The sequence below is a fragment of the Nocardiopsis sp. NPDC006139 genome, from assembly GCF_040614155.1.
GTDB classification, from domain to species: Bacteria; Actinomycetota; Actinomycetes; order Streptosporangiales; family Streptosporangiaceae; genus Nocardiopsis; species Nocardiopsis changdeensis.
On the sequence record NZ_JBEXTT010000002.1, the window covers coordinates 113,424 to 170,248 of the forward strand.

The 56,825-nt window shown below is 73.5% G+C and carries 52 protein-coding genes (2 of these 52 cut by a window edge); 21 read left to right on the forward strand and 31 right to left on the reverse strand.

Features of this window, described 5'->3' with window-relative positions:
• Positions 1-1,248, reverse strand: the 5' portion of a protein-coding gene (locus tag ABZ249_RS02630) for an LCP family protein (protein ID WP_355256278.1). 33 nt of this gene lie to the left of the window's left edge; the window shows 1,248 of its 1,281 coding nt (coding positions 1-1,248); it begins with the start codon at positions 1,246-1,248; its stop codon lies off the left edge, out of view.
• 219 nt (positions 1,249-1,467) lie between these two features.
• Positions 1,468-2,592 (reverse strand): galactokinase family protein, encoded by a 1,125-nt coding sequence (locus tag ABZ249_RS02635; RefSeq protein ID WP_355257079.1) that lies wholly within the window; start codon positions 2,590-2,592, stop codon positions 1,468-1,470.
• A 102-nt stretch (positions 2,593-2,694) separates the two neighbouring features.
• Between ABZ249_RS02635 and ABZ249_RS02640 the strand changes: the two genes are divergently transcribed.
• The 5 genes from ABZ249_RS02640 (at position 2,695) to ABZ249_RS02660 (ending at position 8,293) form a co-directional block, all read left to right on the forward strand.
• Positions 2,695-3,840, forward strand: coding sequence for a YhjD/YihY/BrkB family envelope integrity protein (locus ABZ249_RS02640; RefSeq protein ID WP_355256281.1), 1,146 nt, complete (start codon positions 2,695-2,697; stop codon positions 3,838-3,840).
• A gap of 160 nt (positions 3,841-4,000) precedes the next feature.
• Positions 4,001-5,173, forward strand: a complete 1,173-nt coding sequence (locus tag ABZ249_RS02645) for a glutamate--cysteine ligase (protein WP_355256284.1) — start codon at positions 4,001-4,003, stop codon at positions 5,171-5,173.
• A 32-nt stretch (positions 5,174-5,205) separates the two neighbouring features.
• Complete coding sequence (locus ABZ249_RS02650) at positions 5,206-6,444, forward strand: M20 family metallopeptidase (RefSeq protein WP_355256287.1); 1,239 nt, start codon at positions 5,206-5,208, stop codon at positions 6,442-6,444.
• A 110-nt stretch (positions 6,445-6,554) separates the two neighbouring features.
• On the forward strand, positions 6,555-7,655 hold the full coding sequence (locus ABZ249_RS02655; protein ID WP_355256290.1) for an adenosine deaminase: 1,101 nt from the start codon (positions 6,555-6,557) through the stop codon (positions 7,653-7,655).
• Positions 7,652-8,293 carry a PH domain-containing protein gene (locus ABZ249_RS02660; protein WP_355256293.1) on the forward strand — a complete coding sequence of 214 codons (642 nt, stop codon included), beginning with the start codon at positions 7,652-7,654 and terminating at the stop codon, positions 8,291-8,293. The genes ABZ249_RS02655 and ABZ249_RS02660 overlap by 4 nt, the downstream gene beginning before the upstream one ends.
• Positions 8,294-8,818: 525 nt before the next feature.
• Here ABZ249_RS02660 and ABZ249_RS02665 read toward each other — a convergent pair.
• Positions 8,819-9,643 carry a purine-nucleoside phosphorylase gene (locus tag ABZ249_RS02665; protein ID WP_220564892.1) on the reverse strand — a complete coding sequence of 275 codons (825 nt, stop codon included), beginning with the start codon at positions 9,641-9,643 and terminating at the stop codon, positions 8,819-8,821.
• A 222-nt stretch (positions 9,644-9,865) separates the two neighbouring features.
• Between ABZ249_RS02665 and ABZ249_RS02670 the strand changes: the two genes are divergently transcribed.
• The 3 genes from ABZ249_RS02670 to ABZ249_RS02680 all read left to right on the forward strand — a co-directional run bounded on the left by ABZ249_RS02670 (position 9,866) and on the right by ABZ249_RS02680 (position 12,337).
• Positions 9,866-11,248 (forward strand): NAD(P)H-quinone dehydrogenase, encoded by a 1,383-nt coding sequence (locus tag ABZ249_RS02670; protein ID WP_355256296.1) that lies wholly within the window; start codon positions 9,866-9,868, stop codon positions 11,246-11,248.
• A gap of 78 nt (positions 11,249-11,326) precedes the next feature.
• On the forward strand, positions 11,327-11,680 hold the full coding sequence (locus ABZ249_RS02675) for a zf-TFIIB domain-containing protein (protein WP_220564894.1): 354 nt from the start codon (positions 11,327-11,329) through the stop codon (positions 11,678-11,680).
• Between the two features lie 12 nt (positions 11,681-11,692).
• Positions 11,693-12,337 carry an AAA family ATPase gene (locus ABZ249_RS02680; protein WP_355256301.1) on the forward strand — a complete coding sequence of 215 codons (645 nt, stop codon included), beginning with the start codon at positions 11,693-11,695 and terminating at the stop codon, positions 12,335-12,337.
• Here the strand turns inward: ABZ249_RS02680 and ABZ249_RS02685 are convergent.
• From ABZ249_RS02685 to ABZ249_RS02735, 11 genes are all read right to left on the reverse strand, one after another.
• Positions 12,324-13,391: a hypothetical protein gene (locus ABZ249_RS02685; RefSeq protein ID WP_355256304.1), complete on the reverse strand. Its 1,068-nt coding sequence runs from the start codon at positions 13,389-13,391 to the stop codon at positions 12,324-12,326. The two genes, ABZ249_RS02680 and ABZ249_RS02685, sit on opposite strands and share 14 nt — an antisense overlap.
• A 247-nt stretch (positions 13,392-13,638) precedes the next feature.
• On the reverse strand, positions 13,639-14,262 hold the full coding sequence (locus ABZ249_RS02690) for an ATP-binding cassette domain-containing protein (RefSeq protein ID WP_355256307.1): 624 nt from the start codon (positions 14,260-14,262) through the stop codon (positions 13,639-13,641).
• A complete protein-coding gene (locus ABZ249_RS02695) occupies positions 14,259-15,302 on the reverse strand; it encodes a peptidoglycan-binding domain-containing protein (protein ID WP_355256310.1) in 1,044 nt (347 codons plus the stop codon). Before ABZ249_RS02695 ends, ABZ249_RS02690 begins: the two co-directional genes overlap by 4 nt.
• 90 nt (positions 15,303-15,392) lie before the next feature.
• The gene (locus ABZ249_RS02700) at positions 15,393-15,677 is read right to left on the reverse strand and encodes a hypothetical protein (protein ID WP_355256313.1); all 285 of its coding nucleotides are present in this window, start codon (positions 15,675-15,677) and stop codon (positions 15,393-15,395) included.
• Positions 15,678-15,807: 130 nt separating this feature from the next.
• Complete coding sequence (locus ABZ249_RS02705) at positions 15,808-16,452, reverse strand: hypothetical protein (RefSeq protein ID WP_355256316.1); 645 nt, start codon at positions 16,450-16,452, stop codon at positions 15,808-15,810.
• A 132-nt stretch (positions 16,453-16,584) separates the two neighbouring features.
• On the reverse strand, positions 16,585-16,923 hold the full coding sequence (locus ABZ249_RS02710; protein WP_355256319.1) for a hypothetical protein: 339 nt from the start codon (positions 16,921-16,923) through the stop codon (positions 16,585-16,587).
• A gap of 195 nt (positions 16,924-17,118) precedes the next feature.
• Entirely contained in the window at positions 17,119-19,929 is a 2,811-nt protein-coding gene (locus ABZ249_RS02715) for a hypothetical protein (RefSeq protein ID WP_355256322.1), read from the reverse strand.
• Positions 19,929-20,669 (reverse strand): ABC transporter ATP-binding protein, encoded by a 741-nt coding sequence (locus tag ABZ249_RS02720; RefSeq protein ID WP_355256325.1) that lies wholly within the window; start codon positions 20,667-20,669, stop codon positions 19,929-19,931. Before ABZ249_RS02720 ends, ABZ249_RS02715 begins: the two co-directional genes overlap by 1 nt.
• Complete coding sequence (locus ABZ249_RS02725; RefSeq protein ID WP_355256328.1) at positions 20,666-21,262, reverse strand: PadR family transcriptional regulator; 597 nt, start codon at positions 21,260-21,262, stop codon at positions 20,666-20,668. Before ABZ249_RS02725 ends, ABZ249_RS02720 begins: the two co-directional genes overlap by 4 nt.
• Before the next feature lie 286 nt (positions 21,263-21,548).
• Positions 21,549-22,811 carry a chemotaxis protein CheA gene (locus ABZ249_RS02730; RefSeq protein WP_220565542.1) on the reverse strand — a complete coding sequence of 421 codons (1,263 nt, stop codon included), beginning with the start codon at positions 22,809-22,811 and terminating at the stop codon, positions 21,549-21,551.
• Positions 22,812-22,975: 164 nt separating this feature from the next.
• Entirely contained in the window at positions 22,976-24,406 is a 1,431-nt protein-coding gene (locus tag ABZ249_RS02735; RefSeq protein WP_355256331.1) for a dicarboxylate/amino acid:cation symporter, read from the reverse strand.
• Between the two features lie 460 nt (positions 24,407-24,866).
• Between ABZ249_RS02735 and ABZ249_RS02740 the strand changes: the two genes are divergently transcribed.
• Entirely contained in the window at positions 24,867-25,523 is a 657-nt protein-coding gene (locus ABZ249_RS02740; protein ID WP_355256334.1) for a Uma2 family endonuclease, read from the forward strand.
• A 54-nt stretch (positions 25,524-25,577) separates the two neighbouring features.
• Here ABZ249_RS02740 and ABZ249_RS02745 read toward each other — a convergent pair whose 3' ends face one another.
• The 3 genes from ABZ249_RS02745 to ABZ249_RS02755 all read right to left on the reverse strand — a co-directional run bounded on the left by ABZ249_RS02745 (position 25,578) and on the right by ABZ249_RS02755 (position 29,254).
• Positions 25,578-27,347, reverse strand: coding sequence for a biotin carboxylase N-terminal domain-containing protein (locus ABZ249_RS02745; RefSeq protein ID WP_355256337.1), 1,770 nt, complete (start codon positions 27,345-27,347; stop codon positions 25,578-25,580).
• Between the two features lie 72 nt (positions 27,348-27,419).
• A complete protein-coding gene (locus tag ABZ249_RS02750) occupies positions 27,420-27,647 on the reverse strand; it encodes an acyl-CoA carboxylase subunit epsilon (RefSeq protein ID WP_355256340.1) in 228 nt (75 codons plus the stop codon).
• Positions 27,644-29,254 carry an acyl-CoA carboxylase subunit beta gene (locus ABZ249_RS02755; protein WP_355256343.1) on the reverse strand — a complete coding sequence of 537 codons (1,611 nt, stop codon included), beginning with the start codon at positions 29,252-29,254 and terminating at the stop codon, positions 27,644-27,646. Before ABZ249_RS02755 ends, ABZ249_RS02750 begins: the two co-directional genes overlap by 4 nt.
• Positions 29,255-29,567: 313 nt before the next feature.
• Between ABZ249_RS02755 and ABZ249_RS02760 the strand changes: the two genes are divergently transcribed.
• The 6 genes from ABZ249_RS02760 (at position 29,568) to ABZ249_RS02785 (ending at position 36,052) form a co-directional block, all read left to right on the forward strand.
• The gene (locus ABZ249_RS02760; protein ID WP_355257083.1) at positions 29,568-32,138 is read left to right on the forward strand and encodes a phosphoenolpyruvate carboxylase; all 2,571 of its coding nucleotides are present in this window, start codon (positions 29,568-29,570) and stop codon (positions 32,136-32,138) included.
• A gap of 106 nt (positions 32,139-32,244) precedes the next feature.
• Positions 32,245-33,105, forward strand: coding sequence for a biotin--[acetyl-CoA-carboxylase] ligase (locus ABZ249_RS02765; RefSeq protein ID WP_355256346.1), 861 nt, complete (start codon positions 32,245-32,247; stop codon positions 33,103-33,105).
• A gap of 114 nt (positions 33,106-33,219) precedes the next feature.
• On the forward strand, positions 33,220-33,738 hold the full coding sequence (locus ABZ249_RS02770; RefSeq protein WP_355256349.1) for a PH domain-containing protein: 519 nt from the start codon (positions 33,220-33,222) through the stop codon (positions 33,736-33,738).
• Between the two features lie 121 nt (positions 33,739-33,859).
• Positions 33,860-34,858 carry an adenylate/guanylate cyclase domain-containing protein gene (locus ABZ249_RS02775; protein ID WP_220564904.1) on the forward strand — a complete coding sequence of 333 codons (999 nt, stop codon included), beginning with the start codon at positions 33,860-33,862 and terminating at the stop codon, positions 34,856-34,858.
• 110 nt (positions 34,859-34,968) lie between these two features.
• Positions 34,969-35,604, forward strand: coding sequence for an MBL fold metallo-hydrolase (locus tag ABZ249_RS02780; protein WP_355256352.1), 636 nt, complete (start codon positions 34,969-34,971; stop codon positions 35,602-35,604).
• A 91-nt stretch (positions 35,605-35,695) separates the two neighbouring features.
• A complete protein-coding gene (locus ABZ249_RS02785; protein ID WP_355256355.1) occupies positions 35,696-36,052 on the forward strand; it encodes a hypothetical protein in 357 nt (118 codons plus the stop codon).
• Positions 36,053-36,064: 12 nt separating this feature from the next.
• Here the strand turns inward: ABZ249_RS02785 and ABZ249_RS02790 are convergent, their stop codons facing one another.
• From ABZ249_RS02790 to ABZ249_RS02810, 5 genes are all read right to left on the reverse strand, one after another.
• Entirely contained in the window at positions 36,065-37,186 is a 1,122-nt protein-coding gene (locus tag ABZ249_RS02790) for a DNA alkylation repair protein (protein WP_355256357.1), read from the reverse strand.
• 350 nt (positions 37,187-37,536) lie between these two features.
• The gene (locus ABZ249_RS02795) at positions 37,537-38,325 is read right to left on the reverse strand and encodes a succinate dehydrogenase/fumarate reductase iron-sulfur subunit (RefSeq protein WP_355256360.1); all 789 of its coding nucleotides are present in this window, start codon (positions 38,323-38,325) and stop codon (positions 37,537-37,539) included.
• On the reverse strand, positions 38,322-40,250 hold the full coding sequence (locus ABZ249_RS02800; protein WP_355256363.1) for a fumarate reductase/succinate dehydrogenase flavoprotein subunit: 1,929 nt from the start codon (positions 40,248-40,250) through the stop codon (positions 38,322-38,324). The genes ABZ249_RS02795 and ABZ249_RS02800 overlap by 4 nt, the downstream gene beginning before the upstream one ends.
• Positions 40,251-40,287: 37 nt before the next feature.
• Positions 40,288-41,112: a hypothetical protein gene (locus ABZ249_RS02805; RefSeq protein WP_220564910.1), complete on the reverse strand. Its 825-nt coding sequence runs from the start codon at positions 41,110-41,112 to the stop codon at positions 40,288-40,290.
• Between the two features lie 292 nt (positions 41,113-41,404).
• The gene (locus ABZ249_RS02810; protein WP_220564911.1) at positions 41,405-42,373 is read right to left on the reverse strand and encodes a LysR substrate-binding domain-containing protein; all 969 of its coding nucleotides are present in this window, start codon (positions 42,371-42,373) and stop codon (positions 41,405-41,407) included.
• Between the two features lie 131 nt (positions 42,374-42,504).
• Between ABZ249_RS02810 and ABZ249_RS02815 the strand changes: the two genes are divergently transcribed.
• From ABZ249_RS02815 to ABZ249_RS02825, 3 genes are read left to right on the forward strand one after another with little or no spacing between them, the layout of a single operon-like run.
• Entirely contained in the window at positions 42,505-43,158 is a 654-nt protein-coding gene (locus ABZ249_RS02815; RefSeq protein WP_355257086.1) for a succinate dehydrogenase cytochrome b subunit, read from the forward strand.
• A complete protein-coding gene (locus ABZ249_RS02820; RefSeq protein WP_355256367.1) occupies positions 43,158-45,104 on the forward strand; it encodes a fumarate reductase/succinate dehydrogenase flavoprotein subunit in 1,947 nt (648 codons plus the stop codon). The genes ABZ249_RS02815 and ABZ249_RS02820 overlap by 1 nt, the downstream gene beginning before the upstream one ends.
• Positions 45,101-45,847, forward strand: a complete 747-nt coding sequence (locus ABZ249_RS02825) for a succinate dehydrogenase/fumarate reductase iron-sulfur subunit (protein WP_220564914.1) — start codon at positions 45,101-45,103, stop codon at positions 45,845-45,847. Before ABZ249_RS02820 ends, ABZ249_RS02825 begins: the two co-directional genes overlap by 4 nt.
• 216 nt (positions 45,848-46,063) lie before the next feature.
• Here the strand turns inward: ABZ249_RS02825 and ABZ249_RS02830 are convergent, their stop codons facing one another.
• The 8 genes from ABZ249_RS02830 to ABZ249_RS02865 all read right to left on the reverse strand — a co-directional run bounded on the left by ABZ249_RS02830 (position 46,064) and on the right by ABZ249_RS02865 (position 50,574).
• Positions 46,064-46,447, reverse strand: a complete 384-nt coding sequence (locus ABZ249_RS02830; RefSeq protein WP_220564915.1) for a Fic family protein — start codon at positions 46,445-46,447, stop codon at positions 46,064-46,066.
• The gene (locus ABZ249_RS02835) at positions 46,444-46,641 is read right to left on the reverse strand and encodes a CopG family transcriptional regulator (protein ID WP_220564916.1); all 198 of its coding nucleotides are present in this window, start codon (positions 46,639-46,641) and stop codon (positions 46,444-46,446) included. Before ABZ249_RS02835 ends, ABZ249_RS02830 begins: the two co-directional genes overlap by 4 nt.
• Positions 46,638-47,627: a hypothetical protein gene (locus ABZ249_RS02840; protein ID WP_355256372.1), complete on the reverse strand. Its 990-nt coding sequence runs from the start codon at positions 47,625-47,627 to the stop codon at positions 46,638-46,640. Before ABZ249_RS02840 ends, ABZ249_RS02835 begins: the two co-directional genes overlap by 4 nt.
• A 22-nt stretch (positions 47,628-47,649) precedes the next feature.
• A complete protein-coding gene (locus ABZ249_RS02845) occupies positions 47,650-48,285 on the reverse strand; it encodes a GNAT family N-acetyltransferase (protein WP_355256375.1) in 636 nt (211 codons plus the stop codon).
• An 82-nt stretch (positions 48,286-48,367) separates the two neighbouring features.
• A complete protein-coding gene (locus ABZ249_RS02850) occupies positions 48,368-49,000 on the reverse strand; it encodes a GNAT family N-acetyltransferase (RefSeq protein ID WP_355256378.1) in 633 nt (210 codons plus the stop codon).
• Positions 49,001-49,055: 55 nt separating this feature from the next.
• A complete protein-coding gene (locus ABZ249_RS02855) occupies positions 49,056-49,733 on the reverse strand; it encodes an RNA methyltransferase (RefSeq protein WP_355256381.1) in 678 nt (225 codons plus the stop codon).
• A gap of 22 nt (positions 49,734-49,755) precedes the next feature.
• Positions 49,756-50,151, reverse strand: coding sequence for a hypothetical protein (locus tag ABZ249_RS02860; protein WP_355256384.1), 396 nt, complete (start codon positions 50,149-50,151; stop codon positions 49,756-49,758).
• A 48-nt stretch (positions 50,152-50,199) separates the two neighbouring features.
• Positions 50,200-50,574, reverse strand: coding sequence for a DUF3054 domain-containing protein (locus ABZ249_RS02865; RefSeq protein ID WP_355256387.1), 375 nt, complete (start codon positions 50,572-50,574; stop codon positions 50,200-50,202).
• A gap of 133 nt (positions 50,575-50,707) precedes the next feature.
• On the opposite strand from ABZ249_RS02865, the gene ABZ249_RS02870 reads away from it, so the two are divergent.
• Together ABZ249_RS02870 and ABZ249_RS02875 are read left to right on the forward strand one after the other, a co-directional pair.
• Positions 50,708-52,384: a serine/threonine-protein kinase gene (locus ABZ249_RS02870; protein WP_355256394.1), complete on the forward strand. Its 1,677-nt coding sequence runs from the start codon at positions 50,708-50,710 to the stop codon at positions 52,382-52,384.
• Positions 52,385-52,409: 25 nt separating this feature from the next.
• Complete coding sequence (locus ABZ249_RS02875; RefSeq protein ID WP_355256397.1) at positions 52,410-54,236, forward strand: serine/threonine-protein kinase; 1,827 nt, start codon at positions 52,410-52,412, stop codon at positions 54,234-54,236.
• A 43-nt stretch (positions 54,237-54,279) separates the two neighbouring features.
• Here ABZ249_RS02875 and ABZ249_RS02880 read toward each other — a convergent pair whose 3' ends face one another.
• Positions 54,280-56,490, reverse strand: coding sequence for a prolyl oligopeptidase family serine peptidase (locus ABZ249_RS02880; protein ID WP_355256400.1), 2,211 nt, complete (start codon positions 56,488-56,490; stop codon positions 54,280-54,282).
• Positions 56,491-56,650: 160 nt separating this feature from the next.
• Between ABZ249_RS02880 and mshB the strand changes: the two genes are divergently transcribed.
• Positions 56,651-56,825 carry the 5' portion of an N-acetyl-1-D-myo-inositol-2-amino-2-deoxy-alpha-D-glucopyranoside deacetylase gene (mshB, locus tag ABZ249_RS02885; RefSeq protein ID WP_355256403.1) on the forward strand. Its footprint extends 692 nt past the window's final position, so only the first 175 of its 867 coding nucleotides appear in the window; the start codon lies at positions 56,651-56,653; the stop codon falls past the right edge of the window.

Consider the following 56,825-nt stretch of genomic DNA (forward strand, 5'->3'; position numbering starts at 1 on the left):
CTGCTGCATCGCCGTGAACATCTCCTGGGAGCGGGCCTCGTCCCACTGGACCACCGAGCCCACGTCGGGCAGCGTCGGGGTGGCGCCCACCGGGATCGCGGTCGTCTGCGTGCCGCCCCGCATGGCCAGCAGCATCGTCGCCAGGTGGCGCAGCCGGTCGCCCTCGTCGACCACGAACATGTCCGTGCCCTCCAGCACCAGCGGCACCGACTTGAAGGGGTTGAACAGCGTCCCCGGAGCGCTGGCCTCCTGCACCAGGGCGGAGAAGAACTCCCGCTGGCGGGCGATCCGGTCCAGGTCGGCCCGCGCGGTGGCGCGGGTGCGCACGTACCCGAGCGCGGTGCCGCCGTCCATCGTCTGGCAGCCCGCCTCGATGTCCAGGCCCGCCTTGGGGTCCTCCATCGGCTCCTCGGGGCACAGCTCCACGCCGCCGACGGCGTCGACCAGGCCGACGAACCCGCCCATGCCGATCTCCACGTAGTGGTCCACCCGCACGCCCGAGGCCTGCTCGAAGGTCCGCACCAGCGGCGCCGGGCCGCCGCAGACCTCCTCGCCCTCCTCGTCGGTGCCGCAGACGGCGTCGGCGAAGGCGGTGTTGATCTTGTTGGGGGCGTAGCCGGGGATGGCCAGCTGCACGTAGGAGTCGCGGGGGACGCTGATGATGGTGGGCTCGGCGTCATCGGTGTCGGGGATGTACAGCAGCATGATCGTGTCCGTGCGGCGGCCCTCGGCCCGGCCGGTGGACAGCTCCCGGATCTGGTCGTCGTCCAGCCCGTCGCGGCTGTCGGAGCCGACGATCATGTACACGTCGCCGTCCTGGCGCTCGGGGCGGCCCTCGTAGTCCTGGAGGGCGTCGACCCGCTGCAGGCGCGCGTTGGACCACAGGTAGAACCAGGTGGGCAGCACCAGCACCGCGGCCAGCAGCACCACCAGGGTCACCACGGTCACGTTGCGGGCCTTGCGGGCCGTCCTCTGGCGGCGCCGCCGGGTGCGGCCGGTGCCGTCGTACTCGCGCCCGGCGTGGTGGGTGCGGCGCTGCGGGCGCTCGGGCCGCAGCGGGGGGACGTCCCCGGCCGCGGGCATCCGCCGGGTCTCGCCGACGACCCGCTGCTCCGATTCCCGGCCCCGGTACAGCTTCTCGAACGCGTCGGCCCCGTCCCCGTCCCCGGCGCCCTTGCGCCGGAAGACACCCGGTCTGTCGTGCTCACCGGTCGGGTCGGAGCCTTCCCGGTGCCGTCGGTCTGCCATCGAACCGCCTATCTCCTCCGCGACGCAGAAGGTCCGTGGTCACGGCCTCCACTGTGTGGGATCGCAGAAAGGGTAGCGGGGTTCGATGAACCGACCCTGATCCGGAACCGGGGGATATTCCGGAGGCGTCCCCGGGGTGCGGAGGCGGCCGCGGGCCGCCCCCGGGAGCGCCCCCGGTCAGCGCAGCCGGTGCGCCCCGGCGGCCGGGAGCGCCCCCGGTCAGCGCAGCCGGTGCGCCCCGGCGGCCGGGAGCGCCGAGCGCACCCGCGGCGGCACCAGGCCCCGGCCGATGAAGGCCTCCTCCAGGGCGGCGCCGATGCCCGCCACCCGGTCGTCGGCGGCCAGCGCCAGGGCGGTGCCCGCCCAGCCGCTCATCCTCACCCCGCGCGCGCCCGCCCGGCCGGCGGTCTCCACCGCCAGCTCCACCTCGGGCACCGGGAGCCCGGCCCGGCGCAGCGACAGGTGCGAGGCCGTGAGGATCACGCCGACCTCCCCGAACCGCTCGGCGCGCAGCAGGCCCACCACCGCGTTCAGGCGGTGCACCTCGGTCACCGCGTACTCCACCCGGCGGCGCTGGGCGGGGGAGGGCAGCCGGGACAGCGCGGCGGGCAGGTCGCGGACGGACCGCAGCGGGCCCAGGACCTTCCCGGCGCGCTCCAGGTCGGCGGCGTGCCCGGGCCGGGGGTCGCGGCGGGGCAGCGCACCGGTGTCCACCACCAGCAGGCACAGGTCCTCGGCGGCCGGGTCGAAGGGCAGCACGGTGGTGCCGAGGGTGCGCAGGTTGACCCGGACGGCGCAGCCGGGCCGGGCGGCCAGGGACACCCGCTGGTCCACGGTGCCGCCCTCCGGGGGCGGGCCCCCGGCCAGGTCGGCCAGGGCCAGCGCCACCGCCGCCCCCACCGCCCCGGAGTACCCCAGGGAGGCGTCGCCGGGCAGGTCGGAGCCGAGCATCACGCGCAGTCCCGTCCCGGCCTCCAGCAGCCCCGTGCGGCGCGCCGCGGCCACGGCCCGGGCCACCGCCGCGCCCTCCGCGCCGCGGGCCCGCAGCGGCCCGCTGAGCGCCGCGGTCCGCACCCTGGGGTCGCCGGGCACGGCCCCCACGGCGGCCGTCACCCCCCAGGGCAGCGCCGCGTACAGCCCCACCCCGCCCGAGGGGGCGGTGTGCTCGCCCAGCAGCGCGACCCGGCCGGGGGCGTGCCACACCCCCGCGGGCGGCTCCCCGAACAGGGCGTCGAAGCCCTTGGCCAGCCCGTCGGCGTCGGGCGCCTCCGTCGGCCATTCCCCCCGCGGCCCCGCCGACCGCATTCCCAGCGCGGCCCTCCACCGCGCCCCCGCGCCCCCCACGTCGTCACCCTTCCCCCGGTCGACCTCTGTCCCTCCAAGTCTGCCCAAGTCCGGGAGTGTCCGGTGTGGGACCTTCGAGACAGAGCGGGTAGGCCGTTAGCGTTGCGGTTCGACGAGGTGGGGGAGGGCGCGGTGGCCTCGGTGCTGGACAGGGCCAGGGAGACGGTCCGGCACTACCGGAACACGTCCATGGACGCCTACTGGGCGCTGCGCCGGCGCCGTCCGGGCGTGGACCACCTGGTGCGGGCCTACGAGCGCTACGCCGACCGCAACGGGAACCAGCTGGCCGGCGCGGTCACCTACTTCGCGTTCCTGTCGTTCTTCCCGCTGCTCGCGCTGGCGTTCGCCGCGGTCGGGTTCGTGCTGGCCACGCTCCAGATCGAGCTGGGCGGCCAGCTGGACCGGGCGCTGGACGACGTGCTGCCCGGCCTCTCGGAGCAGCTGCCCATCGACCAGATCGCCGACGCCCGGGTGGGCGCCGGCCTGTTCGGCCTGGTGGGCCTGCTGTACGCGGGCCTGAACTCGGTATCGGCGCTGCGCGAGGCCCTGCACTCGATCTGGCTGAAGAACCCCAAGGAGGGCCCCAACCCCTTCCTCGCCAAGGGCACGGACCTGCTGGTGATGATCGGCCTGGGCCTGGCCCTGCTGCTGTCGGTCTCCGTCACCGGTGTCGCCCAGGCCGCCACCAGGTGGCTGCTGTCCCTGGTCGGCCTGGACGGGTCGATCGTGGCGAACATCGCGCTGCGGCTGCTGGCCCTGGCGATCGCCATCGGCGCGAACGCGCTCATCTTCATGCTGGTGTTCGCGCTGCTGTCCGGCAGCGGGCGGCCCGCCCGCACGATGTGGCGGGGCGCCCTGCTGGGCGCGGTGGGGTTCGAGGTCCTCAAGGCCGCGGCGGCGCTGCTGCTGACCGGGACGCTGAGCAACCCGCTGTACGCGTCGTTCGCGGTGCTGGTGGGCCTCCTGGTCTGGATCAACCTGGTGATGCGCCTGGTCATGTTCAGCGCCGCGTGGACGGCGACCCGGCTTTCGGTGCCGCCGCCCTACACGGGTTCGCTGCCGCTGCCGGAGGAGAACGGCATCGACTGGACCCGGCCCGCCCCCGTCGTGCGGGTGGACCCGGTCGAGGCGGCCGAGCGCAGGCGGGTGCGGCGCGGCCTCGCGGCGGGGCTCTCGGCGGCGGGGGCGCTGGGCGCGGGAGGGCTCACGGCGTGGCTGTTGCGGCGGCGGAAACGTCCTGTTGCCTAGTGTGACACTCTGTTAGCGGAAAATGACGCTGAAGGTTCCCCGTGCCCGTATGTTCCAGGTTCCGAGGGGGTAGTCCTCCCCTGTCCCGGCCGAGAGCCCCGCCGGGGCACGACCGGTTCGCCGAACGAAAAGTTCGGCAGACACCCCCCTCGGAGGGCAGATGGGAACCGCATTCAAGTCGTCCGAACGCGCGACGATCGGCGTGGAGTGGGAACTCCAGCTCGTCGACCGCCGCAACCGGCACCTGCGGCAGGAGGCGCAGAAGCTCCTCTCCGAACTCCCCGAACTCAGTTCCGCGGCGGCGGTCCCCCCACTGCGCCACGAGCTGATGCAGTCCCAGGTGGAGGTCGTCACCGGGATCTGCGAGACGGTCGAGCAGGCCAAGGACGACCTGGCCCGCAACGTCTCCCGCATGCGGCAGGTGCTCGCCCCCTGGGGCACCACGCTCACCTGTTCCGGCACCCACCCCATCGACGACTGGCGGGACCAGGACTTCAGCCCCGGCACCCGGTACCGGGAACTCGTCGAGCAGATGCAGTGGGTCGCCCGGCGCATCCTCACCTGCGGCGTCCACGTGCACGTGGGCGTGCGCCACCAGGACAAGGCCATTCCCATCGTGAACGCGCTCGCGAGGTATCTCCCGCATTTTCTCGCTTTGAGCGCCTCCAGTCCATTCTGGGCGGGTCACGATACCGGTCTGGCCTCCGCCCGCTCCGTGATCTTCGGCGCGCTGCCCACTTCCGGTCCGCCGCCGAACCTCCCGAACTGGTCGGCTTTCGAGGAATACCTCGAAACGCTTCTCAGGGCGGGTACCATCGCATCCATCAAAGAAGTGTGGTGGGACATTCGTCCGCACCCGGATTTCGGGACCATCGAGATCCGGATGTTCGACGGGATCCCCACCCTGCGCGAGGTGGGAATGGCCGCCGCGCTCTCCCAGAGCCTGGTGGAGTTGTTCGACCACCAGCTCGACCGCGGGTATCGGCTGCCCAGCCCGCCGTCCTGGCTGGTGAGGGACAACAAGTGGCGGGCCACCCGCTACGGGCTCGACGCTCGCGTCATCACGGACGGCCGAGGGACCACCGTCCCGATCCGTGACGACCTCTACGAGCTGGTCCGCGAACTGAGGCCGGTCGCGACCCGGCTGGGCTGCGCCGAGGACCTGGACCTGATCTCCGAGATCCTGGACAAGGGCGCCTCCTACGAGCGTCAGCGCGCGGTCATCGCCGAGGGCGGCACCCTCGACGACGTCGTCGACATGCTCGCGGCCGAGCTCGACGACGGACCCACCCGTGCAGGGGTCGGTGCCGGCGACGGCGCCGGCGCTCGGTAAGACATGGGCGAAAGCGTAGAGAGGGCCCTCGTATGCAGGGACGAGACCTGCCGGAACAGTTGACCGCTTTTCTGGCGCGCCGCGAGCGGGACTTCATCGGCTTCCGCCGTGACCTGCACATGCACCCCGAACTCGCCTTCGCCGAGCATCGCACCACGGGGCGGATCGTCGAGCACCTGCGCGGGGTCGGGCTGCACCCCCGGGTGCTCCCCGGCGGTACCGGGCTGGTCTGCGACATCGGCTCGGGCCCCGGGCCCACCGTCGCCCTGCGGGCGGACATCGACGCCCTGCCCCTCACCGACGAGAAGGACGTCCCCTACCGCTCCACCGTCCCGGGGGCCGCGCACGCCTGCGGCCACGACGTCCACACCACGGTCCTGCTGGCCACCGGGGTCTTCCTGGCCCAGCAGGACCGGGCGGGCGCCCTGCCCGGCCGGGTCCGGCTGGTCTTCCAGCCGGCCGAGGAGCTGCCCGGCGGCGCCGTCGAGGTGATCAACGCCGGGGCCCTGGAGGGCGTCGACCGGATCTTCGCGCTGCACTGCGACCCCCGGCTGATGGTCGGCCGGGTGGGCCTGCGCACCGGCGGCATCACCGCCGCCTGCGACCAGCTGACGGTCCGGCTGTCCGGGCCGGGCGGGCACACCGCGCGCCCCCACCTGACCGCGGACCTGGTGTACGCGATGGGCAAGGTCGTCACCGAGCTGCCCGCCGCGCTCTCCCGCCGCATCGACCCGCGCGCCGGGTTCAGCCTGGTGTGGGGCCGCATCAGCGCCGGGTCGGCGCCCAACGTCATCCCCGACGACGCGGTCGCCGAGGGGACCGTGCGCTGCCTGGACGACGAGGCGTGGCACGCGGCGCCCGACATCGTCAAGGGCCTGGTGGAGTCGGTGGCCGCCGCCTACGGGGCCGACGCCGAGGTCACCTACAAACGCGGCGTCCCGCCCACCATCAACGAGGCGTCCAGTGTGGACGTCATGCGCGAGGCCACCGCCCTGGCCCTGGGGCCGGACGCGGCCTCGCCCACCCCGCAGAGCCTGGGCGGGGAGGACTTCGCCTGGTACCTGGAGAACGTCCCCGGCGCCCTGGCCCGGCTGGGCACCCACTCGCCGGACTGGGACGGGCCCATGCTGGACCTGCACCGCGGGACTTTCGACGTGGACGAGCGCGCCATCGGCGTCGGCACCCGGTTCCTGGTGACCACGGCCCTCACCGCCCTGGCCGCGGACGGCCGCGACCGCGTCCCGGCCGCCGAGGAGGCGGTGTCCTTCTGAGCCCCCCGGCCCCCGGCGCGACCTGCGCGGACGCCGTGGATCTACCGGGTTCCCGGTAACTTCGCGCCGGGGTGTCGGGCCGGGTGCGGCGCCGGTGGCATTCTGAGTACATGAACCAGCCACTCACAGTCGAACAGATCCGGCGGGCGCCCAAGGTGCTCCTGCACGACCACCTCGACGGCGGGCTGCGGCCCGCCACGGTGGTCGAGCTGGCCCGGGAGGTCGGATACAAGGACCTGCCCACCTACGACCCGGTGGAGCTGGGGCACTGGTTCCGCGAGGCCTCCGACTCCGGTTCGCTGGAGCGCTACCTGGAGACGTTCGCGCACACCACCGCGGTCATGCAGACCCGCGACGCCCTGGTCCGGGTCGCCGCCGAGGCGGCCGAGGACCTGGCCGCCGACGGCGTGGTCTACGCCGAGCAGCGCTACGCCCCCGAGCAGCACCTGGAGCGCGGGCTCACCCTGGAGGAGGTCGTCGAGGCCGTCCAGGAGGGACTGGAGCTGGGCGAGAAGCGCGCCGCCGACGCCGGGCGGAGCATCCGCACCGGGCAGCTGGTCACCGCCATGCGCCACGCCGCGCGGTCCTCGGAGATCGCCGAGCTGGCCGTCCGCTACCGCGACGCCGGGGTGGCCGGGTTCGACATCGCCGGGGCCGAGGCCGGCAACCCGCCGACCCGGCACCTGGACGCCTTCGAGTACCTGCGCCGGGAGAACTTCCACTTCACGATCCACGCGGGCGAGGCGTTCGGGCTCCCGTCGATCTGGGAGGCCCTCCAGTGGTGCGGCTGCGACCGGCTCGGCCACGGCGTGCGCATCATCGACGACATCACCGTCACCGAGAACGGCGTGCCCCGCCTGGGCCGGCTGGCCCAGTACGTGCGCGACAAGCGCGTGCCCCTGGAGATGTGCCCCAGCTCCAACGTGCAGACCGGGGCCGCCCCCTCCATCGCCGAACACCCCATCGGCCTGCTGCGCGACCTGCGCTTCCGGGTGACGGTCAACACCGACAACCGGCTGCAGAGCGGCACCAGCCTGTCGGAGGAGTTCGCCCGGCTCTCCGAGGCCTTCGGGTACGGCTGGGACGACGTCCAGTGGTTCACGGTCAACGCCATGAAGTCGGCGTTCCTGCCCTTCGACGAGCGCCTGGCGCTCATCAACGGTGTCATCAAGCCCGGCTTCGCGCAGCTGAAGTGGGCGGCCGACCGATGAGCGGACCGGCGCCGGGTGCCAGCCCGACGGTGCACTACTCCCTCTTCTCCCGGGTCCTGGCCGTGGTCTGGATCGTCGTCGCCGTGCTCCTGCTGGCCGACCTGTTCCTCCGCGGCCGGGGGCCGGAGATATGGCTGTACGGCGCCGTCCTGGTGGCCAGCGTCGCGCTGGTGTACCTCGTGTGGCTGCGCCCGCGCATCGTGGTCACCGAGCGGGGCCTGCGGGTGATCAACCCGCTGCGCGAGACCTTCGTCCCCTGGGCGGCCGTGCGGTGGGTGGACGTGGTCGACGTGCTGCGGGTGCACACCACCGACGGGGTCGTGCGCTCCTGGCCGCTGCGCGAGACCAAGCGGGCCCGGGTCCGCGACAACCTGCGCCGCGAGGGCGGGTTCATGGACGGGCCCGACGAGGAGGACCCGCGGGGGATGCGCCCGATGGACCGGGCCGCCCTCCAGTTGCGCCAGGACGCCGAGCGCCACAAGGCGCGCCCGCTGGCCGGCCCGATCCGCGACATCGACGAGGCGGGGCCCGCCGCGCTGGGCGCCGAGGACCGCCCCCAGACGATGGTCTCGGTCGAGGTGGTGGTCATCGCCGGTGCCGTCGCGGTCCTGGTCGCGGCGGCCCTCCTGCTGGCCTGAGCGCCCCTCTCCCGGATCCGGACCCGGCCCCCGCCCGGGCGGGGGCCGGGTCCTTTCTCCGTCGGTGCGCGGGGTTGACGGGACCCGGTCGGCTCTGGTTAGGTAAGGCATGCCTAATGGAGAGTGTTCCGGGCGGGAGGGCTTCGCGCGGATGGCCGCCCGCCCGGACCTTCTCCGAGGCGCCACGCTGTTCTGACGAGCTGTTCCGACGAACAACGGGAAGAGGAAACGGTGTCCCACGGCCCGTGAGTCCAACGGGGTCTGCGGGGATCCTGCACGGGCGGGACACCGGAGCGGGGCACACGCCTCCGGACGGAGCACGGCCGGTACCGTCCACCCCAAGGCCTCGGGGTGTACGCTCGCCACGCCGGTACCGGACGGGTCCGTTCGGAGGCGGCCCCGCGACGACGCCTCCGGGCCGCGTCGCGCGATCGAAGGACCTGCGGGGGTCCCGCGCGGCGCGCCCGGGGAGCGCCGAGGGACCCGGCACCGCCGGGTCCCCTCTTTTCTCCCCCGACCGGGCCCTCAGGCCCGGACCAGCAGCCGGTTGAGCAGCTCGCCCAGGCGGCGCGCCCGCTGCCGGACGATCTCCATGGCCCGCTCCCCGTCGAACGGCTCCAGCACCGCGCCCAGGGCGTCGTTGCTCACGATCGACAGCCCCAGCACCTCGGCGCCCATCTCCACGGCGGCGATGGCCTCCAGCGGGATCGACCGCCCCACCACGTCCGCCCCCGCCTGGCGCAGCACCTTCGACTCCGTGGGGGTCTGCAGCTGCGGTCCCGGTGTGGCGGCGTACACCCCCTCCGCGAGCGAGGCGTCCACCTCGTGGACGAGCCGGCGCAGCCGCGGGCTGTACACCGACGACAGGTCCACGAACGTGGGGCCGACCAGCGGGGACCTCGCCGTCAGGTTGATGTGGTCGCTCAGCACCACCGGCTGCCCCGGCGCGATGTCCACCCGCAGGGAGCCCACCGAGCCCGTCAGCACGGCCAGCCGCGCCCCGGCGGCGATGCCGGTGCGCACCGCGTGCACCACCCGCATCGGGTCGTGGCCCTCGTACAGGTGCAGGCGCCCTGTGAAGACCACCACTCGTTTGTCCCCGACCCACATGCTGTGGACGGTGGTGCCGTGGCCCTCCCCGGCCGGTGCCAGGAAACCGGGCAGCTCCCGCGCCTCGAACCCGATGTCCGGCGAACCGAGCGTGTCCACCGCGTCCGTCCACCCGGAACCGAGCACCACCAGGGCGTCGAAGCCGTCGGCCCCGGCCCGGGTCAGGAGTTCGTGCGCCGCGTCGGCCGCCAGCGCCCGGGCCTCGGCGGTCGTCGTCGGCGGCTGCTCTGTTTCACTCACACAGCGGATGCTACCGCCGTGTAGCCGGATGATTCCGGAACGCAACGCTACGGTGGCGGTAAGGGGAATGCCCGACCCCCGGCCGGGGCGGGTGCGGAATCCGCCGGCCGGTATGGCCGACAATAGGGGTAAGGCGAGAGAACCACATGCCGCCCCGTCATGCCCACCGCCCCCGACCGGGACGGGCGGGACGACGGCCGGCCGCAGAGGGAGTGAAGCAGAGTGACGAAGGTCGTGATCATCGGGGGCGGTCCCGGGGGCTACGAGGCGGCACTGGTCGCCGCGCAGCTCGGCGCGGACGTGACGGTGGTGGACCGCGACGGCATCGGCGGCGCCTGCGTCCTCACCGACTGCGTTCCCTCCAAGAGCCTGATCGCCACCTCCACCCGCACCACCTACGTGCGCGAGTCCGAGAACCTGGGCATCCAGGTCGACGACCAGCTCGACGGCAAGTCCTCCGTGCGCGTCGACATGCCCACGGTCAACAACCGGATCCTCGCCCTGGCCCAGGCCCAGTCCGACGACACCCGCGCCCGGCTGATCAAGGAGGGCATCGAGGTCGTCAGCGGCGAGGCGCGCCTGGTCGACCCGCGCATCGTCGCCGTCGGCGACACCCGCATCCGCGCCGACGTCGTGCTCGTCGCCACCGGCGCCCACCCGCGCGAGCTGCCCTCGGCCCGGCCCGACGGCGAGCGCATCCTCACCTGGCGCCAGCTCTACGACCTCCACGAGCTGCCCGAGAAGCTCATCGTCGTCGGCTCCGGCGTGACCGGCGCCGAGTTCGCCAGCGCCTACCAGTCCCTCGGCTCGAACGTGACCCTGGTCTCCTCCCGCGAGCACGTCATGCCCACCCAGGACCCCGACGCCGCCCGCGTGCTGGAGGAGGTCTTCCTGCGCCGCGGCATGACCGTCCTCAACCGCACCCGCGCCGAGTCGGTGGTGCGCACGGAGGACGGGGTGCTGGTCACCCTCTCCGACGGCCGCACCGTCGAGGGCTCCCACTGCCTGATGACCGTCGGCATGATCCCCAACACCGACGGGCTCGGCCTGGAGGAGGCCGGCGTGCGCCTGGGCCAGGGCGGGTTCGTCGAGGTCGACCGGGTCTCGCGCACCACCGTCCCCGGCGTGTACGCGGCCGGCGACTGCACCGGCGTCAACATGCTCGCCTCCGTGGCCGCCATGCAGGGCCGCATCGCCATGTGGCACGCCCTGGGCGAGGCCGTCGCCCCGCTGAAGCTGTCCACGGTGGCCTCCACCGTGTTCACCCACCCCGAGCTGGCCGCCGTCGGCGCCAGCGAGGACGACGTGCGCAGCGGCCGCATCGACGGCCGCTCCGTCACGCTGCCGCTCAACACCAACCCGCGCGCCAAGATGAACGAGGTCAAGGACGGCTTCGTCAAGCTCATCTGCCGCCAGCACACCGGCATCGTGCTGGGCGGCGTCATCGTCGGGCCGCGCGCCAGCGAACTGATCCTGGCCGTGTCGGTGGCCGTGCAGCAGAGGCTGACCGTGGACGACCTCGCGCACACCTTCGCGGTGTACCCGTCCCTGTCGGGCAGCGTCACCGAGGCGGCCCGCTCCCTGATGCTGGCCTCACCGGAGTAGGCTCCAGAGCAACGGCCCGAGCCCTGCGGCCGGGCCGTTTTTACGTTTCCTTAACGCCGATGAGAGTAGCGTCCTGTTGTGATCTGTCCCAAATGCCAAAGCAACATGCGCACGTTCGACCGTCACGGCGTGCACATCGAGCGGTGTGACGGGTGCCAGGGCATCTTCCTGGACCGAGGCGAGCTCGAGCGCATCGTCGAAGCCGAGAAGCGCCACTACAGCTCGACCCCGCCGCCCGACCCGCAGGCCCCGCCGCCCTCCGGCGGCTACGTGCCCCAGGGCCAGCCCCGGCCGGGCTACCCGACCCCCGGGTACCCCGACTCCCCCCGCGGATACCGCCCCGGCTACCCGGACTCCCCGCGCGGCTACAGCGACTCGCCGCGCCCCTACCGGCGCCGCCGGAAGAGCTTCCTCGAGGACCTCTTCGACTAGAGAAACCACCCCGTGCACCCGCTGATCTGTACTCACTGCGGGGAATGGGACCCGACCCCCGACACCTCGTCGGGGGTCTCCGTGTTGCTGTGCCGCTTCTGCGGCCGCACCCGCCCCTTCCTCCGCCTCCCGCTCTACTGCGTCTCCGGCCCCAGCGGCACCGGCAAGTCCACCGTCGCCGGGCTGCTGCTGGAGCGCCTGCGGGACCGGTTCGTCGTGCTCGAACAGGACCTGCTCTGGGTGGGGGGCCTGCGCGACCCCGCCGACCACCACCGCCTGTTCCGCTCCACCTGGCTGCGCACCGCCGCCATGGTGCAGCAGAGCGGGCGGCCGGTCGTGCTGTGCGGGACGGTCGTCCCCCCGGAGTTCGAGCCGCTGCCCGAGCGGGCGCTGTTCGACGGCGTCCACTACCTGGCGCTCACCTGCGACCCGCGGGTGCTGGCGGAGCGGCTGCGGTCCCGGCCCGCCTGGCGGGAGTGGGACGAGGAGCGCATCGCCGAGACCCTGGAGTTCGCCGCCTGGGTGGAGCGCGAGGCCGACCGGCTCGAACCGCCGCTCACCCTCGTGGACACCACCGACGCCGGACCGGAGGCCACCGCCGACCGCGTCGCCGCCTGGGTCGGGGACCTGGACGCGGCCCGGGTCACCGGTCCTTGAAGTAGCGGAACAGGTGCTCCTCCCGGACCAGGGCCGTCGCGGCCGCCGCACCGACCAGCGCCGCGAGCACCGCCGCCACCGGGCCGCGCACGTCGATCAGCACCGTGTCCCACGGGTCCGCGGGATTGCCGACGTGCGCCGCCACCACCAGCGCGCAGCCCGCCAGGGCCAGCCCGGCCAGTGACCACACCGCGGTCTCCAGGGCGGTCCCGGCCAGCAGCGCCCGCCGCGACACACCGACGTGGAGGGCGCCCGCCAACTCCAGGCGGCGCAGCCGGACGGCCACGAAGCCCAGCACCAGCCCGGCCAGGGCCGCCGCGGGCGGCGCGAACCTGGTGGGGCGCTCGGCGAACGCCGCCGCTCCGTCGAAGGTGGCGCCCAGGCTCGTGTTGAGCTGGCCCAGGGTGACGGACAGGCTCGGGTCCGCGCCGGGGCGCACCGCCCAGCGGAGCAGTTCGTCGGCCTCCTCCGTGGGCGGGCGCACGTCCGCCCAGCACTGGTCGAACACCCCCGCCGCGGGCTCGGGCACCAGGACCGCGTAGCCGAGGCGGCTGTCGCGCCCGTCGTCGGGGTAGTCGAACACCCCGGCCAGGGTCACCGTCCCCGAGTCGGTCTCCAACCGCTGCCCCGGGCCCACGCCCAGGGTCTCGGCCGTCCCGGTCGACACCCACACCCCCGAGGCCGCCTCCGCCCGCACCCCCAGCACCGACGCCATCCCCGGCGTCACCCGGTAGGCGGGCAGCGGGTTGTCCGGCATGGCGGCCAGGCGCAGGGAGCCGTCCTCCGCGAGCGCTCCGGAGGCGCCGATCCCCGGGACGCCGGTGAGGGCGTCGCAGGCGCTCCCGGCGACGTTCCCGGCGACGTTGAGCACGCGGACCGAGGCGCCCGCGGCGGTGAACTCGGCCGAGCGCTGGTGCAGCCCCACGATCGCGCGCGCGTCGGCGACGGCGAGGGCACCGACGACGGCCGCCAGCGCGAGGGCGAACAAGGCGGCCCGGGTGGTGCCGGTGCCCAGGTTCCGCCGCACCTCTCCGATCAGTTCGCGGACGTTCATCCGGTGCCGCCGGGCGGGGTCGCGGAGCGGAACGCCCTGCTCGGCGGCGGTGTCCTGGGGTGGCTTCTCACGTGGGTCTCCCGGGGGTCGCAGGGTCCGCGGAGAGCCGGTGCCCGGTTCCGGGTTACCCTGGTGGCGGTGGGACCGGGCGAGTGCGTTTCGTCCGGTCCCACACCTTTTCTGTGGCTTCTGTGATGGGGCGTTCCGCGGCTTCCGCGGCGGCGCGGACCGCGCGCTCGACCGGTGCTCAGGCGTCGGCGCGCGTCCGCTCCTGGAGGTCGATGACGTGCGTGCAGGCGTCGCGGGTGCGGGGGTCGTGGGTGGCGATGACGACGATGGTGTCCGTCCGCGCGATCGCGCCGAGCGTGGCGTTGACCGTCTCGGCGGTGCGCAGGTCCAGCTGGGCCGTGGGTTCGTCCACGAGGAGCAGGTCGGGCGCGGAGCACACCGCGCGGGCGAGCATCAGCCTCTGGGCCTCGCCGCCGGAGAGCCGTCGGAAGGGCCGGTCGGCGACGGCGTCCAGCCGGAAGTCGCCCAGCACCCGCCGGGCGTGCTCCTCGGCCTCCTCCCGCCGGCGGCCCCGGGCCAGCAGGGGGAGCACCACGTGGTCCAGGGCGGTGCGCCCCGGGACGCCGTACGGGTTCTGGAACACCCAGCCGGTGCGCTCGACACCGACCGGGTCGACGCTCCCGGCGGTGGGGGCGACCCATCCGGCCAGGATCGACAGCAGGGTGGACTTCCCGCAGCCGGAGGGGCCGCACAGGCCGGTGATGTGCCCGGGCGCGAGGGTGAAGGACAGGTCCTCGAACAGCATGGGGTTGTCCCCGAAGCGGTGTCCGAGCCCGTGGGCGGTCACGCTCCTTTCGCTCACGCGCCCCCCTCGCAGGAATCCCCGGTCAGGGCCGGGCCGAGGTCGACGTCGGCGGGCAGGTCGGCCCCGTCCTCCTCGGGGACCACGACGGTGCTGCCCACACCGGAGCCGATGATCCGCACCGGGTGGAAGGAGCCCTCCGAGCGCAGGCATCCGGTGTCCCCGGCCACGGCGAACAGCGCGCCGGGCGGGACCCGGGCGGCGTCCACGGGCTCGGCGAGCGCGACGGAGCCGGTGAGCGGTTCGCCCTCGCCCGCCACGGCCGCCCGGGCCTCGGGGGTGTCGGCCAGCTCGCGCAGGAATTCGGGATCCTCGGCCAGGCCCTCGGCGTCGACCGGCCCGGTGACCCCGGCGACGGTGAGCAGCCGGTCGCCGGGCACGTCCAGGTCGGGGACCGAGCCCAGGCGGGCGGCCTCCAGAGCCCCGGGCACACTGGCGAAGGCGCCGCCCGCGGACGCCTCGGAGCCCGGCAGGGCCTTGCACTCCTCGAAGGTGACCTCGGAGGAGGGCATCCAGAGCACGTCGGCGAGGGCGACGGAGCCGGTGGGGTTCCCGATCCCCGCCTCGCGCTGGAACTCGCGTACGGCCTGGTGGGTCTGCCAGCCGTACACGCCGTCGACCGCCGTGGCGTGGCCCAGCCGGTCCAGTTCCTGCTGGAGCGCCCGCACGTCGCCGCCGCGGCTGCCCCGGCCGAGGTCGCGGTACAGCGGCATGGACGTGGCCAGGGCGACCACGGGCCGGTCGTCCACCCGGGCGGCCTCCTCACCGGAGGCCAGGACCGTTCCGGGCACGCACGCGGAGGAGGTGACCCGGCCGGACCCTCCGAAGGCGAGGTCGAGGGTGGGGGTGACGGTCAGTTCGACCTCGACGCTGCGCGCGTCGTCGAAGGGCTCGCGCAGGACGGGGGCACTGTCGATGTCCGCCGCGGCGGCGAGGTCGGGGGGAGGATCCGGGGGACGGAGCAGGAATCCTGCGGTACCTCCGGCGGTGAGCAGGAGCAGCGCGGACAGCAGCACCGTCCCGCTGGGGCGAGTTTTCACGTGCGCTTCCCGTGGTCGGTTCGCGGGCGGGGGAAGGCCCGGGGCGGAGTGGTGGGAGGGGGCGGTGGGACGCGGGGAGGGCCGGGAGGGTCATTCGCCGACGCTGCCGCCCTCGCCCCCGGAATCGTGTTCCATGCCGGCCTCGGCCAGGCAGTCGGTGAACGCCTCGTTCCCCACGTCGATGGAGGCGCCCTCCGGCGGCGACATCATGTCGGCGCCGAGCTGCTCGACGGTGTAGGACTCCGGCGCCAGCCCGGCCTCGATCAGGCAGTCCACGGCGGCGTCCCCCTCGGGGCCCAGGTCGACGGCCCCGCCGACGTTGGACTCCTCGGAAACCCCGCCCTCACCTTGGGTAGCGGATCCGTCGACGGACACCGATCCGCCGGGCTCGGAACCACTCCCGCCCGTGCTGCACCCGCTCGCGAGGAGTGCCGCGGCGGAGATGCAGAAAAGGGCGCGAAGAAGGTTTTCCTGATTCTTTTTCATGTTTCTTTCCTCGTTTTTCTCAGCCGACCGATATGGCGAATCCAGCCATGTAGAGACAGAGGTTCGCCGCTTCGTCGGAAGGGTCGAACGGGGCGTCGGCGAAAACATTCTCCAGGTCTTCGTCGAACTCTTCGGGAGTGTAGGAGTCGGGTTCGACGATCCCCTCGTCCTCCAGGCACTGGATGGCGGCCAGGCGGGGGTCCTCGATGCCCTCGGGGTTGCCCAGCTGGAGGGAGTACGCGCTCTCGATGAGCAGGATCGTGCCCTCGGCGCAGTCGGCGCTGGTCTCCATGTGGGCGTTGGTCGCGGCCTCGTAGGCCTCCTGGTCCCGGGGGTCGGCGTCCACCTCCCAGTCCGTGAGCTGGTAGAGCCCGTTGGGGAGCTTGGTGTAGGTCTCCCGCAGGCCCGCGGCCTCGGCGCACTCGGTGTACCGGTTGAAGGCCTCCTCGTAGTCCTCCTGGGTGACGCCGCCCTCCTCGATGGCGCGGTCGAGCACCTCCTGCTCGAAGTCGGTCCCGGCCCTCTCCCGGAGGGCCTCGAACTCGGTGAGCAGGGCCGGGCTCAGCGGGCTCTCGGCCTCGCCGGCGCCGTCGGCGCAGGCGGAGAGGGCGAGCGTGAGTAACAGTGCGCAGCCCAGGGCGCGCGCGTTCGTGGTGATCGCCATGGCGGTCGGGGGTTCCCTTCGGTCCTCCCGCGGTCCGCGGCGCGGGCCGGCCCGCCGGGGGCGGGACCGGGCGAGTGCGTTTCGCCCGGTCCCGCCGGTCAGCGGCGGCTCAGGTCACGGGCCGGTCGGGTGTCAGCGGAAGGCGTATCCGGCCACGCGGGGGTAGGAGCCGTAGCTGTCCGCCGCGCGGGCGCTGGAGCTGCGGGTGGTCCATCCGGTGGCGGCCGAGTAGTCGCCGTGGGTCGCCCAGGAGCGGCCCTGGTAGCTGCAGTCGGCGGTGTTGGTGCGGCCCCAGGAGTAGGACGGGCCGATGGTGGCGGCGCCCCAGCGGCAGGCCGCCTCGGCGGGAGAGGCGGTCGCGACGGTGGTCGCGAACCCGCCGCCCAGGAGCAGGGAGAAGGCGAACAGGGTTCCGGCCGCCCGCGCACCGATTCGGGTGCGCAGGACGCCGGAGCCGGACTGGCTCGACATGCTGGTTCCTTTCGAGATTTTTGTTTCATGCAGCGCTGCATTTCGTTTCTACCTGAGCCGGGTCAAGGAATTCAATGGTGATTTCATGTCCGGATCACGCCAGTCGCGGTAAGTTAGTGAAAGATTTGATATAAGTCGGGGGTCCGGGGTGTGGTCAAGGGTGCTCACGAAAGGTTCCGCAGGTCTTGCGCGCGGTCATGGAACTCCGTTCGCGTTACTCTGTGTGACTGTTCTGGCCGGATGCGGACGGTGACCGTCCGGTCCGTTCCGGGCCGACAGGCGGACCGGGGTGAGCACGAGGGCGAGGAGGACGGACGCGGCCACCACACCCGCGAGGCACACGGACACCAGCGGCCACGGCACCACCAGCGGCCAGGTGGGGTTGGCGAACCCCGCCCGGTAGGTCTCGGCCGCCACCCGGGCGGCGCCGATCCCCGTTCCCGCCGCCGCGCCCAGCAGGACGCCGGCCGCCGCGACCACACCGCTCCGGGCGGCTCCGAGGGCGCGGCCGGTGCCCGGCCCCGCCCCCACCGCCACCAGCGTCGCCGCGTCCCTTCGGGAGTCGGCGGCGGCGAGCCGTACGGACACCAGGCTCGAACCCACCGCGACCACCGCGGCCAGCCCCAGCACCAGGGCCATCTGCCGGGTGCGCGGGGAGGAGTAGGGGCGCTCCACGAACAGGTCCGCCCCGGTCGCCTCGCGCACCGCCGCACGGGCCCGGTCGACCTCCGCCCCGGCGGGGGCGCGCGTGGTGCCGGCCGCCATCCCGACGGTGGCCGCCGCCAGGCCCCACTCCCGGGCCACCGACGGCGGGACGACCAACTCGTACTGGGCGCTCGGCCAGTCCACGACCGTCGCGGGCACCTCCAGGACCCGGCCCGCGTCGGCCGCCCCGGGAACGTCCGGGACCTCGCCGTCCCGCATCCAGGCGAACTCCACCCGCGCGTTCCCGTCGGCCCACAGGTCCAGGTCGCGGGTGACGACCACGCGTCCCGCCGCCAGCGCCCGGGCGGCCTCCTCGGCGCCGGGCAGGCCCAGGGCGCGCACGAGCGTGCCGTCGTCCACCAGCGGGTTGACCCCGCCCTCCGTCTCCCACCACTCCTGCCTGTTCCGGTCGCCGTTCTGCTTCATCGGCGCGCAGTCGGGCGAGTCCAGGGGGACCCGCTCCGGCACCGGTTCCGTCCTGATGCTCACCGGCGGCCACACCGCCCAGTCCGGGCAGGGCTGCTCCGGATCCGGCAACGGGTGCACCCACAGCGGGGAGTCCGCCATCAGGACCGGGACCGGGTCGTGCACGGGCAGGTGGGCGGTGAGCGCGGACGCCGCCTCGGACGCCTCGCCGTCGCCGACGGGGTCGGGGAAGCGGACCATGACGGTGTCCGGCGCCGCCCGGGGGCGGTGCTCGGCCCCCTCGAAGGCGACCGCCGACGCGGTGGTGACGGCCACCGCCACCAGGAGCGCCGAGGCGGAGGCGACCACGGCCACCGCCATCGTGGTGCGCTCGCGGTTGCGCCCCGCGTCGCGCAGCGCGAGCCGCCACACCAGGGGGAGGCGGTGGGCGGCCCCGGAGAGCGCGCCCACCAGCGCGGGGGCCCACAGCAGGAGTCCGAGGGAGGCCGCGAGGGCCCCCGGCACGAACAGGTCCGAGCGGGGCAGGGCGAACGCCGCCGCGACCAGGGCCGTGCCCGTCGCGAACAGCAGGGCGGACAGCGCGGCCCGGCCGCGGCGGCGCGCACCCGGGCGGGGCGGGCGCCCGGCCAGTACCGCCGCCGGATCGGTGCGCCCGGCCCGCAGCGCGGGAGGGAGCGCGGCCACCACGGACACGGCGACCCCCAGGGCCAGGAACAGAGCCGTGTGCGTCGCCGGCAGGACCAGTTCCGGGTACTGGGCGTCGCCGCGCGACCGCAGCACCGCCGCCACCGCCCACACCCCGCCGGCGCCGAGCGAAGCGCCGATCACTCCGCCGGCCGCCCCGACGGCCAGGGCGCCGCAGAGGACGATCCGCCGCAGGGTCCGCGCGTCCCCGCCCTGGGCGGCGATCAGGGCCAGGGTGTGCTCGGTGCGCCGAGCGCGCATGGCGAACGCCGGCCCGATGACCAGGCAGGCCAGCAGGCAGGCTCCCGCCACGAGCCCGGTGTACGGGACCAGCGAGTCCGGCGGGGCGGCCGTCGGCTGTCCGGCCAGCAGCGGGACGTCGGCGTCCGGAGGCGGATCGAGGACCACCGCCCGGCTCACCGCGGAGGCCCCCGCCGCGTTGATGTCCAGGACGCCGCCCCAGGTCAGCGGTTCGTCCCCGAGGACGAACCAGACAGCGGAGGCGGCGGGGGACTCCACCGCCGCCCCGGTGTCCAGCAGGGTCCCGGGGGCCAGCACCGCCTCCGCCGGATGCCGGGTGGCCCGGTAGGCGCCCACGACGGTCACGGTCGCCGAGCTCCCGTCCCCGGCGACCAGCTCCATCTCCGTGCCCTCGTCCAGCCCCAGGCGGCGGGCCAGCCCCAGGCCGACGGCCGCCTCGCCCGGCCGCTCGGGGGTGCGCCCCCAGGCGGGGACGAACATGCCCGACAGCGGGCCGCCGGTGGGCGACTCCAGCGCGGTGAGGTCCTCGGTGGCCCGGCCCCCCGACGAGGCGCGGACCGGGCCGGCGGCCGCGTCGACCAGTTCCGACCCCGGGGGCAGCAGGTCGAGGAGGAGGTCCTCGTACTCGGCACGGGACAGGTCCAGTTCGGAGTCGCTGCCCGCGAGCACGATGTCCTCGCGCGGGCTCTGCGTCACCTCCCCGGGCGTCTGCCAGGTGATCCGCGCCTGCGCGCCGTCGCCGAGCATCATCCGGGCGAAGGTCCCGGGTGAGGCCGCCGAGGAGAGCAGGAGGGCGTCGGCGGCCACGGTGCCGCCGACGACCAGGGCGACCGCGGCCGTGGCGAGGGCGGTCACGCCGCGGTGGCGCAGGGCGTCGCGGCGGGCCAGGCGCAGCGCCGCGCGCCAGGGCGCGGTGCGGGACGGTGCCATCACTCGTCCCCGTCCGGTACGGGCCCCACCAGGGACTCCAGGCCCAGGCGACTGCCGGTGGAGGTGGTGATCCGGCCGTCGCGCAGGAACACGGTCCGGTCGGCCCAGGCGGCGTAGCGGGAGTCGTGGGTGACCATCAGGCCGGCCGCACCGCGGTCCACGCGTTCGCGGATGACCGAGACGACCTCCTCGCCGCTGCCGGAGTCCAGGGCGCCGGTGGGCTCGTCGGCCAGGAGGAGCCGCCGGGAGCCCACCAGGGCGCGGGCGATGGCCACCCGCTGGCGCTGCCCGCCGGACATCCGTTCGGGGAACCGGTCGTCCAGACCGGCCAGGCCCACCTCGGCCAGGGCGGCCCGGGCCTGGCGGCGGGCGGCCCCGGCCGCCGTCCCGTCCAGCTCCAGGGGCAGGGAGACGTTCTCGGCCGCGGTGAGGGACGGGATGAGGTTGAAGTCCTGGAAGACGTAGCCGATCCGGCGGCGGCGGAGCCGGGAGAGGGCCCGTCCGTCGAGGTCCGCCAGGTCCTGGCCGCCGACCGCCACACTGCCCTCGGTGGGGGAGTCGAGGCCGCCCGCGAGGGTGAGCAGCGTCGACTTGCCCGATCCGGAGGGGCCCATCACGGCGACCAGTTCGCCCGGGGCGACGGCCAGGTCCACGGCGGTGAGCGCCGCGACCCGGGCCGGGCCCTCGCCGTGGACCCGGCCGACGCCTCGCATGAGCAGTTCGGGGGCGGCGTCGTTCACGCGCGCGTCCGGGGGTGCCGGTCCGAGGGCTCGGAGGGGGCCGTCGGGGCGGAGCCGCGGTGCCCGGCGGCCCGGGTCAGGCGCGCCTCCACGTGGTCCAGCCACTGCATCTCGGCCTGGGCGGAGAAGATCAGGGCGTCCAGCACCAGGTGCCAGGCCAGGTCGTGGTGGGGGTCGGCGTTCCCGCCGCCGGTGCGCTTGAGCCGCGTGTAGTCCTGGAGGCCGCGCAGGGTCTCGGCCCGCTGGGCGTCGACGAGGGCGTGGACGTCGACGCCCGGGGTGGTCACGGCCAGCGCCAGCTTGAGGGAGAGCTCGTCCCGGGTGGGGGCGCCGCGCCCGACCGGGTCGCGCCACCAGCTCTCGACCTCGGCCCGGCCCGCATCGGTGAGGGCGTAGCGCTCGGGGGCGTCGGGATCGTCGTCCTCGACCGCGGCCACCAGGCCGTCGCGCTCCAGGCGCTGGAGGGTGGTGTAGGCCTGGCCGATGTTGAGCGGCCAGGTGCCTCCGGTGCGGGCCTCGAATTCGCTGCGCAGCTGGTAGCCGTGGCGGGGCCCGTGGACGAGGAGGGCGAGCAGTCCTTGGCGGACGGACATGGGAACACCTACTTATCGGGTAACTAGCGCCAGGCTACTTACCCGGTAAGCACCGGGCCAGGGGGTGGCCGGATCCGGTCACCGGGAACGGCGAGGGGCCCCGGACCGTGCGGTCCGGGGCCCCTGGGCCGTATTCGGCGGATCGTTCCGGGTCGCGGCCGCGAGGCCGCCTCTCACCGCGCCGGCCGTCCTGCGAGAGATCGCCCCGCGGCCGCTCCCGGCGTTCGGCGCGAGCGCCGGAATGCTCGAGAGCATCCACCGAACACGCCCTCGCGCCGTGTCGGGATCAGAAGTCGAAGCCTCCGAAGTCGCCGCCCCCGCCGAAGTCGCCCCCGCCGAAGTCACCGCCCCCGAAGTCGCCCTCGGCACCGACGTCGCCGGTGGCGTCGCCCATGCCCATGCCCATCCCCATGCCCATCATGGACCCCATCATCTGGCCCATCATCATGCCGGTGAACATGCCCATCATCATGTCCATGCCGAAGTAGCCGCCCGCGTAGGGCGAGTAGGCGGGGCCCGCGTCGTAGTACGGGACACGGCGGCCGTCGACCTCGACCATGCGCACGTCGTCGGGGTTCATGCCGCTCTTGACCGCCTGGGCACAGGACGCGCAGGCCGTGACCGAGCGGGGCGAGCCGCCGGGCGGGGCCCAGGTGACGTCCTCCACCGACGGGCCGTGCTGCGGGTTGAAGAAGCAGGGCCCGCGCCGGTCCGGCACCGGCGTCCCGTTGAGCCGGGCGCGGGTGGCCGTCATGTAGTAGCGGCCGTCCTCCAGGGAGTTGGTGACCTGGCGGATCTCCTCCGGCTCGCGGATGGTGTCCAGCCGGGTCTTGGCCTGGTCGTAGGCGTCCATGGCGCGCGAGTAGTCGGTGCGGGTCTCGTCGTCGACCGCGGACAGGTCGATCTCCAGCCGCGCGACGTCCTCGCCCAGGCGCACGACGTCCTCGGTGGCCATCTGCTTGATCTCGGCCAGCTGCTTGGCCTTGAGCTCCTCGCGCTTGCGGCGGTTGTTGCGGACGACGAGGAAGATGCCGCCCGCGACCAGCACCGCGACGACGAGCAGGATCCACAGCGTGGTGGTCCCGGCCGCGGCGGCGTCCTCGACCTCCTGGGCGGCGTCGGGGACCGCGACCAGGGTGTCGACCTGGTTGCCGCCCCCCTCGCGCAGCGCGACCTCGCGGATGGCCTCGGTGTCCTCGACGTTCGGCGACAGGACGCGGAACTCCTCCGAGCCCGCCAGCACGCCGTACAGGCCGTCGCCCACGTCGGACATGACCGGTTCCATCAGCGCGTTGAGCGCGGAGTCGGAGCCGACCGCGTCGGTGGGCAGGATCACGTAGTAGACAGGGGTGTCGGCCCCGGCCGCGGCGGCCTCCAGGGCGCTCTCCTCGGCGGCGGGGATGGCGTCCCCGACGGCCGGGTCGATGAAGACGCCGTCGTCCTCCAGCTCCTGGACGATGGCGTTGCTCTCCGGGGGCTGCACGGTGTCGGCGGCCGCGGGCATCACCGCGGCGCTCACCACCGCGGTCGCGATCCCGGCGGTCAGCACAGTGGGTGTTACCAAGCGGCGCAACATGTCGTTCCTCTCGCTTCCCTCACACTCCAGGGACGAACGGGGTGCCCCCGGGGTTCCCATCGTGACGGTTCTCTCCGGGGACGCGAAACGGCCCGCCGGTGTTCCGGCGGGCCGTTTCGGCGCAGGGCGCGGAAGGGCTACTCCTTCGCGGCGCCCGCGGGCACCTTGGCGACCTCTTCGGCCTCCTCGCGGTCGGCCCCGTCCTCGGCGGCGGGCTCGTCCAGCGGCACGAACCCGGAGGCGTCGCGCGGCGCGTTGTAGCGGGCCACGTCCAGGATGCCCTCGCGCTTGGCGACGATCGCCGGGATGAGGGCCTGGCCGGCCACGTTCACCGCGGTGCGGCCCATGTCCAGGATCGGGTCGACGGCCAGCAGCAGGCCGACGCCCTCCAGGGGCAGGCCCAGGGTGGACAGGGTCAGGGTCAGCATGACCGTCGCGCCGGTGGTGCCGGCGGTGGCGGCCGAGCCGATGACCGACACGAACACGATGAGCAGGTAGTCGGTGAGGCCCAGGGAGATGTCCGGGAAGAACTGGGCGATGAAGATCGCCGAGATCGCCGGGTAGATCGCGGCGCAGCCGTCCATCTTGGTGGTCGCGCCGAACGGCACCGCGAACGCGGAGTAGTAGCGCGGCACGCCCAGGTTCTGCTCGGTGACCCGCTGGGTGACCGGCATGGTGCCCATCGAGGAGCGCGACACGAAGGCCAGCTGGATCGCGGGCCAGGCCCCGGTGAAGTACTTGACCGGGGACAGGCCGTTGACGCGGGCGAGCACCGGGTAGACGACGAACAGCACCAGGGCGAGGCCGAGGTAGACGGTCAGCGTGTACTTGCCCAGGGCGCCGATGGTGGTCCAGCCGTAGCTGTAGACGGCGTTGCCGAGCAGGCCGACGGTGCCGATCGGGGCCAGGCGGATGATCCACCACAGGGCCTTGAGGACGACCTGGAGGGCCGACTCGGTGAACGAGATGAACGGCTCGGCGGCCTTGCCGGTCTTGACGGCGGCGATGCCCAGGACGATCGCGATGACGATCAGCTGGAGCACGTTGAAGCCCAGCGAGGTGCTCAGGGTGCCGTCCTCGGCGGCGGAGGTGTCGGCGGCCAGGCCGAGGAAGTTCGCGGGCACCAGGCTCTCGATGAACGCGAGCCAGGAACCGCTGCCGGAGGGCTCGGCCACGGTGCCGGGGTCGACAGAGCTGTTCACACCGGGGCGGACCACCAGGCCCAGGGCGATGCCGATCGCCACCGAGACCAGGGCGGTGACGGCGAACCACAGCAGGGTCTTCCAGGCCAGCCGCGCGGCGTTGGTGACGTTGCGCAGGTTGGCGATGGAGGAGATGACGGCGAGGATGATCAGCGGCGGGACGACCGTCTTCAGCAGGGAGACGAACGTGCTGCCGATGGTCTGGAGGGTGACGGCGAGCCAGTTGGGCTCCTCGCCGGCGGGGCCGATCTGGAGGGCGACGAAGCCCAGGACCAGGCCCAGGACCAGGCCGAGGAGGACCTGGACGCCGAACGACGGGAGCCGCAGGCGGCGCCGGGGCTTGACCGTGGCGGTCTGTGCGGACACGGAAGTGACTCCAAGCGGTGGGTGCACCGGAGCACGGGCACGCCGCGGCGGTCGGCCTGTGGGCGTGCGGATCTCCGGCTCGGGGAATGTGTGCGGGTGTCACCGGAGAAGAGGTGACGTGCGGAGGCCCGCCCCGGAGAGGGCGGGCAGGGGAAGGGTGTGCGGCGCTTCGCCCGGACGGGCGCGCGTGGACCTAGCTACACGCCTGACAACCGCGACGGCACAGGTCGATGTGCCAGCGGCGGGTCAGTCCCCAGATGTTCGTCACAAGGGGGAACGATATACGCCCTTTCCTCCCTTTTCCAGGGGGGTTCGGTCGGGGTTTCCCACATCCGATGACCGGATCGCCGTCCCTATCGGACTTCCCGCAGCCCGGCCCGCCCCGGGGTGCGGCGAGAATCACCCTCCGGCGGGTGTCGGTGGCATGATTTCCGGATACCACCCCGGTGAGGTGATGGACATGGCTACTGTCGGCGACGAGAACGATCCGATGATCGGAGACGAGATGTCCGCACCCACTGTGGCGAGGGCCGAGACCGCCGGCGAGCCGTTGCCGTGGTCCCTGCTCCAGCCCCCTCCCGGCGGGTTCACCGCCGAGGACCTGGACCGCATCCCGGATCTTCCGCCGCACACCGAACTCATCGACGGAAGCCTGGTCCTGGTGAGCCCCCAGAAGCTGTTCCACATGCTGGTCATGGACGTCCTGCGCGACGGCCTCAAAGCGACCGTCCCCGATCACCTCAAGGTGGCGTGGGAGTTCTCTGTGGTCCTCGCCGAGAGACAGCGTCCGGAGCCCGATGTGCTGGTCGTGCGCAAGGAGGCGTTCGCGCGGCTCGAACAGACCTGGTTCCCGCCCGAGGCGGTGGAACTCGTCGTCGAGGTGGTCTCACCGGAGTCGGTCGACCGCGACCGGGAACGCAAGCCGCAACTGTACGCCAAGGCGGGGATCCCGCACTTCTGGCGGGTGGAACAGGAAGGGGACGAGGCGGTGGTCTACGTCCACGAGCTGGATCCGGCCCGCGGTGAGTACGGAAAGCCCTCCATCCACCGCAAGAGGTTGGAGCTCTCCGTCCCGTACCCCGTCGACATCGACCTGTCCGACATCCTGAACCGCTGAGCCGACACGGAGCGGGGAGGCACCGCCGGTGCCTCCCCGCTCACGTTCAGGGCCCTAGGCGTCCTTGATCTCGCAGATGACGGCGCCGTTGCCGACGGCCTCGCCCGGGCCCACCTTCAGGCCGGTCACGGTTCCGGCCCTGTGCGCGGCCAGCGGCTGCTCCATCTTCATGGCCTCGATGACCACGACCGTGTCGCCCTCGGACACCTCCTGGCCCTCGGCCGCGACGACCTTGACCACGGTGCCCTGCATCGGCGACACCAGCGCGTCGCCGCTCGCCGCGGCGGCCGTGCCGCCGCCGGAGCGGGAGGCGCGCTTTTTGCGGCCGCCCGCCGGGGCGGTGGCCGGGGCCGCGCCCACGTTGAGGGAGGCGGGCAGCACCACGTCGATGCGCTTGCCGCCGACCTCGACGGTCACGGTCTCGCGCGCGGCCGGGGAGGCCTCGCCCGGCGTGCCCGCCCAGGGCTCGATCCGGTTGTCGAACTCGGTCTCGATCCACCGGGTGTACACCCCGAACGGCTCGTCCGGGTCGGCCGGGGCGAACGCCGGGTCGGCCACCACGGCCTGGTGGAACGGGATCACCGTGGGCATGCCGCCCACCGTGAACTCCGCCAGCGCCCGGCGCGCCCGCTCCAGCGCCTGGGTGCGGGTGCGCCCGGTGACGATCAGCTTGGCGACCATGGAGTCGAACGCCTGCGGCACCGTGAACCCCGCCTCGCAGCCGGTGTCCACGCGCACGCCCGGCCCGCCCGGCAGGGCGAACTCGGTGATGGTGCCCGGCGCGGGCATGAAGTTCCGCCCCGGGTCCTCGGCGTTGATCCGGAACTCGAAGGAGTGCCCGCGGACCTCGGGGTCCCCGTAGCCGAGCTCCTCGCCGTCGGCGACGCGGAACATCTCCCGCACCAGGTCGATCCCGGTGACCTCCTCGGTCACCGGGTGCTCGACCTGGAGGCGGGTGTTGACCTCCAGGAACGAGATGGTGCCGTCCACCCCGACGAGGAACTCGCAGGTCCCCGCGCCCACGTAGCCGGCCTCCTTGAGGATGGCCTTGGACGCCGAGTACAGCCGGTCCATCTGGTCGGGGGTCAGGAACGGCGCCGGGGCCTCCTCCACCAGCTTCTGGTGGCGGCGCTGCAGCGAGCAGTCGCGGGTGGACACCACGACGACGTTGCCGTGGGAGTCGGCCAGGCACTGGGTCTCCACGTGCCGGGGCTTGTCGAGGTAGCGCTCCACGAAGCACTCGCCTCGCCCGAACGCGGTGACGGCCTCGCGCACCGCGGACTCGTAGGCGTCGGGGACCTCGTCCAGGGTGTGGGCGACCTTGAGCCCGCGCCCGCCGCCGCCGAACGCGGCCTTGATCGCGATGGGCAGCCCGTGCTCGCGCGCGAACTCCACGACCTCGTCGGCGGAGGTGACGGGGTCGGGGGTGCCCGCGACCAGGGGGGCGCCGACCTTCTGGGCGATGTGGCGGGCCTGGACCTTGTCGCCCAGGGCGGTGATCGCGGAGGGGGGCGGCCCGATCCAGGTGAGCCCGGCGTCGATGACGGCCTGGGCGAAGTCGGCGTTCTCGGCCAGGAACCCGTAGCCGGGGTGCACGGCGTCGGCCCCCGACTCGGCGGCGACGGCCAGCAGCTTGCCGATGTCCAGGTAGGAGTCGGCGGGGGTGGAACCGCCCAGGGAGTAGGCCTGGTCGGCGACCTTGACGTGCAGGGCGTCCAGGTCGGGTTCGGCGTAGACGGCGACGCTGTCCAGCCCGGCGTCGCGGCAGGCGCGGGCGATGCGCACGGCGATCTCGCCGCGGTTGGCGATCAGAACTTTACGCACGGTGGAGATCCTTCTGCTGTGGGTGGGGCGGATGCGCCGACCGCCCCCCTGGGAGTCCGGGTAGTGGCGGTGTCACCGCAGGCTCGTGCGCCAGGCGCCGGGGCCGGGGCGCAGCGGGGTGCGCAGTCCCCGGGCGCGGTCGCGCCAGGCGGAGGCGCGCTCCTGCCGGTCCGGGGCCCGGGCCGCCGCGAGGGCGGCCGCGGCGCGTGCGGCGAGCACCGCGGTGAGGGCGGCGATCTCCTCCGCGGTGGGCTCACCGCGGACGACGACCAGGTGCGGCGGTGTGTGCTGCGCGCTCACAGCGGGATGTTCCCGTGCTTCTTGGGCGGCAGCTGCGCGCGCTTGTTCGCCAGCGCACGCAGCGCCTTGGTGATCTGGACCCGGGTCTCCGACGGCAGGATGACCCCGTCGACGTAGCCGCGCTCGGCCGCCGAGTAGGGGTTGAGGAGGGTGTCCTCGTACTCGCCGATGAGGCGGGTCCGCTCGGCCTCCACGTCGTCGGCGGCCGCGAGGGTGCGCCGGTGCAGGATGTTCACCGCGCCCTGGGCGCCCATGACGGCGATCTGCGCGGTGGGCCAGGCGAGGTTGATGTCGGCGCCCAGGTGCTTGGAGCCCATGACGTCGTAGGCGCCGCCGAACGCCTTGCGGGTGATCACCGTGATCAGCGGGACGGTGGCCTCGGCGTAGGCGTAGAGCAGCTTGGCGCCGTGGCGGATGATGCCGTCCCACTCCTGGTCGGTGCCGGGCAGGAAGCCGGGCACGTCCACGAAGGTCAGCACCGGGATGTTGAACGCGTCGCAGGTGCGCACGAACCGGGCGGCCTTGACGGACGCGTCGATGTCCAGGCACCCGGCCAGGCTCATGGGCTGGTTCGCGATGATGCCGACGGAGCGCCCGTCCACGCGGCCGAAGCCCACCACCATGTTGGTGGCGAACATGGCGTGGACCTCCAGGAAGTCCCCGTCGTCCAGGACCGTTCCGATGACGGTCCGGATGTCGTAGGGCTGATTGGCCGAGTCGGGGACGAAGGTGTCCAGCGCCAGGTCGGCGTCGTTCACCTCCTCGCCGGGGTCCTCCTCGGGGGGCAGGACGGGGGCGTCCTCCAGGTTGTTGCCGGGCAGGTGCGCCAGCAGGGCCTTGACGTAGTCGAGGGCGTCCTGCTCGTCGGCGCCCATGTAGTGGGCGACGCCGGACCGGGTGTTGTGGGTGCGCGCCCCGCCCAGCTCCTCCATGGAGACGTCCTCGCCGGTGACGGTCTTGATGACGTCGGGGCCGGTGATGAACATCTGCGAGGTCTCGTCGACCATCACGATGAAGTCGGTGAGGGCGGGGGAGTAGACGTGGCCGCCGGCGGCGGCGCCCATGATCACGGAGATCTGCGGGATGACGCCGGAGGCGTGGGTGTTGCGCTTGAAGATCTCGGCGTACAGGCCCAGGGAGACGACGCCCTCCTGGATGCGCGCCCCGCCGCCCTCGTTGATGCCGATGACGGGGCACCCGTTGGTGAGGGCGTGGTCGAGGACCTTGCAGATCTTCTCACCGTAGACCTCGCCGAGCGATCCGCCGAAGACGGTGACGTCCTGGCTGAACACGGCGACGGGGCGGCCGTCGACGGTTCCGTAGCCGGTGACGACACCGTCCCCGTAGGGGCGGTCGGCGTCCAGTCCGAAGTTGGTGGACCGGTGGCGGGCCAGGGCGTCCAGCTCGACGAACGACCCCGGGTCGAGCAGGGCGTCGATGCGTTCGCGGGCGGTCATCTTGCCCTTGGCGTGCTGTTTCTCGACGGCGCGCGCGGATCCCGCGTGGACCGCCTCGTAGCGTCGCCGCTGCAGGTCGGCGAGTTTGCCCGCGGTGGTGTGGATGTCGATCTCGTCCGCGGGCAGTGGTTCAGGGGCTTCGGTGGCCATAACTACGCAGGTTAACTCCGCGGGGCGGGTCGGCGCGGACGCGCCCTGTGGTTACTGGTCAGTAACATCCGGCCCCCGGGGGCGGCCGCAGGGGCTCGGGCCGGGGTCGGGAACGTGATCGGCTGTGAATTCCGCGCACTTATGGAACAATTGTTAACGCCAAGGCAAAGGCTCGGAAATGCGCCCCCGGGAACGCTCCGGAAGAACCGTTCTCTGTAGTGTCGGCCCTATGACAGCGGTAAGCGCAGAGCGCGACAGTGCGCGCCAGGAAGTGCCCGAACAGCTCAGGAATGACGTCAAGCTGCTCGGTGAGATGCTCGGAACCGTGCTCAGGGAGAGCGGCGGCGAGGATCTGCTCGCCGATGTCGAAAAACTCCGTCATGCGGTCATCGGCGCCCGCGACGGTTCCGTCACCGGCGAGGAGATCACCGCATTGGTGGCCGCCTGGCCCCTCGAACGCGCAAAGCAGGTCGCGCGCGCCTTCACCGTCTACTTCCACCTCGCCAACCTGGCCGAGGAGCACCAGCGCATGCGCACGCTGCGCGAGCGCGACGACGCGGCCAACCCGCCCCGCGAGTCCCTGGCCGCGGCCGTCCGCGCCATCCGCGAGGGCGCCGGGGGAGAGGAGCACCTCGACGCGCTGGTCGCGGGCATGGAGTTCCACCCCGTGCTCACCGCCCACCCCACCGAGGCCCGCCGCCGCGCCGTCTCCACCTCCATCCTGCGGATCAGCGCCCAGCTCGACGCCTGGCACGGCGCCCACGAGGGCAGCACCGAGGCCGCCGAGGCGCACCGCCGCCTGCTGGAGGAGATCGACCTGCTCTGGCGCACCTCCCAGCTGCGCTACACCCGGCTCGACCCGCTCGACGAGGTGCGCACGGCCCTGGCGGCCTTCGACGAGACCATCTTCTCCGTCATCCCGCACGTCTACCGCTCCCTGGACCGGGCCCTGGACCCCGAGGGCACCGGCGTCCGCCCGCCCCGGGCCGTGCCGTTCGTCCGCTACGGCACCTGGATCGGCGGCGACCGCGACGGCAACCCCTACGTCACCCACGAGGTGACCCGCGAGGCGGTGCGCATCCAGTCCGAGCACGTGCTGCGCGGCCTGGAGTCCGCCTGCGACCGGATCGCCCGCACCCTCACCGCCTACGGCAACCTCACCCCCGCCTCGCAGGCCCTGCTCGACGCGCTCTCCTCGGCCCGCGCCGGACAGCCGTCGCTGCTGGCGGAGATCTCCGACCGCTCGCCCAACGAGCCGCACCGCCGGTTCCTGCTGTACGCCGCGGCCCGGCTGCGCGCCACCCGCGAGCGCGACGCCGACCTGGCCTACCCGAACGCCGAGGCGTTCCTCGCAGACCTGCGCACCGTCCAGGAGTCCCTGGCCGCAGCCGGGGCGAACCGGCAGGCCTACGGCGAGCTCCAGCACCTCGTCTGGCAGGCCGAGACCTTCGGGTTCCACCTCGCCGAGCTGGAGATCCGCCAGCACAGCGAGGTGCACGCCGCGGCCCTGGCCGAACTGCGCGAGCACGGCCCCGACGGGGAGCTGACCGAGCGCACCCGCGAGGTCCTGGACACCATCCGGGTCGTCTCCTGGATCCAGGAGCGCTTCGGAGTGGAGGCCTGCCGCCGCTACATCGTCAGCTTCACCCGCTCCGCCGACGACATCGCCGCCGTGTACGAGCTGGCGGAGTACGCGCTGCCGGCCGACCGCCGCCCCGTCCTCGACGTCATCCCGCTCTTCGAGACCGGCGCCGACCTGGACGCCTCCCCCGGCGTCCTGGACGGCATGCTCGGACTCCGCCAGGTGCGGGAGCGCCTGGAGCAGAGCGGCCGCCGCGTCGAGGTGATGCTCGGCTACAGCGACTCCGCCAAGGACGTCGGCCCGGTCAGCGCCACCCTGCGGCTGTACGACGCCCAGGCCCGGCTGGCCGACTGGGCCCGCCGCCACGACGTGCGCCTCACGCTGTTCCACGGCCGCGGCGGCTCCCTGGGCCGCGGCGGCGGCCCCGCCAGCCGCGCCCTGCTCGCGCAGGCGCCCGGCTCGGTCGACGGCCGGTTCAAGGTCACCGAGCAGGGCGAGGTCATCTTCGCCCGCTACGGCCAGGCCGACCTGGCCCGGCGGCACATCGAGCAGGTCGGCCACGCCGTCCTGATGGCCTCCACCGACGAGGTGCAGGAGCGCGAGCGCTCCGCCGCCCTGAAGTACCGGCCGCACGCCGACGCCATCGGGGCCGCCGCCCAGCGGGCCTACCTCGACCTCATCAACGCCGACGGGTTCGCCGCCTGGTTCTCCCGGGTCAGCCCGCTGGAGGAGCTGGGCGAGCTGCGGCTGGGCTCGCGCCCGGCCCGCCGCGGCGCCGCCCGGGGGCTGGGCGACCTGCGCGCCATCCCGTGGGTGTTCGCCTGGACCCAGACCCGGGTCAACCTGCCCGGCTGGTACGGGCTGGGCACCGGGCTGGCGGCCGTGTCCGACCTGTCGCTGCTCCAGGACGCCTACCGCGAGTGGCCCATGTTCTCGTCGCTGCTGGACAACGCTGAGATGAGCCTGGCCAAGACCGACCGCACCATCGCCGAGCGCTACCTCGCCCTGGGCGGCCGGCCCGAGATGAGCGAGCGGGTCCTGGCCGAGTACGACCTCACCCGCGACCTGGTGCTGCGGGTGACCGGGCACTCCCGGCTGCTGGAGACCCGCCGCGTGCTCTCGCGCGCGGTGGACCTGCGCAACCCGTACGTGGACGCGCTGTCCCACCTCCAGCTGCGGGCCCTGGAGGCGCTGCGCTCGGAGGACGCCGCGACCCTGTCGCCCGAGGACCAGCAGCACCTGGAGCGGCTCCTGCTGCTGTCGGTCAACGGCGTCGCCGCCGGGCTCCAGAACACCGGCTGACCGCCCGCCCCCGCGCGCGGCCGGGCCCCGGCCCCCTTCGGGGGGCCGGGGCGGGCCGGCCGGGCACGGTGTCCCGGCGGGGTTCCGGCGCTGCTGTAATGGGGGTATGGCCGCAACCGAGGACCCCTTCCCGCGCCCGCCGCTCGACCCGGCGGCGCTCAACGCCGGACTCGTCCGCCCCGGCGGCATGTGGGAGCGGATCGAGGTGGTGCCCGAGGCCGGGTCCACCAACACCGAGCTGGCCGCCCGCGGCCGCGCCGGGGCGCCGCACGGCAGCGTGCTGGTGGCCGAGCACCAGAGCGCGGGCCGGGGGCGGATGGGGCGCGGCTTCAGCACCCCGCCGCGCGCCGCCCTCACCGTCTCCCTGCTGCTGCGCCCCGACGTGCCGCCCTCCCGGCTGGGCTGGCTGTCGGCGCTGATGGGCGTGGCCGCGGTCGGCGCCGTGCGCCGCACCACCGGGGTCCGGGCCGCCCTCAAGTGGCCCAACGACCTGCTGGTCCCCGAGGCGTTCCGGGCCGGGCCGGGCGGCGGCGACGGCAAGCTCGCCGGGATCCTCGCCGAGGTCGACTTCTCCTCCGGAGATCCGGCCGTGGTCGTCGGCATCGGGCTCAACGTCTCCCAGGCCCCCGGCGAGCTGCCCGTGGACACCGCGGTCTCCCTGCGCGGGGAGGGCGCCGCCGCCCTCGACCGGGGCGTGCTGCTGGCGTCCCTGCTCGGCGAGTTCGAGGAGCTGTACACGATGTGGGCGGCGGCCGGCGGCGACGCCGAGCGCAGCGGCCTGGCCGCCGTCTACCGCGACGTCTGCACCACCCTGGGCCGGCGGGTCCGGGTGCACCTGCCCGGCGACCGGATCCTGGAGGGCGTCGTGACCGCGATCGACGCCGAGGGGCGACTGGTGGTCGACGGACCCGAGGGGGAGCGGGCCCTGAGCGTGGGCGACGTCGTGCACGTGCGCCCCGCGGGCTGAGGCCGGCCGGGGCGGGACCCGCGGGGAACGTTCCGTGGAACTTCCGCGCAACGCCGTCCACAGGCCGCGGACACCGCCTTTCTGGGCGGTACCGGCCTGTGCCATGATCCAGGCATGGCTATCGCGGACCGTCACCTCTCCGACGACGAGGAGCTCGTCCACGTCGTCCGTCAGCACTGGACCGTGCTCGTCGAGGAGTTCACGGCCCTGGCGGCCATCGTCGCCGCCACCGCCGCGGCGCTGTGGTTCCTGCCCTGGCAGGAGGAGTGGGCGCCCGCCGCCGCCGGGGTGGTCGGGGTCCTCGCCCTGGCCGCCGCGCTGGTCTTCTGGCTCGTCCCCCTGCTGCGCTGGTCCTCGACCGTCTACATCCTCACCGACCGCCGCCTGATGACGCGTCAGGGCCTCATCTCCCGGAAGGGGCGGGACATGCCGCTCACCCGGGTCAACGACGTCGCCTTCAGCATGTCGGTGTGGGAACGCGTCATGAGGTACGGGACGTTGACGGTGCAGTCGGCCTCCGAGCAGGAGGCCATCACCCTCAGAAAGGTCCCGCGCCCGGAGTGGTTCCAGTCGGAGATCTACAGACGGGTCGACGGCGCCCACCGTCCGGAGTCCCCCGCCGCCCCCCGGTGACGGCCGCCCGGAGCGGCGGCGGTCTCCGGCGTAAGCTGGAGGTGGACCCCGCGGCGCCGACGCGGTGGCCCCCAGTACTCGCTCCCCGCACGGGCGGGGACGGTTCCGTGAAAGAGAACGTATGTCGTCGCGTCCTGACCCGAAAGTGATCGAGACCGCTCTCCTGGGCGGTGAGGCGGTCTACACCAGGGAGCAGGCGATCGAGCTGGCCGCGGCCGACCCCGAGCTCGCCGGCCGGGTCTGGCGTGCCCTGGGCTTCCCCACGCAGAGCGACGACACCGTCATCTTCACCGAGAGCGACGTCGAGGCCCTGCGGCTGGCGACCGGGCTGCTCGACGAGGGCGTCCTCGACGAGGAGGCGGTGGTCCGCTTCGCCCGCGCCATGGGGCAGACCATGGCCCGGCTGGCCGACTGGCAGACCAGCATCCTCAGCACCCTGCTGTTCCGCGAGGGGGAGGGCGTCGGGGGCGCCGGGCCCCTGATGAACCAGGTCAAGGAGCTGCTGCCCGACGTGGAGCGGCTGCTGCTGCACATCTGGCGCCGCCAGCTCGCCGCCTCCACCGCCCGCACCCTGGCCGTGATGTCCAACGGTGTCGACGGCGTGCCCAACTACTACCCGCTCATCGTCGGGTTCGCCGACCTGGTCTCCTTCACCACCCTCAGCCGCGAGCTCGACGAGGTGGAGCTGGCCCAGGTGGTGGAGGGCTTCGAGGCCACCGCCGCCGACATCGTCGCCTCCGGCGGCGGCCGGGTGGTCAAGACCCTCGGCGACGAGGTTCTCTACGTGGCCGACGACCCCGTCAAGGCCGCCGACATCGCCCTGCGCCTCGCCTCGGGGGTGAAGACCCACGTCGAGGTCCCCGACGTGCGGGTGGGCCTGTCCTCGGGCCCGGTGCTCACCCTGCACGGCGACGTGTTCGGCACCACCGTCAACCGGTCCAGCCGCCTCACCTCCTTCGCCCGGCCCGGCACCGTCCTCATCGACGAGGAGCTGGCCCGCAGCCTGGACGGCGCCGAGGGCCTCCAGGTGGTCAAGGTGCGGGCGCGGCACGCCCACGGGCTGGGCCTCATCCAGCCCTACGCCCTGCGCCGCAACTTCGAGCCCGGCGTCACCGCCTGAGCCCCGGCCCGGCGGCGGACCCGGTCCCCGGAGGCGTGTGGGCGGGGGCCGCTCGGGATAGGCTCATAGGCGCCGGAACCCAGTAGCGGACACAGGTGGTGGAGGCTTCGATGACCGACCCGTACCCGGTCGTTCGGCTGCGCACCTCAGGGGTGCTCAGCCTTGAGGGCGCCGAGTCCGCGATCGAGAACAACGTGTGGATCGTCGGCGACGAGGAGAGCGCGATCGTCATCGACGCCGCCCACGACCACCGGGCCATCGCCCGCGGCCTGGGCGACCGGGAGCTCATGGCGATCGTGTGCACCCACGGCCACGCCGACCACATCAACGCGGCGGTGGCGCTGGCCGAGCTCACCGACACCCCGGTCCTGCTGCACCCCGACGACGCCGACCTGTGGCACCTGGTGCACCCCGACCAGGAGCCGGACGCCCCGCTGCTGCACGGCGAGGCCCTCCAGGTCGGCGGGATCGAGCTGCGGATCCTGCACACCCCCGGGCACACGCCCGGCGGGGTGAGCCTGTACGCGCCCGCCATCGGCGCGGTGTTCACCGGGGACACGCTCTTCCCGGACGGGCCGGGGGCCACCGGGCAGCCGCTGTCGGACTTCCCGACCATCATCGCGTCCATCCGCGACCACCTGGCGGTGCTGCCGGGGGAGACGGTCGTCCACCCCGGGCACGGGGAGTCGACCACCGTCGCCGAGGCGGCCGCGCACCTGGACGACTGGGCGGCCCGCGGCTTCTGAGCCCGGGCGGGGGCGGAAAACCCGTGGCGCCGCGGGGCCCGCGGTCCCTACGGTGGTGCCCGTCACCGCCCCCTATCGAACGAGGCCACCGATGACCATGCCCAGGAAGGGCACCCGCAGGATCACCGTCGACGGCATCGCCTACCGCTGGCGCCACCGCTCCCGCCGCAGCGTCACCGAGGCCCGGGCCCGCTCCCGCCCGCTGACCTTCGCCGTGGAGCGCGAGGACGCGCCCGGCCGCCTGCTCTCGGTGACCCTGGGAGAGTGGCTCCCGTTGTCCCACTACTGCTGCCCGGACTGCTCTCCCGACGAGTTCATGCCCGAGCCCATCACCCCGGCCCGGGTGGCCGAGGCGGTCCGCGCCGCGCTCGCCGACGGCTGGGACCCGCAGGGGCCCGCCGGGGTGCACCGGCTGGACATGCGCCCGCTCATCGCCGCCGGGGCCTGACGGCCGGGCGGCTCAGACCCGCAGCCCGAACGGGGCGGCCGCCTTGATCGCCCCGTTGACCTGCACCTCCACCAGGTGTTCGCCCGGGTGGTGGGTGCGGGTGCTGACCGGCTTCACCCGGTGCCGCTTGACCAGCGCGCGCCGCTCGCCCGCGCACAGCTCCACGGTGGTCCACTTGAACACCTTGGGGCGGCGGGTGCCGTCGGCCTTCACGTAGTGGACCCGGTAGTCCACGATGACCGTGTGCGGGCGGTCGTCGGTGTTGGCCAGCTCCACCCGCACCTCCAGGGTCTCCCCCAGGTCCAGTACGGCGGGGGAGAGGGCCAGCCCCTCGGCGAGCACGCGGTCGCCGCCGGTCGCGCCCAGCAGCGCCAGCGCCCGCGGGTCGCCCCGCTTGACCAGGGTGCGCAGCGCGTGCCGGACGGTCCAGGCGGTCTCGGGGGTCGGGCTCTCCCGGGTCCACCGCCCGGCCAGGTCCAGGACCCGTCCGGGGTGGTCGCGCGAGATGTCGTTGAGGTTGTTGGCGACCGAGGTGCGCACGTACGCCGACGGGTCGTTGCGCAGCGCCTCCAGGACCTCCAGCACCGGCCCGGGGTCGGCGACGAACTCCGGCAGCCGCCGCGCCCACGGCAGCCGGGGCCGCAGCCCCTCGCTGGCGAACCGCCGCACGTTGGGGTCGGGGTCGGCGGCGCAGGCGCGCATCAGCTCCATGGCCGCCTCCCGGTGGTGAACCAGGAAGGGGCGCACCGCGAACTCGGAGGTGTGCCGCCGGGTGATCTCCACCAGTGCGGGCAGCGACACCTCGGGGTGGGCCACCCCGTACTCCTCCACGAACCGGGCCACCGCCATCAGGTGGAAGCCCTGCGCGTACATCCCCGCTCCGTCCACCAGGTCCTCGCCCAGGGAGTCCACGAGCACCCCGACGGCCTCGGGGTAGGCGGCGGGCAGCCGGGCGCGCAGGCCCTCGGCCATCACCATGACCCGGTCCTTGAGCTCCAGCGGGCCGACCCGGGCCGCCACCTCGGCGGCGTAGCCCTCCACGTCGAACCCGGGGAGCCGCTCCCGGATCGCCGTGCCCAGCACCCGCGCGGCCCCGCCGCCGACGTGCCGTTTGAGACCGCTCTCGTCCGCCATGTGCCCCCGCCCTGTCCGAGGGGCACAGTGTGCCGTCCGGCACGGGAAAAGTCGAGATTCGCCATCAAGCGGATGATCGGTTGTTCTCTTCGCTCTCGGCTCATAGGCGCCCATTTCCGGCAGTGGACGTTCCCGGTGGGGAACGCGGCCCCGGGCCTCCGCGTACCGGGGGCCGTGCGGGGTGCGGCAGTGGTGCCCCCACGCTCTGGTCGGTGGGCACCCGCCCCTGGGAGGCCACCGCGACCGGGGCGCGGGAGTGGCGCTCTCACACCCTGGTCGGTGGGCACTTGCCTCCGGGCGCCGGCGGCCGTGCGGGGTGCGGGGCGGGCGGACCCGCACCCCGCGCCGGGTCAGTCGCCCGCCGGGCGGCGGATGTTGGGCACGATCGGGGTGTCCTTGGGGCGGACCCCGATCTTGGACCCCAGCCACACCAGCGGGTCGTACCTGCGGTCGGCGACGCGCTCCTTCATGGGGATGAGCGCGTTGTCGGTGATGTGGATGCCCTCCGGGCACACCTCCGTACAGCACTTGGTGATGTTGCAGTAGCCGAGCCCGAACTCGTCCTGGGCGATCGCCCGCCGGTCGGCGGTGTCCTCCGGGTGCATCTCCAGTTCGGCCACCCGCATGAGGTACCGGGGGCCGGAGAAGTGCGGCTGGTTCTCCTCGTGGTCGCGGATCACGTGGCACACGCTGTTGCACAGGAAGCACTCGATGCACTTGCGGAACTCCTGTGAGCGCTCCACATCGACCTGCGCCATCCGGAAGTCCCCGGGCTCCGTCGCCGGGTCCGGTGCGAAGGACGGGATCTCCCGCGCCTTGTCGTAGTTGAACGACACGTCGCACACCAGGTCCCGGATCACCGGGAACGTGCGCAGGGGCGTCACCGTGACCGTCTCGTCCTCGGCGAACACGCTCATCCGCGTCATGCACGACAGCCGCGGCATCCCGTTGATCTCCATCGAGCACGAGCCGCACTTGCCCGCCTTGCAGTTCCAGCGCACCGCCAGGTCGGGGGCCTGGGTGGCCTGGAGGCGGTGCAGCGCGTCCAGCACCACCTCGCCCTCGTTCACCTCCACCCGGTACTCCGACAGCCCCCCGTCGGCCCCGCCGCGCCAGACCCGGAACAACCTCTCGCTCATGCCCGCTCCTCTCCGTCCACGCCGCCGGCCGCCTCGGGCAGCTCCTCCTTGGTCAGGTACTTGGCCAGCTCGTCGGGGTCGAACACCGACAGCAGGTCCCCGGGGATGTCGGGCACCGGACGGCGCCCGACCACCACCGCGCCGTCCCCGCCGACGCGGACCTCCAGGTTGATCCGCCGCCACTGGGACGACATCTCCGGGAAGTCGTCGCGGGTGTGGCCGCCGCGCGACTCCTCCCGCTCCAGCGCCGACGCCGCGATCGCCCGCGACACCACGAGCATGTTGGGCAGCGACATCGCCAGGTGCCAGCCCGGGTTGTACACCCGGTCGCCGGGGGCGCTCAGCCCCGCGGAGCGTTCCAGCAGGACGTCCAGCCGCTCCAGGGCCTCCGCCAGCTCCGGACCGCGCCGGATGATCCCGACCAGGTCGTTCATGGTGTCCTGGAGGTCGGAGTGGAGCGTGTACGGGTTCTCCCCGGTGCCCTGCTTGAGGAACGCCAGCGCGTGCTCGGCGGCCTCGGCCACCCGGCCCGCCACGCTCCCGTAGGGCGCGCGCCCGGAGAGCCCGGCGACGTACCCGGCCGCGCCCTGCCCGGCCCGGCGGCCGAACACCAGCAGGTCCGACAGCGAGTTGCCGCCCAGCCGGTTGGAGCCGTGCATGCCGCCCGCCACCTCGCCGGCCGCGAACAGCCCGGGCACGTCGGAGGCGGCGGTCTCCGCGTCCACCCGCACCCCGCCCATCACGTAGTGGCAGGTGGGGCCCACCTCCATCGGCTCGGTGGTGATGTCCACGTCCGCCAGCTCCTTGAACTGGTGGTGCATGGACGGCAGCCGGCGGCGGATCTCCTCGGCGGGCAGCCGGGTGGACACGTCCAGGAACACCCCGCCGTGCGGGGACCCCCGGCCGGCCTTGACCTCGCTGTTGATCGCCCGCGCCACCTCGTCGCGCGGCAGCAGCTCCGGGGGCCTGCGGTGGTTCGCCGGGTCGTCGTACCAGCCGTCGGCCTCCGCCTCGGTCTCCGCGTACTGGGCGCGGAACACGTCGGGGACGTAGTCGAACATGAAGCGGCGGCCCTCGGAGTTGCGCAGCACCCCGCCGTCGCCGCGCACGGACTCGGTGACGAGGATGCCCCGCACCGACGGCGGCCAGACCATGCCGGTCGGGTGGAACTGGACGAACTCCATGTTGATGAGCGAGGCCCCGGCCCGCAGCGCCAGCGCGTGGCCGTCGCCGGTGTACTCCCAGGAGTTGGAGGTGGTCCGGAACATCTTGCCGATGCCGCCGGTGGCCAGGACCACCGCGGGCGCCTCGAACACGACGAACCCGCCGTCCTCGCGGCGGTAGCCGAACGCCCCGGCGATCGCCCCGTCGTGCAGCAGCAGCTCGGTGACCGCCGTCTCGGGGAAGACCCGCAGCATGGCGTCGGGGTCGCCCAGCTCGGCGGCGTCGGCCTGCTGGAGCGCCACGACGCGCTGCTGGAGGGTGCGGATCATCTCCAGGCCGGTCCGGTCGCCCACGTGCGCCAGGCGCGGGTACTCGTGTCCGCCGAAGTTGCGCTGGCTGATCCGGCCGTCGGGGGTCCGGTCGAACAGCGCGCCCCAGTACTCCAGCTCCAGGATGCGGTCGGGGGCCTCGCGCGCGTGCAGCTCGGCCATGCGGGGGTCGTTGAGGAACTTGCCGCCGCGGATGGTGTCGCGGAAGTGGATCCGCCACTCGTCGGCGGGGTTGGCGTTGCCCAGCGCGGCCGCGGCGCCGCCCTCGGCCATCACCGTGTGCGCCTTGCCGAACAGCGATTTGGAGATGACGGCGGTGCGCATGCCCTGTTCGCGGGCGGCGATGGCGGCGCGCAGTCCCGCGCCGCCCGCGCCGATCACGACCACGTCGTAGGTGTGTCGGGTCACGCCGGGTGCTCTCGGAGGAGCCATCGTGTGCCTTTCCGGGTCGGCCTCGTGCCCAGAGGGTTCAGTTGAAGAAGCGCAGGTCGGAGATGACGCCGCTCGCCATGAGCGCGACGTAGGCGTCGGTGGCGATGAGGGTGGCGATGCTCGCCCAGCCGAAGTACATGTGCCGGTCGTTGAGCCGGGAGACGCCCGTCCACAGCCGGTAGCGGACCGGGTGGCGGCCGAAGCTGCGCAGGCGGCCGCCCATGATGTGGCGGCAGGAGTGGCAGCTGAGCGTGTAGCCCCACAGCATCAGCACGTTGACGACCATGATCACGTTGCCCAGGCCGATGCCGAAGCCGCCGTCCGTGCCGTGGAAGAAGGGGACGAGCATGTCCCAGGTGTTGATCACGGTGATGGCGAGGGCGACGTAGAAGAAGTACCGGTGCGCGTTCTGCGGGAGCATCAGCGGCCGGGTCTCGCCGGTGTAGGACCGGTGCGGCTCCCGGACGGCGCAGGCCGTGGGCGCCTGCCAGATCGAGCGGTAGTAGGCCTTGCGGTAGTAGTAGCAGGTCAGCCGGAACAGCAGCAGGAACGGCAGGCTGACCAGCGCGTAGGGGATCAGCGGCGGGAACTCCACCGGCAGGCGCCCGAACAGCGCGGCGTCGGGCGCGCACTGGGCGGCCAGGCAGGGCGAGTAGAACGGGGTCAGGTAGTGGTGCTCCTGGACCCAGTAGTGGTCCTGTTGGAGGACGCGCAGGGTCGCGTAGACGACGAAGGTGGCCAGGCCCAGTGTGGTGAGCAGGGGGCCGAGCCACCATCGGTCGGTGCGCAGGGTGCGCTGCGGGATCTGTATCCGGGCGCGTGCGGGGGTCGCGCCGTCGGGCGGGGTCACCGTCGTCTCCACCTCCAGTGGGAGGGGCCGGTCGGGGAGGGCCGCGGGTGGCCGCGTCCCCGCCGTCGCGCCTCCGTCGAGTGCCGGCCGGCCCGGGATGGCCGGAAGGGAACCGCTCTGTCACGCCACGTTAGGCGACTGTGATGACGGTCACATATCAGGTTCCACGAAACCCCGGAGAAAAGGATGTGAAACGCGTCACTCTTTTTCTGTTTTTTGTGTGCTTATGTCACAAAAACGGAATGGGAAGGAGCTTTTGGGATGTTCGGTTCTTTTGATAATTAAGTGGCGGAAGTGATAGGGGTCAACCCCCGCTCCTTTCCCGGCCGCCCGCCTCCGGGTCCGTGATGAGCACTTCCAGGTCCGGGCCCAGCTCCTGCGCCGACATGCCCAGCAGGTACTCGTTGAGGTGGCGGCGGAACGCGTCCGCCGAGTGCGAGGGGTCCACGTCCTTGCGCCGCGCCAGCGCCACCGTGCGCAGCAGCCGGGGCCGGGCCAGCGGCGTCCCCCGCAGGCCCGGGCGGTTCTTGAGCACCATGCTCGGCACCACCGCCAGGCCCAGGCCCGCCTCCACGAAGCGCAGCACGGCGTCCATCTCGCCGCCCTCCACCGCCAGCTCCGGCTCGAACCCCGCCGCCCGGCACGCCCGCAGCGTCGCCTCGCGCACGTCGTACCCCCGCCGGAACATCACCAGGGGCCGGTCCCGCAGCTCCGTGATCCGGACCGACGCCCGGCCGGTGGGGGAGGGGCGCGTCATCGGGCTGGCCACCACCAGGTTCTCCCGCAGGATCGGGACGGTGGACAGGTCCGGGTCGCTGCTCTGCAGGGGCAGGATGATCAGCGCCAGGTCCAGCTCGCCCCGGCCCAGGTCGCGGATGAGGTCGCGGGACCCGCTCTCCTCCACGTTCAGCTCGATCCCCGGATAGCGTGTGTGGAAGTCGGCGAGCACGTCCGCGAGCAGCCCCGCGCACAGCGAGGGGGTGGCCCCCAGGCGGACCCGGCCCCTGCGCACCCCCGCCAACTCGGCCACCTCGCGCCGGGCCGTCTCCAGGTCCGTCAGGATGCGCTGGGCCAGCGGGAGCAGCGCCTCGCCCGCCGGAGTGAGTGTGATATTCCCCCGGGCACGACTGAATAACGGCGCGCCCAACTCCCTCTCAAGGCTGCGGATCTGTTTGCTCAAGCTCGGCTGGGCGACGCGGGAAAGCTCTGCTGCGCGGGTGAAATGGCGTGTACGGGCGACTGCGACGAAGTAGGCGAGCTGTTGGAACTGCATGATCCATAGCCTACGGCTATGGAGACCAGAGTCCTGATGCCTTAGACGTCGGGCTTAACTCGAATTTAAAGTGGCAGGCTGTGGCGAACAGTACCTTGACCAAGAAGCGGTCTACGGCCTACGGGTCCACGGTGGCACTCAAGTCAGCGATGGCTGTCACCGGGACGATCCTCGTGCTGTATTTGATCGCGCACATGTACGGCAACCTGAAGGTCTTCTCGGGCCAGGAGGCGTTCGACGGCTACGCGCACGGCCTGCGCGAGCTGGGCTACCCGCTCCTGCCCGAGTCCGGCTTCCTGTGGATCGCGCGCGTCGTCCTGCTGGCGAGCATCCTCATCCACATCTACGCGGTGGTCATCCTGTGGCGCCGTGCCGGCCGCGCCCGGCAGAACCGCTACCAGGTGAAGAAGCGCGTCCAGCGCACCTACGCCTCCTACACCATGCGGTACGGCGGCGTCCTCATCGCGCTCTTCGTGGTCTTCCACATCCTGCACCTGACCGTCAACGCCATCGCGCCCGGCGGCAAGTCCGACAGCCCCTACGAGCGGCTCGTGAACGGGTTCCAGCCCGAGTTCTGGTACGTGACCCTGTTCTACGTCGCCGCCGTCATCGCGGTCGGCTTCCACCTCCGGCACGGCATCTGGAGTGCCATGGCCACGCTCGGCGCGAACAAGGCGTCCCGCCAGGGCAAGATCAACGCGGTGGCCGTGGCCGTCTCGCTGATCGTGACCATCGGCTTCCTGCTCCCGCCTCTGGCGGTCACCTTTGGACTGGTGAGTAAGTAATGTCTGACACCGACTACTTCGTCGTCGGCGACCCGATCCGGGACGAGAAGGCCCCCGAGGGCCCGATCAACGAGCGCTGGGACAAGCGCCGTTTCTCCGCCAAGCTGGTCAACCCCGCGAACCGGCGCAAGCTCTCCGTGATCATCGTCGGCACCGGCCTGGCCGGCGCCTCGGCGGCCGCGACCCTGGGCGAGGCGGGCTACAACGTCACCTCGTTCTGCTACCAGGACAGCCCGCGCCGCGCCCACTCCATCGCGGCGCAGGGCGGCATCAACGCGGCCAAGAACTACCGCAACGACGGCGACAGCATCTACCGGCTGTTCTACGACACCGTCAAGGGCGGCGACTTCCGCTCCCGCGAGTCGAACGTGTACCGCCTGGCCCAGACCAGCGTCGAGATCATCGACCAGTGCGTGGCCCAGGGCGTCCCCTTCGCGCGCGAGTACGGCGGCCTGCTCGACAACCGCTCCTTCGGCGGTGTGCAGGTCTCCCGCACCTTCTACGCCCGCGGCCAGACGGGGCAGCAGCTGCTGATCGGCGCCTACCAGGCGCTGGAGCGGCAGATCGCGGCCGGCACCGTCCAGATGAACACCCGCCACGAGATGCTCGAGCTGATCGTGGTGGACGGCAAGGCCCGCGGCATCATCGCCCGCGACATGGTCACCGGCGAGATCGAGACCCACTTCGCGGACGCGGTCGTGCTGGCCACCGGCGGCTACGGCAACGTGTTCTTCCTGTCGACGAACGCGATGGGCTGCAACGTCACCGCGAGCTGGCGCGCGCACCGCAAGGGCGCGCTCTTCGCCAACCCCTGCTACACGCAGATCCACCCCACCTGCATCCCGGTCAGCGGCGACTACCAGTCCAAGCTGACCCTGATGAGCGAGTCGCTGCGCAACGACGGCCGCATCTGGGTGCCCAAGCAGCACGGCGACGACCGCGACCCGCGGCAGATCCCCGAGGACGAGCGCGACTACTACCTGGAGCGCATCTACCCGTCCTTCGGCAACCTGGTGCCGCGTGACATCGCCTCCCGCGCCGCCAAGAACGTCTGCGACGAGGGCCGCGGCGTCGGCCCCGGCGGCCTGGGCGTCTACCTGGACTTCGCCGACGCGATCCAGCGCATGGGACGGGCGGCCGTCGAGGCCAAGTACGGCAACCTGTTCGACATGTACCAGCGCATCACCGGCGAGAACCCGTACGAGGTTCCGATGCGCATCTACCCGGCCGTCCACTACACCATGGGCGGGCTGTGGGTCGACTACGACCTGCAGAGCACCATCCCGGGCCTGTTCGTGACCGGTGAGGCCAACTTCTCCGACCACGGCGCCAACCGCCTGGGCGCGAGCGCGCTGATGCAGGGCCTGGCCGACGGCTACTTCGTCCTGCCCAACACCATCAACGACTACCTCGCGAGCGGGCCGTTCGAGAAGATCGACGAGTCGCACCCCGAGGCCGTCGCCGCCAAGGAGCAGGTCACCTCCCGGATCGAGAAGCTCCTGTCCCTCCAGGGCTCCCGCACGGTCGACTCCTTCCACAAGGAGCTCGGCCACATCATGTGGGAGTACTGCGGCATGGAGCGCAACGAGGAGGGCCTCACCAAGGCCATCGAGCTCATCCGCAACCTGCGCGAGGAGTTCTGGCGCGACGTCAAGGTGCTCGGCACCAACGACGAGCTCAACCAGGCCCTGGAGAAGGCCGGCCGCGTCGCCGACTTCCTGGAGCTGGGCGAGCTCATGTGCATCGACGCCCTGCACCGCCGCGAGTCCTGCGGCGGCCACTTCCGCGCCGAGAGCCAGACCGAGGACGGCGAGGCCCTGCGCCACGACGACCAGTTCGCCTACGTCGCGGCCTGGGAGTTCGGTGGCGATGGCAGCAAGCCCGTACTCCACAAGGAAGCCCTGGAGTACGAGTACGTCGAGATGAAGCAGCGGAGCTACAAGTGAACATCACCCTGCGCGTATGGCGCCAGAAGGGCCGTGACGACCAGGGCCGGTTGGTCACCTACAAGCTCACGGACGTCTCCCCGGACATGTCCTTCCTGGAGATGCTGGACGTCCTCAACGAGAAGCTCACCCTGGAGAACGAGGAGCCGGTCGCGTTCGACCACGACTGCCGGGAGGGCATCTGCGGTGCCTGTGGCGTCGTGATCGACGGCGAGGCCCACGGCCCCGAGGTCACCACCACCTGCCAGCTGCACATGCGCAGCTTCAAGGACGGCGACACCATCACCGTGGAGCCGTGGCGCGCCAAGGCGTTCCCGGTCGTGAAGGACCTGGTCGTGGACCGCGGCGCCTTCGACCGGATCATCCAGGCGGGCGGCTTCATCAGCGCCCCGACGGGTACCGCCCCGGACGCCCACGCCACCCCGGTGCCCAAGGCCGACGCGGACCGCGCGTTCGACGCCGCGACCTGCATCGGCTGCGGCGCGTGCGTGGCGGCCTGCCCGAACGCCTCCGGCATGCTGTTCACCGCCGCGAAGGTCACCCACCTCGGCATGCTCCCGCAGGGGCAGCCGGAGCGGGCCTCGCGCGTGGTCAAGATGATCAACCAGCACGACGAAGAGGACTTCGGCGGCTGCACGAACATCGGTGAGTGCGCGGCGGTCTGCCCCAAGGGCATCCCGCTGGACACCATCTCCCAGCTCAACCGCGACCTGCTGGGGTCCCTCGCCAAGGGCGTCGGCTAGCCGACACCCCCGCGAGGCTCGGGGCCGCACCCCTGCCGGGGTGCGGCCCCTCCCCGTGTCCGGGGTTCCGCGCCGGCCGGTCCGGTCCGGGGCGTCGGCGGACCGGACCCGGTGGCGTCCCTCCCGGGCCCAGTCCCTCCAGGGCGTCCCTTTGCCGTGTCCGGTGTACCGCGGGCCCCGATCCCTCCGGGGCGGCTCCTGCCCGTGCCCGGGCGGTCATGCCCGCGGGGGCAGGCCCCGCAGCCGCTCGGCGATCTCGGCGACCTCTACCAGCTCCCCGGTGGTGACCGCGATGACCAGGTCGTAGGCGGCGTCCTGGTCCACCGGCCCCCAGGCGACCCCGTTGAGCCGCAGGAACGCCTTGGCCGAGGTCCAGGCCAGGCGCTTGTTGCCGTCCGACAGCGGGTGCCCGATCAGGACCGAGCGCAGCAGCGCCGCCGCCTTGAGCCACGGGTCCGGGTACGCCTCGGCGCCGAAGGCCGTGTCCCCCGGGCGGGCCAGGGCGGCGTCCAGCAGGTCGGCGTCGCGCACGGACACGTTCGGGGGCAGGATCACGCCGGCGATCTCCAGCGCGTCGCCGCGCGTCAGGTGCCGGGTCATTCGCCGAGCCTCGCCAGCAGTTCTGCGTCCTCGGACGCGATCTCCTCGGCGCACCGGCGCACCTGGGCGCGGCGCAGGTCCAGGTGGTCGCGCAGGGCGGCGACGGCCGCCGTTCCGACGTCGGTGCCCTCGGAGCCGGCGATCTCGCGCAGGTGCTCCCACAGGTCCGGGGGAAGGTCCAGGGTGAGGTTCATGCCCGGAGGCTATCGCCGTCCCCGGCGTCCGCGTAATGCTCCGCGACGGCGTGGAAGGCCTGTTTGGGTTCCCAGGAGGAGAGGTCCGCGGAGGGGCGGACCACGCCGAAGCCCGCGGCGTCCAGGTCCAGCTCCGTGTCCGGGCTGTGGGGGAAGCCCGGCATCGAGAACGTGAACACGAACGCGCCCCGCACGCCGCTCTCCCGGTACAGCTCCAGCAGCTCCGCCAGGTACCGGGCCTGCACGGACTCGTCGCGCACGATCCCCCGGCGCAGCCGGGGCGGATCGGCGAACCAGTCCACCGCGAAGAACGACCCCGCGCCGCGCACCTCGGCGCCCCGGTAGGCGCCGCAGCCGAACTCGGTGACCACCAGCGGCCGGTCGAGGCGGGCCACCAGCTCCCGCAGGCGGCGGGCGTACCCCTCGGTGTCGGTGCCCTGGCGGTACAGGTTCACCCCCGCCACGTCGAACCCCGACCAGTCCACGTCCTCCCAGGGCCCCGCGCCGTAGGTGAGCGGCCCGGAGAAGTGCTCCCGGGCGACCTCGCGGGACGTCTCCAGCAGCGTGCGCAGCCGCCGGTTCATCCGCCGGGAGAACAGGCGCAGCAGCCGGGGCCGCCGGATGACCTGCACCCGGGAGAACTCGCCCGGCCCCGGCAGCAGGCCCGGGGCGGTCAGCGAGAACTCGGTCCCCACCAGCAGGGTGACGCGTCCCGGGTGGGCGGCGCGCAGCTCCTCGGCCATGGCGGCGGCCGCCGCCAGGTGCTCCATGTGCTCGGCGGCCGGCCGGTTCGCGCACCGCGGCCGCACCCAGACCTCCAGGCCCGCGGCCAGCGCCGCCTCCGAGGCGGCGCGCAGGCGCGCGAGGTCGGAGCCGATGGGCATCACCGCCGTGCAGTGCAGCTCCCGGCGGATGGCGCGCATGTCCGCGGCGGCGCGCTCCTCGGTCAGGTGGTCGACGTGGTGCGAGATCCCGCGGATGTCCATACGGGCCAGGATGGCACGGCCCTCAGGCGGGCGGGCGCAGCATCAGGTGCGTGAGCGGGGTGCCCGGCTCGGCCACGGTGTCGGTGACCGCGAACCCGAAGCGCGTGTAGTACGCGACGTTGGCCGGGTTCATCGTCTCCAGGTACACCGGGGCCCCGTCGGCGTCGGCCCGCTCCAGGCCCGCCCGGAGCAGCAGGGTCCCGATCCCCGAGCGCCCCGCCGCCGGGTCGGCGCCCAGCACCTGGAGGTGCCAGTGCGGCTCCCGGGGGGCGTGCGCGGCCAGGGCGGAGAAGTAGCGGAGGATCCGGGGGAGGCGTGCCGGGCCCACCAGCTCCAGCCAGTGCGGCAGGGAGCGCAGGGCGGCGGCCGCGCCCCCGCCCTCCCCGGCCGGCGGCGACCAGAGCGCGGCGCCCCGGACCACCGGTCCACGGTCGTCGTCCTCCCGGGCCTCGACGAGGGCGGAGTACCCCAGGGGGACGTACACGAAGCCCGCCATCAGGGCACTGGCCCGGGTGCCCTGGGCGATGCGGCGCTCGTCGTCGGGGAACAGCCACAGGAACAGCGGGTCGTCCTGGAAGGCGCGCCCCAGGACGCGCGCCACCCCCGGCAGGTCGTCCATGGTGGCGGTGCGCACGGTGCGCGTCGGCGCGCTGGTCATGGCGGTGTCCCCTCGTTCGGCGGCCCCACGGTGGATCACGGCTGGGTCACGGGAGGGGCCGCGTGCCCGGTCCGGGCCGGTCTCAGGAGGGGTCGTGCCGCAGGAACCAGCTCGTCACCGCGTCCGGGGTGGACGCCTCGCCGACCACCCGGAAGCCGAAGCGCTCGTAGAAGCCCAGGCTCTTCTCGTTGAGGACCTGGGTGAAGACCGGCTGGCCCGCGGAGTCCGCCCGGTCCAGGCCCGCGGTGAGCAGCCCGCCGCCCAGGCCGGTTCCGGCCATCGCCGGGTCCACGCCCAGCGCCGCCAGGTACAGGTGCGGCTCCTGCGGGGCGGCGATCTTCCACTCCGCGAACACCCGCACGAACCCCGTCGCCCGGGCCCGTCCCAGCAGCTGGCCCCAGTGCGGCCACATGCGCAGCGACACCAGGCGGCCCTCGGGGTTGGTCGTGTAGGGGGCCCACAGCGCGGCGCCGCGGACCACGGGGTCCGAGCCCTCCTCGGCGACCTCCACGACCCGGGTGTCGCCGAAGGGCACGTAGCCGAACCCGGCGGTCAGCGCCAGCATGCGGCGGGTCCTGGCCATCCGCAGTTCGAGGTCGGGGAACAACCACTCGAAGAGGGGGTCGTCGTACAGGGCGCGGCTCAGCACGCGCGCCACCCCGGGCACGTCCTCCGTCGTCGCGGCCCGGGAACCGGCGGTCACAGTCGCAGTCATGCGTTGACTCTCCAATAGGGGGTCGTCTACCCGGCCATGTTAGATCACGAATGAGTCACGGGAGTCGCTGGGGTGTGACCGTTTCCGGCACCTTCTGGTCGAAAACGTGCGCCCGGACCCAGGCGTGCATCGCGATCGCCGCGGCCGCCCCCGCGTTGATCGACCGGGTGGACCCGAACTGGGCGATCGACAGCACCGCGCGGCACACCGAGCGCACCTCCTCCGACAGCCCCGGGCCCTCCTGGCCGAACACCAGCACCGCGTCCCGCGGCAGCGGATAGGTCTCCAGCGGCACCGCGCCGGGCAGGTTGTCGATGCCGATCAGCGGCAGGTCCCGCCGCGCGGCCCACTCCACCAGCGCCCCGGTGTCCGGGTGGTGGTGGACGTGCTGGTAGCGGTCGGTGACCATCGCCCCCCGCCGGTTCCACCGGCGCCGCCCCACGATGTGCACGGCGGCGCACCCGAACGCGTTCGCGGTGCGCACCACCGAACCGATGTTGAAGTCGTGGGACCAGTTCTCCACCGCGACGTGGAACGGGTGCCGGACGGTGTCGAGGTCGGCGACGATCGCCTCCCTGCGCCAGTAGCGGTAGCGGTCCACGACGTTGCGCCGGTCGCCGCCCGCCAGCAGCTCGGGGTCGTAGTGGTCGCCCTCGGGCCAGGGGCCGGTCCAGGGGCCGACGCCGACCTCGCGCGCCTCGTCCTCACCAGGGGTGCCGGGGTTCTCGTTCATCGCACCCCAGCTTAGGTACCGCCTACAGGTGGATGTCCCCGTGGAAGTCCCGGCCCTGGACGACCCTGGCGCGGCCGCTCACGTCGCCGTGGATCTGGTTGACGACGTTCCCCTCGCCCTCCTGGCCGACCTCGACCTGCGCGCCCAGCTCCCGCACGAGGGCGCCGATCTCCGGGTCCTGGGCCGCGATCCGCTCCAGGTGCTCTGCCACCGCCTCGACGGCCGCGGGGTCGTCGGTGTCGAGCATCGCCTCGTCCAGGGCGTCCTGGGCCGCCTCGTCGCCGCGGAAGCGCTTGAAGACGGCCCGCCGCAGCCGCTTCAGCCCCTCGCCGACGGCCTCGCCGGCGCGCTCGGAGATCTTGGAGGCCATGCCGGTGACGACGGCGGTGGCCAGGGCGATGGTGACGGGATCGGCCACAGGGGGCTCCTTCTCGCTGGGGGCGGGCTCTCCTCCCAGTCTGGCCGATCAGGCGGCTCTCTGTCGCCTCCGTGTGACCAGGAGTGCGATCGCCCGCCAGCCCAGCATCGCGGCGGCCAGGAAGAGCGAGGTGACGATCACGAAGGAGAGCGGCGTCCCCTCGCCCACGAACCGCCGCAGCAGCATGCCCCCGACCACGGTGATCGCCCACACGAACACCCCCGTCGGCCACAGCGCCGCCGGCGCGCGCCAGGCCCGGGACGCCGCCCACCCCAGCAGGGCGGCGGCCAGGAACGGCCACGCGGTCGACAGCACCGCCCCGACCGCGGTACCGGTCCCGTGGTCGGTCTTCCCGATCACGACGAACACCAGGACGCACACCAGGTCGGCCACCAGGGCCAGGGGAGCCGCATACGAACGCATGGGCCCAGGTTACGACCGCCCGCGCGCGATCCCCCGTCGGCCCCGGGAACCTTTTTCCGGCACTCGGTATCGTAAGAGGCGGTCACGGAAGGTGACCCCCACCCCCTGGAACCGAGCGAGGATCGACGTTCCCTTGAACCACCCCCCGACGCCCCACCGGCCGGGCCCCGTCGGCGTGTCCCCCGTGCAGGCCGGGGACCCCCGCACCGTCGGCCCCTTCCGGATCGTCGGCCGCCTCGGCGCCGGCGGCATGGGCACCGTGTACGCCGCCCTGGACGACCGCGACCGGCGCGCCGCCCTCAAACTCGTCCACGCGATGTACGCGGCCGACCCGGACTTCCGCGACCGCTTCGCCCGCGAGGTCCGGCTGGTGCGCCGCGTCCGGGGCGAGGGCGTGCCGCGCTTCCTGGCCGCCGACACCCGTGCCGGCGTCCCCTGGCTGGCCACCGAGTACGTGCCCGGCCCCACCCTGGACGCCCGGGTGCGCGGCGGCGGCCCGCTGCCCGCCGGGTTCCTCGCCGACTTCGCCCGCGTCACCGCGCGGGCGCTGTCCGGGATCCACGCCGCGGGCGTCGTGCACCGCGACCTCAAGCCCGGCAACGTCATCCTGTCCCCGGACGGGCCCCGGGTCCTGGACTTCGGCATCGCCCGCGCCGCGGAGGAGACCGCGCTGACCCGCACCGGCGCCCTGGTGGGCACCCCGGGGTGGATCGCCCCCGAGCAGTACCGGGGGGAGGCCGCCGGCGACCGCTCCGACGTGTTCGCCTGGGCGTGCATGGCGGTGTTCGCCGCCACCGGCCGCGGCCCGTTCGGCTCGGGCACGGAGGAGGGGGTGATCTCGGCGGTGCTGTCCGCCCCGCCCGCCCTCGACGGCGTCCCCGACGCGCTGCGCCCGGTCCTGGCCGCCGCCCTGGACAAGGACCCGGCCCGGCGGCCCTCCGCCGCAGAGGCGGCCGCGGCCCTGCCCGAGCCCGTGGTGGGGCCCTGGGCCGCCGTCCTGCCGCCGGTGGACGCCGTCCCGGACTCCTGGGTGCGGATCGCCCCGCCCCGCCGCCCCTGGGTCCGCCGCCACGGCCGCGTCCTCGCGATGGCCGCCGGCGCGACGGCGGTCGCCGTCACCGCGGCCACCGCGTCCGCCCTGCCGTTCCCGGACGACCCGGCCGGCGGGACCTCCGGCGGCTCCGCCGCGGAGGACCCCTCGGCCGACCCCGCGCAGGGGACGGCCGCCGACCCGGTCCCCGCCGACGTCCCGGAGGAGTACCGCGACCTCTACGAGAACGGCACCGTGGTGGTGGAGCCGGCCTCCGACACCGAGCCGACGGTCGTCCGCTCCCTGGTCGGGGCCGACGGCACCACCCTCGACCAGATGCGGATCACCTTCGCCGGATCGAGCCAGCACACCGGCACCCTCCGGGTCGAGGTCCGGGTGGAGTACCTGCCGGACTTCGGGTCGCTGCGCGTGCACGGACGGGACTTCGCCTGGGTCCAGTACTTCACCGAGGGCGACGAACGGCTCGACTTCGCCAGGTCGAGCGAGGCCGGGCAGCTGGCGGAGACCGGCCCGGACGACCCCGTGGCGGAGTTCTCCGTGAACTTCTTCGGCATCCCCGGGGGGAGGGTCTACTACCTGCCCGACGCCGCCCTGGGCGAGGACCGCAGTGCCCCGGCGGACCAGCCCGGGGGCTTCTGCCACGGTGCCCCCGAGGGCTCGGGGCCGCTCAGGGACCCCTACCCCGGCTTCCCGTACCTGGGTCGCTACGACCCCGCCTTCGGCGGCCAGCCCGAGGGCTGCATCATCAGCCCCACCTGACGACCCCTGCTGAGGAGATCCCCCGTTGAACCCCGACCCCCGCCCCTTCGACGAGAACAGCCTGCCCCCGGGTGCGACCCCGCCCGCCGCCACGGACCCGGAGCGCATCGGCCCCTACCGGGTCGTCGGGCGCATCGGGGCGGGCGGCATGGGCGCCGTCTACGCGGGGATCGACCCCGCGGGGTCCTGCGCCGCCGTCAAGGTCGTCCATCCCCAGTACGCCGCCGACCCGGACTTCCGGGCCCGGTTCGCCCGAGAGGTCTCCCTGGTCGCGAGTGTGAGCGCCACCTGCACCGCGGCCTACTTCGGGGCGGACACCGGCGCCGAGGCGCCCTGGATGGCGACCGAGTACGTGCCCGGCGACACCCTGCGCGTCCACGTCCGCAAGAACGGCCCCCTCACCGGGGGGATGGCGGTCTCCCTGGCCGCGGGCCTGGCCGAGGCCCTGGTGGCGATCCACGCGGCGGGGGTGGTGCACCGCGACCTCAAGCCAGGCAACGTGATCCTGTCGCCGGGCGGCCCCAAGGTGCTGGACTTCGGCATCGCCCGGGCGACCGACGGCACCGCCCTCACCCGTACCGGCGGCCTGTTCGGCACCCCGGGCTGGATGGCGCCGGAGCAGTACAACGGTGTCCCGGCGAGCGACCGCTCCGACGTGTTCGCCTGGGCCTGCCTGGTGGCCTTCGCGGCCACCGGTCGCGACCCCTTCGCCGGCGGCCCGGTGGAGGTGGTGGTCCACCGGACCCGCACCGAGGAGCCCGACCTGACCGGGCTGCCCCCGGAACTGCTGCCGACGGTGCGCCGCGCCCTGTCCAAGGACCCCGCCGACCGGCCCACCGCCGCGGAGGTCCTGGCCGAGGTGACCGGGGCGTGGAGCGCCACCCGCGTGGACGCCCCGCCGGCCTCGGACCCCACCCGCGTGGTGCCCGCCATGCTCGCCGCCGAATGGCGCGGCGTGACCGCGGGCGCGCCCGAGCGGGTCCGCCGGCCGCGGCGCGCCCTCCTGGTCTCCGCCGGCGCCGCGGGCCTGGCCGCGGCCCTGGTCGCGACGTTCCTCATCGTGCGCCCGGACGGCGGGGAGGCGGACCCCGGCGGGGACCCGGGGGAGGCGGCCCCGGAGTCCGCCGACGCCTCCGAGCCCGCCGGGCCCGCGGTCGCCCGGGACCCGGGGGACGGCGCGGCCGTCATCACCGAGGCCGTCGCCCTGGCGGAGGAGGCGCCGGAGTTCGAGGTGAGCCACTTCGAGCGGTCGGCCGAGACCTTCGAGGACAACTCGAACGTGCTCCTCCGGTACACCGAGGACCCCGAGCCCGTCCGGCAGATGGTCATGAACGCGGGCCCGGCCATCTACTTCACCCTGCACGTCGGGGAGGGGCCCGACGACGTGCTGGCCCGCACCGACTCCAACCTCGTCGGCGTGGTCGAGGGCGACTACTACCGCCCCGGGCCGGACGACCCGGCCACGGAGAGGAACCCGAGCGAGTGGTGGGAGCGTGTGCTCGCCTCGGTGGACGAGGTGCTCGTGGAGGAGGCCGAGATCACCTACCTGGGGGTGGAGCCCACGCCCTACGAGGACTACCCCCAGGAGATGCAGGACGCCTACGACGTGACCGGCCGCAGCGGCCACCACTACACCGGCACCGCGCCCGCCGAGGTCAGGGGTCAGGACACCGAAGTGACCTTCGACGTCTGGGTGGACGAGGAGGGGAACCTCCAGCACTTCCACTCCTACGGGTCCACCGGAGAGATGGAGGAGGACGCCGAGTACGAGCGGATCGCGTTCGTCTTCGGGCAGCCCGTGGAGATCCCGGTCCCCGACGAGTCCGAGATCGCCGCCGCCCCGACCTACTGACCCCGCCGGCCGGGCGCCCCCGGGGCGCCCGGCCCGGAGCCGGTCAGGCCCCGTCGCGCAGGGAGTCCTTGAGGAACTCCACCTGGAGCAGCATCAGGTTCTCCGACACCGTCGGGTCCGACGGCGAGTGGGTCACCCCCGACAGCGGCAGCACCGTGTGCCTGCGCCCCGCCGCCAGCAGCGCCGAGGACATCCGCTGCGTGTGGGCGAACACCACGTTGTCGTCGGACAGGCCGTGGATCAGCATCAGCGGGCGCTCCAGCTTGGCCGCGTCCTCCAGCAGCGAGCTGCGCTCGTACACGCCCGGGTCGTCCTGGGGCAGCCCCAGGTACCGCTCGGTGTAGTGGGTGTCGTACAGCCGCCAGTCGATGACCGGGGCGCCCGCCACCGCGGCGTGGAACACGTCCGGGCGGCGCAGCACCGCCAGCGCCGCCAGGTAGCCGCCGAACGACCACCCGTGGATCCCCACCCGGGAGGTGTCCAGGCAGCCGAACCGCTCCGCGGCGTCCCGCAGCGCGGTGACCTGGTCCTCCAGCACCCCCGAGGCCAGGTCCAGGTGGATCTCCTGCTCCCACTCCACGCCGATGCCGGGGGTGCCGCGGCCGTCGGCGATGACCACCGCGAACCCCTGGTCGGCGTACCACTGGGCGGTCAGGAACGCGCCGCGCGCGTGCAGCACCCGCTGGGCGTGCGGGCCGCCGTAGGGCGCCATGAGCACCGGCAGCGGGCGCTGCCCCTCCCGGAACCAGGACGGCAGCACCAGCGCGCACGGGATGCCCCGCTCGCCCGCCCGCCAGAACTCCACCCGCGGCTCGGGCAGGTCCGGGGTCTCGGCGAGGCTCTCGATGGACCCGAAGGCCCGCCGGGTCTCGGTGGCCGCCCCGCGCACCACCAGGGTGCGCACCCCGGGGAACTCCATCGACCGGTGCTGCACCACGAGGGTGCCGCCGCGCAGCCGCCCCGAGCGCAGGCCGCTGTGGGCGGAGGCGTCGGCCGTCGTCGAGCAGCCGTGCCCGGGCAGCTCGACCGGGGCGGACAGCCCGGTGCCCAGGTCCACCAGCCACAGCGACACGTCGCCGGGCCGGTCGGCGGGCGAGCCCGAGTACAGGATCCGGTCGCCGTCCACGTCCACCACGCCGCGCACGTACACGTCGGCGGGGCTGACGGCGTCGGCGCCCACGAACACCCGGCGCTCGCCGGTCCCGCCCTCGCGGCCGATCCACACCAGGTCGCCCGCGGCGGTGTGGGCGGGGACGCCCGGCATCAGCTCGACCCACACGTCGTCGGTCTCGGTGCGCGTCTCCATGGCCAGCCCGGTCGCGGGGTCGGCGCCGAACAGGGTGAGCGTGCGCTGGTCGCGGCTCTGCGCGGTGAACACCACGGTGGGCGAGCCGTCCGGGCCGGTCGTCCACCCGGCGGTGGCCAGGTAGGGCAGCGCCTCCCGGTCCCAGTCGATCCACACCGGCTCCGGGGCGCCCTCCCGGCGGAACGCGGCGGAGGAGGCCACCGGCAGGGCGGCCAGCCGCACCCGCGCGTTGTCGGTGCCCGCCGCGGGGTAGCGCAGCGCGGTGGGCTCCTGCTCGGGGGCGGCCGGGTCGTCCACGTACCAGCGGACCACCGGGGACTCGTCCACCCGGGCGGCCAGCAGCGCCGAGCCGTCGGGCGCCCACCAGAAACCGCGGTAGCGGCCCATCTCCTCGGCCGCGATGAAGTCCGCCAGGCCCCAGGTGACGCCGTCGCCGTCGGGGGAGGCCAGCGCCCGGTCGCCGTGGTCGGGCTCGGCGCCGGCGACGTCGATGACCCGCAGCGCGCCGCCGCTGACGTAGGCGACCCGGTCGCCCGCCGGGCTGATCCGCGGGTCCACCACCGGGGTGGCGGCGGGCAGCTCGCGCGGCTCGGCGCGGTCGCCCACGAGGTCCACGTAGAAGAGCCGGCCGGACAGGGCGAACACGGCGCGGGTGAACGCCTCGTCCACCGAGTACGACACGATGCCGCCGCCGCTCTCGCGCAGCCGCTCCCGGCGCGCCCGCTCCTCCGGCGGCAGGTCCTCGTCGTCGGCCCCGAGCGCGCGCGGGTCGGCGACCACGTGCTCGGTGTCCTCCTCCGCCTCGTGCACCCACAGGCACGTGGCGGTGTCGACGCCGTCGCGCCCTCTCAGGAAGGCGACGCGCCGCCCGTCCGGGGACACCTCGAAGGAGCGCGGGACGCCGATGGTGAAGCGCTGGGTACGTGCCTGTTGGCGAGGAAAGCTCATGGGTCCGATTGTGGCCCACATCTCCGGTTCCCGCTCGGCCCCTGTGGACGGGCGCCCCCGCCCGCGCCCCGCGTCCGCTCCCGATTCCGCGCCGAATCCGCGCCCCACCTGGCCGTTCGGGAGGAAACGCGGGCATGCGGCCGGTATTGTTCACCACGTGGTGACCGACAGACGACTCATGATGGTGCACGCCCACCCCGACGACGAGAGCATCGTCACCGGGGCCACGCTGGCGAAGTACGCGGCCGAAGGTGCCGGGGTCACCCTGGTGACCTGCACCCTGGGCGAGGAGGGCGAGGTCATCCCCGCCGACCTCGCGCACCTGGCGGCCGACC

Excerpts from the sequence above, each read along its gene's own strand:
- ABZ249_RS02645 (WP_355256284.1), top strand. The coding sequence starts at position 4,001 with ATGGGAACCGCATTCAAGTCGTCCGAACGCGCGACGATCGGCGTGGAG.
- ABZ249_RS02650 (WP_355256287.1), top strand. The coding sequence starts at position 5,206 with ATGCAGGGACGAGACCTGCCGGAACAGTTGACCGCTTTTCTGGCGCGC.
- ABZ249_RS02655 (WP_355256290.1), top strand. The coding sequence starts at position 6,555 with ATGAACCAGCCACTCACAGTCGAACAGATCCGGCGGGCGCCCAAGGTG.
- ABZ249_RS02660 (WP_355256293.1), top strand. The coding sequence starts at position 7,652 with ATGAGCGGACCGGCGCCGGGTGCCAGCCCGACGGTGCACTACTCCCTC.
- ABZ249_RS02685 (WP_355256304.1), bottom strand. The coding sequence starts at position 13,391 with ATGAACGTCCGCGAACTGATCGGAGAGGTGCGGCGGAACCTGGGCACC.
- ABZ249_RS02705 (WP_355256316.1), bottom strand. The coding sequence starts at position 16,452 with ATGGCGATCACCACGAACGCGCGCGCCCTGGGCTGCGCACTGTTACTC.
- ABZ249_RS02710 (WP_355256319.1), bottom strand. The coding sequence starts at position 16,923 with ATGTCGAGCCAGTCCGGCTCCGGCGTCCTGCGCACCCGAATCGGTGCG.
- ABZ249_RS02715 (WP_355256322.1), bottom strand. The coding sequence starts at position 19,929 with ATGGCACCGTCCCGCACCGCGCCCTGGCGCGCGGCGCTGCGCCTGGCC.
- ABZ249_RS02725 (WP_355256328.1), bottom strand. The coding sequence starts at position 21,262 with ATGTCCGTCCGCCAAGGACTGCTCGCCCTCCTCGTCCACGGGCCCCGC.
- ABZ249_RS02740 (WP_355256334.1), top strand. The coding sequence starts at position 24,867 with ATGGCTACTGTCGGCGACGAGAACGATCCGATGATCGGAGACGAGATG.
- ABZ249_RS02755 (WP_355256343.1), bottom strand. The coding sequence starts at position 29,254 with ATGGCCACCGAAGCCCCTGAACCACTGCCCGCGGACGAGATCGACATC.
- ABZ249_RS02760 (WP_355257083.1), top strand. The coding sequence starts at position 29,568 with ATGCTCGGAACCGTGCTCAGGGAGAGCGGCGGCGAGGATCTGCTCGCC.
- ABZ249_RS02765 (WP_355256346.1), top strand. The coding sequence starts at position 32,245 with ATGGCCGCAACCGAGGACCCCTTCCCGCGCCCGCCGCTCGACCCGGCG.
- ABZ249_RS02770 (WP_355256349.1), top strand. The coding sequence starts at position 33,220 with ATGGCTATCGCGGACCGTCACCTCTCCGACGACGAGGAGCTCGTCCAC.
- ABZ249_RS02775 (WP_220564904.1), top strand. The coding sequence starts at position 33,860 with ATGTCGTCGCGTCCTGACCCGAAAGTGATCGAGACCGCTCTCCTGGGC.
- ABZ249_RS02780 (WP_355256352.1), top strand. The coding sequence starts at position 34,969 with ATGACCGACCCGTACCCGGTCGTTCGGCTGCGCACCTCAGGGGTGCTC.
- ABZ249_RS02785 (WP_355256355.1), top strand. The coding sequence starts at position 35,696 with ATGACCATGCCCAGGAAGGGCACCCGCAGGATCACCGTCGACGGCATC.
- ABZ249_RS02790 (WP_355256357.1), bottom strand. The coding sequence starts at position 37,186 with ATGGCGGACGAGAGCGGTCTCAAACGGCACGTCGGCGGCGGGGCCGCG.
- ABZ249_RS02795 (WP_355256360.1), bottom strand. The coding sequence starts at position 38,325 with ATGAGCGAGAGGTTGTTCCGGGTCTGGCGCGGCGGGGCCGACGGGGGG.
- ABZ249_RS02800 (WP_355256363.1), bottom strand. The coding sequence starts at position 40,250 with ATGGCTCCTCCGAGAGCACCCGGCGTGACCCGACACACCTACGACGTG.
- ABZ249_RS02810 (WP_220564911.1), bottom strand. The coding sequence starts at position 42,373 with ATGCAGTTCCAACAGCTCGCCTACTTCGTCGCAGTCGCCCGTACACGC.
- ABZ249_RS02820 (WP_355256367.1), top strand. The coding sequence starts at position 43,158 with ATGTCTGACACCGACTACTTCGTCGTCGGCGACCCGATCCGGGACGAG.
- ABZ249_RS02830 (WP_220564915.1), bottom strand. The coding sequence starts at position 46,447 with ATGACCCGGCACCTGACGCGCGGCGACGCGCTGGAGATCGCCGGCGTG.
- ABZ249_RS02835 (WP_220564916.1), bottom strand. The coding sequence starts at position 46,641 with ATGAACCTCACCCTGGACCTTCCCCCGGACCTGTGGGAGCACCTGCGC.
- ABZ249_RS02840 (WP_355256372.1), bottom strand. The coding sequence starts at position 47,627 with ATGGACATCCGCGGGATCTCGCACCACGTCGACCACCTGACCGAGGAG.
- ABZ249_RS02845 (WP_355256375.1), bottom strand. The coding sequence starts at position 48,285 with ATGACCAGCGCGCCGACGCGCACCGTGCGCACCGCCACCATGGACGAC.
- ABZ249_RS02850 (WP_355256378.1), bottom strand. The coding sequence starts at position 49,000 with ATGACTGCGACTGTGACCGCCGGTTCCCGGGCCGCGACGACGGAGGAC.
- ABZ249_RS02855 (WP_355256381.1), bottom strand. The coding sequence starts at position 49,733 with ATGAACGAGAACCCCGGCACCCCTGGTGAGGACGAGGCGCGCGAGGTC.
- ABZ249_RS02865 (WP_355256387.1), bottom strand. The coding sequence starts at position 50,574 with ATGCGTTCGTATGCGGCTCCCCTGGCCCTGGTGGCCGACCTGGTGTGC.
- ABZ249_RS02880 (WP_355256400.1), bottom strand. The coding sequence starts at position 56,490 with ATGAGCTTTCCTCGCCAACAGGCACGTACCCAGCGCTTCACCATCGGC.